A 46,138-nucleotide genomic window follows, 5' to 3' on the forward strand; every position below is an offset into this window, starting at 1 on the left:
CCGCCAAGCGGGCCGAACCCGGGGACGACCTCACCACCGACCTGATAGCCGTCCGCGAGGCCGGGGACGGGCTCAGCGAGGCCGAACTCGTCGGCACCCTGCTGCTGATGCTGGTGGCCGGGCACGAGACCACGCTCAACCTGATCACCAACGCCGTCCGGGCCCTGCTCGCCCACCCCGACCAGCTGCGACTGGTGCTGGACGGCGCGCAGCCGTGGTCCGCGGTGGTGGAGGAGACGCTGCGCCACGACTCGCCGGTCGGCCAGTTCCCGCTGCGCTACGCGAGCGAGGACATCGAGGTCGGCGACGTGGTGATCCGCCGCGGCGAGGCCCTGCTCGCCTCGTACGCCGCGGCCGGGCGCGACGCCGGGCACTACCCGGACGCCGACCGCTTCGACCTCACCCGGCAGCCCGCCCGGCACCTGTCGCTCGGACACGGCCCGCACTTCTGCCTCGGCTCGGGGCTGGCCCGGCTGGAGGCGGAGACGGCGCTGCGGCACCTGTTCGCCCGGTTCCCGGCGCTGGCCCTGGCGGAGGGCGAACGGCCGGAGCCGATCGGCTCGTTCGTGAGCAACAGCGTACGGACGCTGCGGGTGACGGTCCGGGGGACGGGCGGGTGATGCGGGCCGCCGGAACGGGCGACAGGGGTGACGGTTGCCGCCACCCGGTTACCTGAGGGCGGCCCGGTCGTTCGGCAGGGCATGAAGAAACTCGCCACCCTCGCCGCCCTCACCATGGCGGGCCTCGCCCTCGCCGCCCCGGCGGCCTCCGCCACCAGCCAGGTCGCCAGCTCGCCGGACGCCACCGGCGGCCTCACCGACGGCCTCACCCTCTCCCCCGCCGACCTCGCCCTGCAGACCGCGGGCAAGCTCCCGGTGGTCGGGCACACGGCCGACGAGGTGGAGGCCATCGGCACCAACCAGATGTCCCACCCGGGGCTCAGCGGGCAGATCGGCTGACCCACCCGCCGCACGGGCCGCCCACCGCACGGGCCGCCCACCGCACCGGGCCGCCCGCCGCACCGGGCCGCCCGGACGTGCGGTGGAGCGGGCGGCCGACCGACCCCCGTCCGGTCCGCCGCCCGCTCCTGTCTGCTGCCCGCCCCCGGGGCTCAGCCCGTGAACAGGCCGTTGAGCTCCGGGTAGGTCAGCCCGCCGTCCAGGGCGGCGTACGTACCACTCCCGTACACCTCTTCGGCCGCCCGGCGGACCGCCGCGTAGGCCACCTTGGCCAGGCCCGGGCCCAGGCTGATCCGGGCCACGCCCAGCTTCGCCAGCTCGGCGACCGTGGGTGCGCCCGGCGCCGCCAGCACGTTCAGCGGGGCCGGGACGGCCGCGACCAGGGCGGCGACGGTCTCCGGGTCGGCGACGCCGGGGACGAACACGCCGTCCGCGCCCGCCTCGACGTACGCCCGCAGCCGGCGGACCGCCTCGTCCAGCCGGCCCTCCGGCTCGCCCAGGCCGTGCAGGAACACGTCGGTCCGGGCGTTCAGGAACAGCGGGACGCCGGCCGCGTCGGCCGCCGCCCGGGCCGCCGCGACCCGCTCCGCGGCCTGCTCCGGGGTGTGGTCCGCGTCCTCCAGGTTCACCCCGACCGCGCCGGTGGCGAGCAGCGCGGTGACGGTCGCGCCGACCCCGGCCGCGGTGTCCGCGTAGCCGCTCTCCAGGTCCGCGGTGACCGGCAGGTCGACCGAGCGGACCACCTCGGCGGTACGGGCCAGCACCTGGTCGCGGTCGGCGCCGCCGCCGTCCGGGCTGCCGAGCGACCAGGACACGCTGGCGCTGGCCGTCGCCAGCGCCCGCGCCCCGGCGCCGGCCACCAGCCGGGCGCTCGCCGCGTCCCACACGTTGGCCAGCACCAGCGGCTCGCCCGGGCGGTGCAGCTCCCGGAGCAGCCGGGCCTTCTCCTGCTGGGTGGTCATCGCGGCCCCGCTCACTTCGCGGCCGGGCTCATGCGGGTGGACACGCCGATCCGGTTCCAGGCGTTGATGGTGGCGATCAGCGCGATCAGCTGGGCCAGTTCGGCCTGCTCGAAGTGCGCGGCGGCCTCGGCGTACACGGCGTCCGGCACGTGCCCCTGGGTGAGCAGGGTGACCGACTCGGTGAGGGCGAGGGCGGCCCGCTCACGGGCGGTGAACCACGGGGTCTCGCGCCAGGCGGGGAGGGAGACCAGGCGGTGGTCCTGCTCGCCGTTCTTGCGGGCGTCGGTGGCGTGCATGTCGATGCAGAAGGCGCAGCCGTTGATCATCGAGGCGTGCACCTTGACCAGCTCGGCGAGGACCGGGTCCAGGCCCTGCCGGGAGGCCCGGTCCACGGCGATCATGGCCTGGTAGAACTCGGGGGCGAGCCGCCCCAGCTGCAGGCGCAGCTCGGGGGCGGGCACGGCGTCGGTCTGGTGGGTCTCGGTCTCGTTCGTCGTCACGGTCGCCAGCCTAGGAGCCGACTGGCCCGTCCCACTGGTGCATTCGCCGCTCGGATCCTTGGGCCACTTCCGGCGCACGAACGGGCGTGCGAGGATCGCTGGTGGATCTTCGGATCCTCGGACCTCCGGATCCTCGCACCTTCCGAGCGGATCGGACCAGGGGGCGGGACCGGCGGATCGGACCGGCAGATCGGACCAGCGGATCGGACCAGGGGGACGGGACCGTGTGCACGGCGTTCATCAGCATCGAACCGGAGGCAGCGGTACCGGTGCTGCTGCTCTCCGTCCGGGACGAGTACCTCGGCCGCGCCTGGCTGCCGCCGGACCACCACTGGCCGCAGCGGCCCGAACTGCTCGGCGGACTGGACCTCGCGGCCGGCGGCACCTGGCTGGCCGTCGACCCGACCCGGCGCACCGCCGCCTGCCTGCTGAACGGCTTCGGCCCGCTCGCCCCCGCCGACAGCAGGCTCAGCCGCGGCGAACTCCCGCTCACCGCCGTCCGCGAGGGCGGGATCGGCCACCTCGACCTGACGCCGTACGACCCCTTCCACCTCGTCCAGGTCCGCCCCGACGGCGCCCGGGTCGCCAGTTGGGGCGGCGGCCGGCTCACCGAGCACGAACTGCCCACCGGGCTCAGCGTGGTGCTCAACGACGGGCTGGAGGGGATGGCGGCCAACCGCACCGCCTCCGAGCGGATCCGCTCGCTGATGGCCGCCCGCGCGGACCACTTCCGGGCCCGGTTCCGCGCCGAGCCCCGGCCGAGCCCCACCGCCGACGGCCCGACCGAGCGGGCCTGGGGCGGCTGGCTGCCGGTCGTCACCGGCGACGGGCTGGCGCCGGACGAGGACGCCGCGCTGATCCAGCGCCGGGACTTCGGCGACGGGCGGATCTGGGGCTCCTCCTCGATCTCCCTGCTGGCACTCGGGCCGGACCTGCTGCGCTACGACTTCGCGACCGCCCCGGTGCCCGCCGACGGGTCGGGGTGGCGGCGGGTCGAGGCCTGACCGGAACGGACGTGCGTCCAGGTCGTACGTCCGACCGACACGGACGTCCGAGACGGACGTACGTCCCGGCCGGCCGCCCGCGAGCGATCCGGACGTCCGAGACGGACGTACGTCCGGACCGGGTCCCGGAAAAGGACTTGAAGCTGACGCTGCGGGAGGCTGCATCGTAGGGCTCCGTCGACCCCTCGCCCCCGTAGGAGGCGCCCGATGGACCGCCTGCCCCGCACGCCCCGCCCGCCCCGCCGGTCCGCCCTGCTGGCCGTCGCCCTGCCGCTGCTGGGCGTCCCGCTCGCCGCGACCGCCGGTCTGCTGCTCGGCGCCGCCGTGCACCGGAGCGTGCCGTTCGGCAGTCTGCTGGGCGCCCTGGCCGGCGCGCTGTTCGGCTGAGTCCGGGCCCGGTGACGCCCGGACATACGCTCGATGAACTTCTGGGAGCGGGCCTGCCAGGCGTCTACATGCCCGTAGTAGCTTCGCGGTGGCCACCGGGATCGGGCGGCCGCAGACCCCCGAGCGAAGGTGCGCGATGTCCACCCTGACCTACCCGGAAGCGATAGGCGTCGGCCTGCTGCAGGGTGTGACGGAACTCTTCCCGGTCTCCAGCCTGGGCCACAGCATCCTGCTTCCGGCCGTGCTCGGCGGGAAGATCCAGCAGGACCTCGACATGACCGCCGACGGCTCCCCCTACCTCGCCGCGCTGGTCGCCCTGCACCTGGCCACCGCGCTCGCCCTGGTGGTGTTCTTCCGGCGGGACTGGGTCCGGGTGGTCAGCGGCCTGGTCAGCTCGATCCGGCACCGCCGGGTGCAGACCCGGGACGAGAAGCTCACCTGGCTGCTCATCATCTCCACCATCCCGGTCGGCGTGGCCGGACTCGTGCTGGAGAAGGCCCTGCGGCACGCCCTCGGCAAGCCGCTGCCCGCCGCGGTCTTCCTCGCCCTCAACGGCCTGGTGCTGCTCGGCGCCGAACGGCTCAAGCGCGGCGGCAGCGGCCGCCGCCGGGCCGGGTACGCCGCCCCCGTCGACGAGCCCGGCCTCGACCCGGCGACCGCCTCCGACGTCCGGCTGACCAGGCTCGGCTACGGCCAGGGCGCCTGGATCGGCGCCGCCCAGATCCTCGCGCTGTTCCCCGGCATCAGCCGCTCCGGCGTCACCATGAGCGCCGGCATCCTGCGCGGGCTGCACCACGAGGACGCCGCCCGGTTCTCCTTCCTGCTCGCCACCCCGGTCATCCTGGCCGCCTCGGTGCTGAAGGTGCCCGAGCTGTTCAAGCCGGAGAACTCCTCCGTGCTCGGCCCGGTCGCGGCCGGCAGCGTCGCCGCCTTCGTGGCCGGCTACATCTCGGTGCGCTTCCTCACCAAGTACTTCGAGACCCGCAGCCTGACCCCGTTCGCGGTGTACTGCTTCCTGGCCGGCCTCGGCAGCGCGATCTACCTCTCGATCTGAGCCCCCCTCCCGCGGCTCCGACAGCCCACAGTCGGCCCCGCCGGAAATCCCGCGCGCCGAACGGCCGCCTCGGCGACCATGTCACCGGCAGGACAGGCGACTTCGCGAGAGGTGGAACGGTGGCAGGAACGGCGGCAGGACAGGTGCGCAGGGTGGCCGAGGGCAGGCCGGCGGTCGTCACGGGCGGCTCGCGGGGCATCGGACGGGCGATCGTCGAGCGGCTGGCGCGCGAGGGCGCGGACGTCGTCCTCGGCTACGCCACCGACCGGGCGGCCGCCGAGGCGGTGGTCGACGCGGTGGCGGCGGGCGGCGGACGCGCCTGGGCCGTACCGGCCGACCTCGCCGAACCGGGCGCCGCCGAGCGGCTGATGGCCACGGCCGAGGAACTGCTCGGCGGGCTGGACATCCTGGTGAACAACGCCGCGCGGTCTTTCGCCCCCACCCCGCTCGCGGACCTCGACGACACGGCCTTCGACGCCGTCCTGGCCGTCAACACCCGCGCCGTGTTCGCCACCGTCCGCTACGCGGCCCGCCGGATGCGCGACGGCGGACGGATCGTCAACATCTCCAGCGTGAACACCGTGCGCCCCGTCCCCGGCATCGCCGCGTACGCCGCCAGCAAGGGCGCCGTCGAACAGCTCACCGCCGTCGCCGCGGCCGAACTCGGCCCGCGCGGCATCACCGTCAACACCGTCTCCCCCGGCGCCACCGACACCGACCTGCTGCGTGCCGCCAACCCGCCCGAGGCGCTCGACCGGGTCGCGGGCCTGACCCCGCTGCGCCGGCTCGGACAGCCCGAGGACATCGCCGACGTGGTCGCCTTCCTGGCCGGGCCGGACGCCCGCTGGGTCACCGGGCAGAACCTCCGGGCCACCGGCGGCCTGGGCTGACCGACGGCGCACCGACGGCGCACCGACGACAACCCGCGGGCCGTACGGCGAACTGCCGTACGGCCCGCGGGCGTTCTACCCGGTGAGCCCCAGGGCGGCCAGCCGGTCCGGGTCGGTGAGGACGTCCAGTCCGGTGATCCGGCCGCGGTGGATCGTGAAGGACATGACCGACAGCGGGCGGCCCCCGGCGAAGGACACCACGCCGGGCGAGCCGTTGACCAGCACCAGGCGCCCGTCGGCGGCGAACCGGGCGAAGGCGATCGCCTGGGCGGCGACCTCGGCCGCGCCCCGGCGCAGCACGCTCGGCACCAGCGGGCCGCCGTCGGACCGGGCCACCACCTCCGGGTCCAGCACCGTCAGCAGGGCGTCGAAGTCCCCGCCCCGGGCGGCGGCCAGGAAGGCCTCCACCACCGTGCGCTTGAGCCCGTCGTCGGTGTCGCCGGCCGGGGTGGCGCCCTGCACCCGGCGGCGGGCGCGGCTGGCCAGTTGGCGGGTCGAGGCGGCGGTCCGGCCGAGCACCTCGGCGATCCCGTCGAAGGGCACGTCGAACAGGTCGTGCAGCACGAAGGCCACCCGCTCCGCCGGGGAGAGCGTCTCCAGCACCACCATCAGCGCGATGCCCACCGAGTCCGCGACCAGGATCCCGTGCACCGGGTCCAGCGCCGCCGACCCGCTCACCCCCGGATCCGGCAGCCGCACCCGCCCCTCCTGCTGCTCGGGCAGCGGGTCCTCCCGCCGGGAGGCCCGGGAGCGCAGCTGGTCCAGGCAGATCCGGCCGACCACCCTGGTCAGCCAGGCCCCGAGGTTGCGCAGCTCGCCCGTGTCACCGCGGCTCAGCCTGAACCACGCCTCCTGGACGGCGTCCTCCGCCTCGGCGACCGAGCCCAGCATCCGGTAGGCCACGGACCGCAGTTGGGGCCGCTCCGCCTCGAACCGCGCGGCCAGCAGCTCCGCTCCGGAGTTCTCCTCGCCCATCTGTCACATCCTCGTCTCGGCACCCGTCGGATCGATGACGGACACCGACCGCCCACCCCGACGGTCCCACCGGCCCGACCGGCCCCACCAGCCCCGACGACCCCACCCGATTCTGCCGAACCCGAGGGAGGACGGCCACCGCTTCGAGCACATCGGCACCCGCCGCGACAGGCGAGAATGGGGCCCGTGAACGGCTCCTGGACCGCCTTCGGCGGCGATCTGCATCTGGACCTCACCGGGCGGCGTGCTGCCGGCGCCGGGCTGCGGGCGGCGCTGGAGGACGCGCTGCGCGAGGCGGTGCAGGACGGGCGGCTGGCGCCCGGGACGCGGCTGCCGTCGTCGCGGGCGCTCGGGGAGGACCTCGGGATCGCCCGCAACACGGTGGTCGAGGCGTACGGGCAGCTCGCCGCCGAGGGGTGGCTCAGCTCGCGGCAGGGGTCCGGCACCACCGTCGCGCGGCGGGCCGTGCCGGTGCGGGGCACGCGGTCCGCGCCCACCGGGGGGCGGCGGCCGAGCGTCCGGCACGACCTGATGTCCGGGCGGCCCGACCTCTCGCTGTTCCCCCGCAACGCCTGGCTGGCCGCAGCCCGCCGGGCCCTCGCCACCGCACCGCACGACGCGTTCGGCTACGGCAGCCCGCTGGGCCGGATCGAACTGCGCGAGGCGCTGACCGACTACCTGGCCCGGGTCCGCGGGGTCCGCACCGACCCGGACCACCTGCTCGTGTGCAGCGGCTTCCAGCAGGGCCTGGGGCTGCTGTGCGCGGCGTTGAAGGAGCGCGGGGCCCGTTCGCTCGCGGTGGAGGCGTACGGGCTGCCGCCGCAGCACGCCGTGGTGCGGGCCGCCGGGCTGGCGACCGTCCCGCTGCCGCTGGACTGCGAGGGCGCGCTGGTCGACCGGCTGGACGCCGGCCCCGCCGCCGCCCTGCTCACCCCCGCCCACCAGTTCCCGACCGGCGCGCCGCTGTCCGCCGACCGGCGGGCGGCCGCGGTGCGGTGGGCGCGCGAGCAGGACCGGTACGTGATCGAGGACGACTACGACGGCGAGTTCCGCTACGACCGGCAGCCGCTCGGCGCGATGCAGGCCCTCGACCCGGAGCGGGTGGTGTACGCGGGCACCGCCGCCAAGAGCCTGGCCCCGGGCCTGCGGCTGGCCTGGCTGGCCCTGCCGGACGCGCTGGTCGAACCGGTCGCCCGGTCGAAGGTGCTCGCGGACACGATGTCCCCGGTGCTGGACCAGCTGACCCTGGCCGAGCTGATCACCTCGGGGACGTACGACCGGCACGTGCGGCGCTGCCGGCTGCACTACCGGCGCCGCCGGGACCGGCTGGTCGCCGCGCTCGCCGAGCACGCCCCGCAGGTCGAGATCACCGGCATCGCGGCCGGACTGCACGCCGTCCTGCAACTCCCGCCCGGCGCGACGCCGGAGGCGGAGCTGCTGGCCCGCGCCGAGGCCGCCGGACTGGCCCTCAGCGGCCTCGACCGGCACCGCGCCGACCCGGCGACGCCGGGGGCGGAGCAGGAGACCGGGCCCGCGCTGGTGATCGGCTACGGGTCCCCGCCGGAGCACGCCTTCCCGGCGGCCCTGGAGGCCCTCTGCCGAGTGCTCCGCGACGCCTGACCGCGCCGGGCGGTCGGACGGGCGCCCGCCTCCGACGGGGGCGGAGACGGACGCCCGGCAGGTGGGGTCACCTACTTGTTGCGGGTGCCCAGTTCGAACAGCAGGATGATGAACCCGGCGAAGAGGTGGCAGCCCACGGTGTAGATCACCAGGCGGTGGTAGACCCGCTTGTTGGCCCACTTGCCGGCGTCGACGGTCTTCGGGCCGGCGGCGGTGTCGGGGGCACCGACGGCACCGGTGGTGGCGGCGGCGGTGTCGGCGGTGGTGGGATCGGCCATGGTGATCTCCTCCGAGGTGTTCTGACGGCTGGTCAGTGGCTCGCGGCGGGGCCGCCGCCGAGGCAGAGTTCGCCGCCGGGGCTCTGCAACAGGGTGTGGACGAAGAGCAGTTCGACGCCGGTGCCGGATGCGGCGGCGATGCAGTGCGGGGTGAGCGAGTCGTAGTGCGCGGAGTCGCCGGGGGCGAGGTGGTGGACGCGGTCGCCGAGGGTGACCCGCAGTTCCCCGCGCAGGACGTACAGCCACTCCTCGCCGGGGTGGACCCGGACCACCTCGTCCTGGACGCCCGGCGGGACGAACACCCGTAGGGCCTGCATGGCGCGGCCGGGGGCGCCGGCCCGGCGGTAGCCCCAGCCGCCGGCCCGGCCGGGCTCGATGGCGCCGCCGCGGACCACCGGGTCCGGTTCGACCAGGGCCTCGCCGAGCAGCCCGGAGACCGAGGTGCCGTAGGCGCGGGCCAGGCCGAGCAGGACGGGCAGCGAGGGCTGGCGGCGGCCGGTCTCCAGCCGGGACAGATAGGCTGGGGAGAGGCCGATCCGGCCTGCGGCGACCTCCAGGGTGAGGCGGCTGCTGAGCCGGTGCTCGCGGAGGCGGGCGGCGAGGCCGGCGACCTCCTGGTCGTCGAGCCGGCCGTCGTCGGCGGGAGTGCCGGTGGCACCGGTGGTGCTGCTGCTCATGCGTCCAGTGGACACCCGCCCTGCCGCAGGGGCAAGAAACTTGCCTCAGGGGCAAACCGCTCCGAGGGGGCTCACGGCCGGGGGATGTTCCGCAGGTTGCTGCGCGCCAGGTCGACCATCCGCCCGACCCCGCCGGACAGCACCGTCCGCCCGGCGGCCAGCGCGAAGCCCTTCACCTGGGCGGCGGTGATCCGCGGCGGGATGGACAGCGCGTTGGGGTCGGTGACCACGTCCACCAGGGCCGGTCCGGGCCGTTCCAGCGCCTCCGCCAGCACCTCCCGGACCCTGGCCGGCTCGGTGACCCGCTTGGCCGGGATGCCCATCGCCCGGGCGATGCCCGCGTAGTCCACGTCCCCGTTGTCGATCTCGTACTCCGGGTAGCCGGAGACCAGCATCTCCAGCTTGATCATGCCGAGCGCGCCGTTGTTGAGGACCACCGTCTTCACCGGCAGCCGGTGCTTGGCCACCGTGAGCAGTTCGCCGAGCAGCATGCCGATCCCGCCGTCGCCCGCCATCGCGATCACCTGCCGCCCGGGGCAGGCGAGTTGGGCGCCGATCGCGTGCGGGAGGGCGTTCGCCATCGAGCCGTGCAGGAAGGAGCCGATCACCCGGCGGCGGCCGTTCGGCCGGAGGTAGCGGGCGGCCCAGACGTTGTTCATCCCGGTGTCCACGGTGAACACCGCGTCCTCGGCGGCGACGTCGTCCAGCACCGAGGCGACGTACTCCGGGTGGATCGGCAGGTGCTTCTCGATGTCCCGGGTGTAGGCGCCGATCACGTCCTCCAGCGACTTGCAGTGCTTGCGCAGCAGGCCGTCCAGGAAGGAGCGGTCCGGCTTCGCCTCCAGCAGCGGCAGGACGGCCCGCAGGGTGGCCGCGACGTCGCCGTGCACGGCCAGCTCCAGGGCGGTGCGCCGGCCCAGCCTGGTCGCGTCGTGGTCGACCTGGACGGTGTGCGCCTGCGGCAGGAAGGAGTCGTACGGGAAGTCGGTGCCGAGCAGCAGCACCAGGTCGGCGGAGTGCAGCGCCTCGTGGCAGGCGCCGTAGCCGAGCAGTCCGCTCATCCCGACGTCGTACGGGTTGTCGAACTGGATCCACTCCTTGCCGCGCAGCGAGTGCCCGACCGGCGCGTGCAGCGCCTCGGCGACCGCCATCACCTCGGCGTGCGCACCGCGCACCCCGGCACCGCAGAACAGGGTGACCCGGCGGGCCGCGTTCAGCAGCCGGGCCAGCTCCCGCACCTGGGACCAGGGCGGCGCGGCCACCGCCTGCTCGGTGAGGAAGTGGCTGCTGCCGGTCGGCCCGGCGGCGGGCAGGGCTGCGACGTCTCCGGGGAAGGCGAGCACCGAGACGCCGTGCGAACCCAGCGCGTGCTGGATGCCGACCCGCAGCAGCCGGGGCAGCTGGGCGGGGGTGGAGAGCATCTCGCACCAGTTGCTGCAGTCGGTGAACACCCGCTCGGGGTGGGTCTCCTGGAAGAAGCCGGTGCCGATCTGCCCGGACGGGATGTGCGAGGCCAGCGCGAGCACCGGCAGGCCGCTGCGCTGGGCGTCGTACAGGCCCTGGATCAGGTGGGTGTTGCCGGGGCCGCAGGAGCCGGCGCAGACCGCCAGCCGGCCGCTGAGCTCGGCCTCGGCGGCGGCCGCGAAGGCACCGGCCTCCTCGTTGCGCACGTGCACCCAGCCGATGCCGTCCGCCCGGCGGATCGCGTCGACGACCGGGTTGAGGCTGTCCCCGACGACGCCGTAGACCCGCTCCACCCCGGCCTGCCGGAGCACCTCCACCATCTGTTCCGCCACCGTCGCCACGGGCGCACCCCTTCGCCGGGCGCCGGGCTCGGCCGGGCGCCGGTTGTCACCGGACGTGCCCACCCTCCGAGGTGCGGGCCCGCCCCGCATCCGGAGCGGGCCCGAACAGGCGAGCGACCGGCGCGGCTACTCCGCCGCCAGGTGGTCCTGCTGGCCGAGCTTGCCGGCCACCAGGCCCGCCTGGGGCTGGCGGCGGGCCGGCTCGCGCCCCGGGGGCTGGGCGCAGCGCTCCTGGGCGGGCGGGACGGTGGTAGGCAGGGTGACCGGGGTGCCGGCCTTGACCTGGACCGTCTCGCCGTCGTGCCGCAGGTGGATCACCTCGCCGCGGCGCAGGGTGTAGGTGGTGCCCTCGTGGGTGATCCGGACGCCGAGCAGGTGGCCGCGGACCAGCAGCGAGAAGCTCAGCCGCATCAGCCCGGAGGGCAGCCGGGGCCGGAAGTCCAGCGTCTCCCCGTGGTCGCGCAGCCCGCCGAAGCCGGCCACCAGGGCGATGCAGGCCCCGGCGAGCGAGGCCATGTGCAGGCCGTCGCGGGTGTTGCCGCCGAGGTCGTGGAGGTCCATCAGGGCGGCCTCGGCGGTGTAGTCGTAAGCGAGGTCGAGCTGTCCGACCTCGGCGGCGATCACGGCCTGGGTGCAGGCGGAGAGCGAGGAGTCCCGGACGGTGAGCCGCTCGTAGTAGGCGAAGTTGCGGGCCTTCTGCTCGTCGGTGAAGGCGTCGCCGCGGACCTGCATGGCGAGCACCAGGTCGGCCTGCTTGACCACCTGCTTGCGGTACAGGTCGAAGTACGGGTAGTGCAGCAGCAGCGGGTACTTCTCCGGCGGGGTGCCCTCGAAGTCCCAGACCTGGTGGTGGGTGAAGCCGTCGGCCTGGGGGTGGACGCCGAGGTCCGCGTCGTACGGGACGTACATCGCGGCGGCGGCGTCGCGCCAGGCGGCGGTTTCCTCGGTGTCCACGCCGAGCGCGTCGGCCTCGCGCGGGTGGCGGACGGCGGCCTCGGCGGCGGCGCGCAGGTTCGTCTGCGCCATCAGGTTGGTGTAGACGTTGTTGTCGGCGACGGCGCTGTACTCGTCGGGGCCGGTGACGCCCTCGATCCGGAACCGGCCGGCGCTGTCGTGGTGGCCGAGCGAGCGCCACATCCGGGCGGTCTCCACCAGGAGTTCGAGGCCGTACTCGCGCTCGAACTCCGCGTCCCCGGTGGCCCGGACGTAGCGGGCCACGGCGGCGGCGATGTCAGCGCCGATGTGGAAGGCCGCGGTGCCGGCCGGCCAGTACCCGGAGCACTCCTCGCCGCGGATCGTCCGCCAGGGGAACACGGCGCCGGCCAGGCCGAGTTGGGCGGCGCGTTCGCGGGCCAGCGGGAGCGTGGTGTGCCGCCAGCGCAGGGCCTGGTTGACGGCGCCGGGCAGGCAGTAGGTGAGCACCGGCAGGACGAAGGTCTCGGTGTCCCAGAAGCTGTGCCCGTCGTAGCCCGGGCCGGTCAACCCCTTGGCGGGGATGGCGCGTTCCTCGCTGCGGGCGCCGGCCTGGAGGACGTGGAAGACGGCGAACCGGACGGCCTGCTGGAGTTCGACGTCGCCCTCGATCTCGACGTCGCTGGTCTCCCAGAACTCCCTGAGGTAGTCGGCCTGTTCGGCGACCAGGCCGTCCCAGCCGGTGTACCGGGCGGCGTTCAGCGCGGCCTCGACCTGGTCCCGGACGGCGGGCAGCGAGCGGGTGCCGGACCAGCCGTAGGACATGAACTTGACCAGCCGCAGCCGCTGTCCGGGGGCGAGCACGGTGGTGACGCTGATCCGGCAGTGGTCGGCCTCGGCCTCGGCGACGGTGTCCAGCCGCTCCGGGCCCTCGATGACGTGGTCCATCCCGGCGGCGACCCGGATGCCGCTGAACCGGGTGCGGTGCACCAGGACGGCCTTGGTGCCGCTCGCGTGGTGCGCCTCGGCCTGCAGCGGCGCCTCCAGCACGGCGGCGGCCCGCGGGTCCCCCTCGGGGCCGCCGGGCAGCTGCTCGTTGGCGACCAGTTCGGACTGGAGCACGATCCGCACCGGCCCGTCCACCGCCTCGACGGTGTACTCCACGGCGGCGATGGCCCGTTGGGTGAGCGAGACCAGCCGGGAGGAGCGCACCCGGATGGTCCGCCCGGCCGGGGAGGTCCATTCGCACTCGCGGTGCAGCAGTCCCTCGCGGAAGTCCAACCAGCGGGTGTGGCCGACCAGTTCGCCGTAGCGCAGGTCGAAGGGCTCGTCGTCCACCAGCAGACGGATGATCTTGCCGTTGGTGATGTTGATGACGCTCTGGCTGGACTCCGGGTAGCCGTAGCCGCCCTCGCCGTAGGGCAGCGGCCGCAGTTCGAAGACGCCGTTGAGGTAGGTGCCGGGCAGGCCGTGCGGCTCACCCTCGTCCAGGTTGGCGCGCAGGCCGATGTGGCCGTTGGAGAGCGCGAAGACGGACTCGGCGCGGGCCAACGAGGCCGGGTCCAGGCCGTGTTCGGTGATCTGCCAGGGGTCGATGGCGAAGTTGTCGGCGGGACTCATGACGTCGCCCCCTCGTCGTCCGACAGCAGCTCGGCGAGGTCGTCGACGACCACGGTGGCGCCGTCGCGGCGCAGTTCGGCGGCCTGCCCGGTGCGGTTGACCCCGACCACCGCGCCGAAGCCGCCGGCCCGGCCGGAGGCGACCCCGGCCAGCGCGTCCTCGAAGACGGCGGCGTGCGCGGGCTCGACGCCCAGCTCGCGGGCGGCGTACAGGTAGGTGTCCGGGGCGGGCTTGCCGGGCAGGGACCGCTGCTTGGCGACCACGCCGTCCACGATCACGTCGAAGAGGTCCAGGATGCCCGCCGAGCGCAGCACGTCCCGGCAGTTGGCGCTGGAGGAGACCACCGCGCGGGGCAGTCCCAGCGCGCGCAGCCGGTGCACGTAGGCGACCGAGCCCTCGTACGGGGCGACGCCCTGCTCGCGGATCAGCCGCAGCACGGTGTCGTTCTTGGCCCGGCTGACGCCCTGCACGGTGCGGGTGTTCGGCGGGTCGTCCTCGGTGCCCTCGGGCAGGTCGATGCCCCGGCTCCGCAGGAAGGCCCGGGTGCCGTCCAGGCGCGGGCGGCCGTCCACGTAGGTGTCGTAGTCGGTGACGGCGTCGAAGGGGACGAACGGCCCGCCGGTGCGGGCGGCTTCGGCGCGCAGGAAGGCGTCGAAGGTGTCCTTCCAGGCCGCGGCGTGCACGGTCGCGGTCCGGGTGAGCACCCCGTCGAGGTCGAAGAGGAAAGCGCGGATGTCGTCCGGTAGCCCCAGCATGGGTGCAGTCTGCCCCGGGAACGCGGGGGATGCCGCCCATTCCCGGCGGCGCGTCGCCGGAAGGGCGGCATCCGGTCGCCCACCGCGTCCGGGGGCGGCGGTTACGGCGAGTCCGGCATCTGCGCCTCGGGCGACTGGACGACGGCGAACAGCGCGCCCTGCGGGTCCCTGACCACGGCCATCCGGCCGGACTGCATGTCGAACGGCGGCTGGAGCACCGAACCGCCGGCCTTGACCAGGGCGTCCACCGTGGAGTCGGCGTCGTCCACCGAGAAGTACGCCATCCAGTGCGAGGGGGTGCCGGACTCCAGGTACCCGGGGACCGCCTGCATGCCGCCCACCGTGCGGTCGCCGACGTTCAGCGAGTAGTAGCCGTCCATGCCCTGGATGGTGGCCGGGCGCAGTCCGAGGGCCGGCTGGTAGAAGCGGCCGGCCGCCTCGGTGTCGGTGGTGTTCAGCTCGTTCCAGACCAGCGCGCCGGGCTCGTTGACGACGCCCGCGCCGATGAAGTCCATCGCCTGCCAGACCCCGAACACCGCGCCGGTCGGGTCGGCGGCGACCAGCATTCGGCCGACCGTGCCGACGTCCATCGGCGGGTAGACCACCGTGCCGCCGGCCCCGGTGATGGCGGCGCCGGCCGCGTCGGCGTCGTCCGAGGCCAGGTAGGTGGTCCAGCCGACCGGCGGCAGCGGCTGGCCCTCGGGCGCGGACCGCGCCATGATCCCGGCGACCGGGCGGCCGTTGAGGGTGCACACGGCGTAACCGCCGAACTCGGCCGGACCGAGCTCGCCCTGCCAGCCGAACAGGTCGCGGTAGAAGTCGAGCGCGGCCTGCTGGTCGCTCGCCATCAGGTCGATCCAGCACGGGGTGCCGGGCTGGTACGGATCGGTCACTAGGGGCATCGCTGGGCCTCCCGGAGGCGGTGGTGGCCGGCTGGGGTCGTCGGGCGGGCGGGCCCGGCCCGACCGGTACCGCCGTCCGCGCGGACGGCGGTACGACGGCGGTACACCGCCCACCCTCAGCCCGACGCCGCGTTCCCGCCACCGGACGGCGCCCTGGTGGGCGACCGGTGGCGGGACGGCGGCCCGGCGGCGGCCGGACGGTGGCCGGGCGGTCACTCCTCGTCGTGGCGCAGGGCGGTGACGAACAGCGGCTGCGCCTTGCCGCTCTGCGCGTAGTCCTTGAGCCGGACCAGCAGTTCGGCCCAGGTGCCGGCCACCATCGGGACGCCCTCCTCGCTGCCCGGCTGCCAGCCGCCGTGCCGGAACAGCAGCCGGGTGCGGCCCGGGTCGCCGGGCCGGTCGGCGAGCTCCCAGCTGATCCAGGTGCCGGCCCAGTGCGGCGGGAAGGCCCCGGTGTTGGCCCACAGCACCCGGTCCCGGTCGGCCCGCTCGCGGCGCAGCCGGAACGGCTCGGGGACCCCGGGGAAGTCGAACAGCAGCACCTCGCCCTCGCGGCCCACCCCGGTGGTCCACCAGCCGGTCAGCCCGTCGTGCGTGTTGAGCGCGGCCAGGACGGCGTCCCGGGAGGCGGCGATGTCGAACTGCATGGCGATCTCGGGCATGGGTCCGCCCTTTCGGTGCCGGCGACCGGTGGGCCCCCGCTACCGCCACCATGGCACGACCCCCGGGGCCACGCGCTCCGGGGGTCGTGCGGTCGGTCCGGCCGGTCGTCCGGCGGGTGGGATCAGCCGCCGCTGCCGTAGGTGGTGTTGGCGCAGATGTCGTCGTCCGCCGAGCGGGCGTCGTTGGTGACGGTGGTGGGCAGCGGCTGCGCGGACGTCTGGGCGCCGGGGGTGGCGGCGGCACCGGACGCGCCGGCCCCCATGCCGTTGGCCGCGGCGAAGTCCTGGCCGACGATCAACGAGATGCCGCGGGAGCTGCCGGGCTCCAGGCTGGCGCCCGGGAACAGCGCGGCGAGCTTCTCGGCGTTCGCCTTCTGGCTGGAGCCGTACTCGATGGTGGTGGTCTTGTACTTGGTGCTGGCCGCCTGACCCGCCGTACTGGCCGAGTACTTGGCGCCCTTGAGCAGGTCGGTCGCCTTGCCGGCCAGGCCGTTGACGGCCGTGCCGTTGTAGACCGCGACCTTGACCGAGGCGTTGGAGGCGTCCGCGGCCGCCGCGGCGGAGGTGGCGGCCGCGGTCGGCTGGGGGGCGGCGCTCGGGCTGGCGCCGGCGTCCGGCTGCTGGCCGGTGGCGTTCTGGCCGTCGATGGTCTGGTCGGCCTTGAGGGTCTCCCAGAGCTTGTTGGAGTCCGGCTGGACCAGGTCGATGTTGGCGTCCTGGGTGCGGTAGCGCCAGGGCGCGGTCACGAACTTGAGGTCGTGCATGTCGATGTTCTTCAACGACAGGCCGAAGGAGAGCAGCTTGTCCGCGGAGTCCAGCCCCGGGTCGACGGTCAGCGACTTGGTGGCCGCGTCGGCCAGCGGCAGCAGGTTGGTGGGGCTGAGCCCCTCCTTCTTCATCTTGGTGGCGAGCGAGCTCATGAAGGCCTGCTGGCGCTTCATCCGGCCGATGTCGGAGCCGTCGCCGATGCCGTGCCGCAGCCGGACGTAGTCGAGCGCCTGCTGCCCCTGGACGGACTGCTTGCCCTGCGGGAGGACGAGGTTGCCCTTCTTGTGCAGGTTGGGGTTGATGTCGCCCTCGTAGATCGCCTTCGGCAGGCAGACGTCCACGCCGTTGACGGCCTTGGTCATCGCGGAGAAGCCGTTGAAGTCGACCACCATGGTGTGGTCGACCCGGATGCCGGTCACCTTCTCCACCGTGTTCTGGGTGCAGGCCGGGTTGCCGCCGTCGCTGCCGCCGACCGAGAAGGCGGCGTTGAACAGGTCGTTGCCGCCCTTGGTCCACTTGCCGTTGGGGAGCTTGCAGGAGGGGATCGGCACGATCGCGTTGCGCGGGATCGAGATGCCCACGGCGTGCTTGTGGTCGGCGTAGACGTGCAGCAGGATCGTGGTGTCCGAGCGGGCGCCGCCGTCCTCGCCGCCGCCGAGGTCGGAGTTGTTGCCGCCGCGGCTGTCGGAGCCGATCAGCAGCACGTTCACCGGCTTGTTGCCGTCCGCGTCGGCCTTGGCCTCGGGCGGGCGGTCGGTGGCTATCGCGTCGGCGTCGAAGGACTTGATGTTGGCGTTCAGCTTGTAGTAGATCGCGCCGCCGGCGCCCGCGATCAGCACCAGCACGCCGGCCGCGGACCAGGCGACGATCTTCTTCACGTTCTTCTTGGGCTTGGCGCCTCGCCGCGCCGCCGCCCGTCCGCCCGCGCCGCCCGCGCCGCCGGAGGTTCCGGAGCCGCCGTCCGCCCGGCCGCCGCCCTTGCCCTGGGCGGCGCGGCGGGCCTCGGCCCGGCCGCCGGAGCGCGGCCCGGGCACGCCGCCCGCCGCACCGTCCTCGGGGAGTGCCCCGGGCGCGTCCTCGCCCTGAGCCGGGCTCTCGCCCCTGCGACCTGCCATGCGCGTACCTTTCACCGACGGAAGCGACGCCCCGGACGATCTGGCGCACCGCACTCAGGGAGACGACCCGAACCGCTCCCTGGTTGTACGTACGAAGGTCGGTACAGACCGACCATCGTGGCTTCCGATCATATGGAGATCGAAGGTGATCACCGACCCCCGGTGCACCAACCACCCCGGCGGTCACGGGACGATCCCGTCACAGAACATCCGAAAAGGGCTGATTCCGGCGGGCTCCGGCGCCGGCCCGGGCGGGCCGGTGCGGAGGTCGGTCGGGGCGGGGCGCGACGGGCTCAGAGCCAGCCGCGCCGGCCGGCGAGCAGACCGGCCTCGAAGCGGCTGCGGGCGCCGAGCCGGTCCATCAGGTCGGCCATCATCCGGCGGGTGGTGCGCAGCGAGATGCCGAGGTGCTTGCCGGCCGCCTCGTCGGTGTAGCCCTGGCCGAGCAGGCGCAGCAGCTCCTGCTCCTGGCGGGTGAGGCCCTCCTCGTCGCGCTCGCGCGGGGCGCCGAAGGGGGTGGCGTCGGACCAGGTCTGGTCGAAGAGCGAGACCAGGGCGGTGAGCACGCCCGGTGACGAGATCTGGACGGCACCCTTGAGGGTGTTGGCGGGGTCGATCGGGACCAGGGCGACCCGCCGGTCGATGACCAGCATCCGCAGCGGCAGCGCGGGCACGGTGCGCACCTCGCAGCCGAGGCCGGTGAGCCACTCGGCGTGCAGGACGGTGGCCCGGTCCTTGCGCACCGCGTCCAGGTAGACGGTGCGCATCGACACCCCGCGGGCCAGCAGCTCCTCGTTGTCGGGGCGGCTGGCCTGGAGGGAGGCGGCGGGCCGGGCGCGGCCGGGCGCGAAGGTGAGCAGTTCGTCCTGGACCGAGCTGACCAGCTCCTCCATCCGCGCCGCCACGGTGGCCATGCCGAGCAGTCGCTCCAGCTGGCTGTCCTCGGCCGACTCGTCGCGGAACTGGGCGAGCATGCCGGAGATCTCGGCCTGGCGCCGCTCGAACTCCAGCTGGGCGCGCTGCTGGACGGATTCGTAGTACCGCAGCAGGGCCGGCAGTCCGACCCGCGGGTCGACCGGCCGCAGGCCGCCGGAGGGCGTGCCCGGGGCCTCGACCTCGGAGGGGCGGAGCAGCCGCAGGTCGGCGAGCTGGTCGAGCGCGGCGCGGACCTGCGCCCCGCCGAGGCCGAGTCTGTCGGCCAACCCCTCGACATCCAGCTGAGGATCCGTCAGCATCAGTCGATAGACCGCCTGCGCGGCATCGTCGATCCCCCGCGTCATCGGCGCACCACTCCCCCGCAGCCGGTACCGGTTTTCCGGCGCTCGGCCGGACAAGTCCGCTGCCCGATCATGCCAGGACGGGCAGGTCAGGACAACTGCGGAAGCGTTTCTTTCGGGGCTCCGGATCGACCGGCCGGGATAAGGGTAATGAGAAGGCAATGGCACCAAGGTGCCACCGCGATCTTCCTGCCGCCCCGAACACCTTCCGGCGGCCCTCGGCATCCTCCAGACTTTCGGTTGTCGGGAAGCCGCGAGCTCCCCGACCGGGCCCGCCGATGATTACGGACCGTCATCACCGACGGCCGACCGATCAGGTCGGTGAATTGGCCGGCACCCGCTTCCGCACCGCACTTCGTCCTGGGGGACCCTCATGCTGCTTTCCTACCGCAAGCTCGCCTGTACCGCCGCCGTCTCCGCCGTCGCCGCCGCCTTCGCCGGTGGCGTCCTGGCCGGTGCCGCGTACGCCACGCCGGGCTCCGCACCGGCCGTCGGCCCGGCCACGGCCTCGGTGCAGCAGTTCACGAACGGCCTCACCGCCCACCTCCGCGCGTCCCGGTCGGAGATGCTCCAGGGTGCCGCGACCCCGGCCGACTGGCACTGGAACTGACGGCCGCTTCCGCAGGCCACGGCACCTGACGCCGTCCCCGCCACCACCGGCCGACGAGCAGTCCGGCCGGACGGCGGGGAAGGCCCGTCGGCGGAACTCCGGACCGCCGCATAAATTGAACGTGCAACAATCCGCCAGGAGCGACAGTGCCGGTTATCGAACCGATCGTGCTGGACTTCTTCGGCTCGGAGATCGCCCTCGTCCAGGCCGACCGCGACGAGATCTCGTTCCATTTCGGGCCGCACCTCACCGGGATTTCCCGGGACCCCGACCAACTGCGGGTGGAATTCTCCCGTTCACCGGGGAAGGACGCGCCCGGCGATTTCCTGGTGCGCCGCAGTGACGGAACGCCATTGCTGCGCCGCACCTTCCGGGGCTGGGGCAACGTCCCGGGCGCGGTGCCGCCGTTCGCGGCCCTCCAGGACCGGTTCTGCCTGGCCCCCGCCGTGGTGCTGGCCAAGGGCGGCGCCACCGTGGCGCTGCTCGGCGGACCGTACTCGGAGCAGGCCAACGTGGGCGCCGCGCTGGCGCAGCGCTCCTGGGAGTTCGTCTCCGGACGGCTGCTGGTGCTGGACCGCCGCACCGGGCACGTCCTGCCCTACCTCGCGCCGCTGGAGGCGCGCGGGCCGGCCGCGGCCTGGCTGCGCGGCGCCGGACTGCCGGACGGCACCTGGCGCACCGTCACCTCGCCGGTCGGCGGCGAGGTCCTGCTGGTGCGGCCGGAGAGCCTCGGCCCGGTCGTCCCGGTCCGGGCCCGGCTGGCCCCGCCGGCGCTGGTCCGACTGTGCCGCAGCGACGACGAGGAAGTGCGGCTGGCACCATGGGAGTTCACCACCAGGACCTGGCCGGCCGGGTCCTCGGGACTGCTCGCCGACGCACCGACCCACTGCCTGCACCTGCCCGGCGTGAGCGGGGCGGAGGAGGCCGCCGGACTGATCGATCACGCCATGACCAAGGAGAAGGACGACTCGTGCCTCGACGTACCGGCTATGCCATCGGCGCACCGTGCTGGGCTGACTGCATCACTCCCGATCTGAGCGGCAGCCGGGAGTTCTACGCGGCGCTGTTCGGCTGGGAGTTCGTCACCGAGTCGCCGGACTACCAACTGGCCGTGCTGGGCGGGGAGGTCATCGGCGGGTTCGGCGCCGCACCGGTCGGGCTGCCGCCGCAGGCCGCGTGGAACGTCTACCTGGCGACCAAGGACGCGGAGCACTGCTGCGTCCAGGTCGGCCGGCTGGGCGGACGCGTGGTGATGCCCCCGGTGCCCGCCGGGGAGAACGGCCGGCTGCTGCTCGCCGTCGACTCCTCCGGGGTCACGGTCGGCTTCTGGGAGGGCGCCCGGGCCGAGGGCGTGGTGCTCGCCGACGAGCCGGGCGCGATCTGCGGCCACGAGCTGCGGGTGCCGTCCGCCATCCAGGCCGAGGCGTTCTACGGGCCGCTGTTCGGCTACCGGCTCGGCACGGAGGGGGAGTTCACCCTGGACGGCTTCGCCCACGCCCGCGTGGTGGAGAGCGACCAGGGCCGTCCGTGCTGGCTGCCGCACTTCGGCGCGGCCGACCCGGCGGACGCCGTCCACCGGGCGGTCCGGCTGGGCGCCCGGCTGGTGCGGCCGGGCTCGGACGAGCCGCCGGTCCTGCGGGACCCGTGGGGCGCGGAGTTCGGGCTGGTGGCGGCGGGCTGAGCCGGCCGGGCGCGTCGGACGGCCCGCCCGGCCCGCGGCCACGGTCACAACGCCTTGACCGCGGCGCCCAGTTCGGGCCGGCCCTTGATCGCCAGCTTGCGGTAGATCCGGCCCAGGTGGGTGTCCACCGTGCGCTTGCTGAGGCAGAGCCGCTCGGCCACCTCCAGGTTGCTCAGGCCCTGCAGCACCAGCTCGGTGACCCGGCGTTCGCTCGGGGTCAGCCGGACCGGGCCGGCGTCCCGGGTGCCGATCGCCGGGCCGCCGCGCTCCTCGGCCGGGCGCGGCCGGGCGTCGCCGCCGGGCAGCGGGTCGGCCGCGATGGTCCGGGCGGCGGCGTGCTCGCCGAGCGCCTGGTAGGCCTGGGCCGCGTGGGCGCGCCACGGCACGCAGGCCGGATCGGCCACGCCGCGGGCGGCCAGCTGGTGCCCGCACTCCAGGAAGAGCCGCAGCGCCTGCTGGTGGTCGCCGCGGTGCGCGGCGACCAGGCCGCGGGCCTCCAGCAGCACCGCGCGCAGCAGCGGGTGCGCCTCGGCGGGCAGGTCGACCCCGGCCAGCGCGGCGGCGTCCACCGGCAGGCCGCGGCGCAGCCGGGCCCGGACGGCCAGCGCCAGCGCGGCGCCCGCGAGGTCCTCGGCCCGGATCTGCCGGGCCAGGTCGGCGGCCTGCTCGGCGTCGGCGAGGGCGGCGTCCGGCCGGCCCTGCCGGTGGGCGATGTCGGAGCGGGCCAGCAGGGCGAGGGCCAGTTCGCCGCGGTGGTTCCAGCGCCGGGCGGAGCGGACCGCCCGGCCGGCCCAGGCGGCCGCCTCGTCCAGCCGTCCCGTCCAGGCGTAGGCCATCGCCGCGCCCAGCACCTCCGTACCGGCCTCGGCGGGCGAGACCCGGCGCACGCAGCGCCCGGCCAGCCGCACCGCCGTACGGGGCTGGCCCCCGGCGGCGGCCAGCGCCGCCAGCGCCCCGAGCAGGGCGGTGCCGGCGGGCTCGGCCGGCTCGGCGCGCAGCGCGGCCAGGGCGGGCCGCAGCGCGGCGCGCCGGCCGGTGAGGGCGGCCTGGGCGGCGAGCGGCAGCAGCAGTTCGGCCGGGGGGCCGGGGGTGGCGGCGAGCGCCGCGGCGGCCTCGGCGAACGGGACGGCGGCGGCGCCGGCCGAACCGAGGGCGAGCACCGGCCCGGCGAACGGCCGGAGCAGCCGGGCCCGTTCGGCCGGGTCGGGGGTGGCGGCGAGGCCGGCGGCGCAGCGGGCGGCGGCGGCCACGTCGCGGTGGAGTTCGACGGTGCCGAGCTGCCCGGTGAGCGAGCGGACCAGCTCCGGGTCGGCGGCGTCGGCGAGGGCGCGCTGGAGGTAGCGGGCGGCGTCGTCCCAGTGGCCGTCGGCGGCGGCGTCCCGGGCGGCGGTGCGCAGGACGGGGACGGCCCAGTCCAGCCCGGTGGTGCCGGAGGACATCAGGTGTTCGGCGGTGCGGGCGGCGGGGGCGCCGAGCCGGGCGAGCAGGGCGGCGGCCCGCTCGTGCAGGGCGACCAGGACGCGCGGGTCGGTGCGGGCCAGCACGGCGGTGCGGACCAGCTCGTGCCGGAAGGTCTCCGGCGGGCCGGGTTCGATCAGGTCGGTGCGGTGCAGCGCCTCCCGGGCCTCGTCGGCGAGGAGTTCGCCCTGGCCGGTCAGCAGGGCGGCGGTGGCGAGGTCGGCTCCGGTGCCCAGGACGGCGAGGCCGGTGAGCAGTTCGGCGGCCCGGGGGTGGCTCTGCCGCAGCCAGCTGAGGGTGGTGTCGGCGAGGGTGCCTGCGCCGATCCGGCGGACCTTGTCGAGGTCGGGCGAGCCGGGGTTGATCCGGGCGGCGGCCAGCCGGGCGGTGAGCTCCTCGACCACCAGCGGGTTGCCGCGGGAGAGGTCGTGGCAGACGGCGGCGAGTTCCGGGTCGACCGGGGCGTCGAACTCCTCGGCGACCCGCTCGGCCACGCAGCTGTCGCAGAGCGGGCCGGGGGTGAGGGTGCGGGCGTGGCGCAGGGCGGCGAGTTCGGCGGCGAGCGGGTCGGCGGCCTCGTCGGCGGTGCTGGCGAGCAGGGCGACGGGCAGGCCGTCGAGCCGGCGGGCGAGGTAGGAGAACCACTGGCGGGACTCCTCGTCGGCCAGGTGGAGGTCGTCCACGGCCATCACGACGGGGGTCCGGGCGGTGAGCGAGCGGGCCGCGTGGAAAAGGTCGTTCAGCACCCTTTCGCGCCCGTTGCCGGCGTTTTCGGAACCCGCCGGAAGGGCTCTTCCGAGGGCGTCCGGCAGATCTCCGGCGAGGGCCGTCCCGGGGAATTCCCCGGGTGATTCGCCCAGGAACTGCAGGCTTGGCGCCCCACTTGTTGTCATGCGCATGAAGGGGTCGAAGAGCTGACGCACCACGCCGTACGGAAAGTCCCGCTCGTTGTCGTGACATCGGGCCCGCAGCACCACCGCGCCCTCCGGCAGCCGGGCCAGCGCGGCCCGCAGCAGCGCGCTCTTCCCGGCCCCGCGCGCGCCCCTGACCAGCACGACCGCGGACCGGCCGGCGGCCGCCCCGGCCACCGCGCGCGCCAGCTCCGCCAGCTCCGTTTCCCGGTGCAGCAAAACTCCAGTCGGCACCGCAACCCCCCGTCGTACCCGCGTGCGGACACACCAGTATCGCCCGCCGCGCCCCCCTGTCAACGTTCCGGGCGAATACGTACCGGGATACGTACCGGCCGAACGGAATACGCAATTCCACGCGATGCGTAACTCGACGGCGCCGACGGATATGCAGTATGTACAGCCCAATTGGCGCCGTGCTCGAATACTCACGACGAACTTGTGAACACAGGGGGATGACTGATGGAGCGACCGCGGCTCAAGGCCCATTTCCTCACCGAGACGGTGGGAGAAAAGGTCTTCCTGCTCGGAGAGGGGCAGGACTACCTCGTCCCGGGGGCCGCCGCGGTGCGCCTCCTGCCCTACCTGGACGGACGGCGCACCGTCGCCGAGATCCTCCAGGCACTGGGCACCGAGGTCCCGCTCGGCCAGGCGCTGACCGCACTGCGCCGCTACGAGGCCGCCGGGCACCTCGCCGAGGGCCGGCCCGAACTGCCGGACCACGTCCTCGCCTACTGGGACGCCCAGGGCGTCGACCCGGCCGTCGCCCTGGAGGCCGCCCGGGCCACCGAGCTGCTGGTGCTCGCCCTCGGCGCCGCCGAGGCCGCCCCGCTGGTCGAGGCGCTCACCGCCACCGGCCTGCGCGCCCGCGCCGTCACCGAGGACCAGGCCGTCACGGGCGGCCCGGACACCATGGTCGTCGCCCTCACCGACGACTACCTCGCCCCCGCCCTGGAGCGGCTGAACACCGCCCGGCTGGCCGACCGGCGCCCCTGGCTGCTCGCCAAGCCCACCGGCACCTCGCCCTGGCTCGGCCCGCTGCTGCGCCCCGACGAGACCGGCTGCTGGAGCTGCCTCGCCCAGCGGATCAGCGGCAACCGCCAGGTCGAGCGCTACCTGGCCGGCAAGCGCGGCGAGACCGTGCCGCTGCACCCCACCCGCGCCGCCATCCCGGCCGGCCCGGCGATGACCGCCCAGCTGCTCGCCACCGAGACCGCGCGCATCCTCGCCGACGAGTGCTGCTCCGCCCTCTCCGGCACCATGGTCAGCCTCGACCTCAACACCCTGCAGACCACCGAGCACACCCTGGTCCGCCAGCCCCAGTGCCCCGACTGCGGCGACCCGGCGCTGCTCACCGAGCGCAGCCCCAAGGTCGTCCTGCAGCCGAGCCCGGCCCGGCACACCACCGACGGCGGCTACCGCGTCCAGGCCCCGCAGTTCACCTACGACCGGCTCAAGCACCACATCAGCCCGCACCTGGGCGCGATCACCCGGCTCGGCGCGCACGACGACACCGGCAACGGCATCACCTACAGCTTCACCGCCGGCCACAACTTCGCCATGGTGAACGACAACATGGACCTGCTGCGCCGCAACATGCGCGGCCAGAGCGGCGGCAAGGGCCGCTCCGAGATCCAGGCCAAGGTCAGCGCGATCTGCGAGGCGATCGAGCGCTACTCGGCGGTCTGGCGCGGCGAGGAGCCGGTGGTGCGCGCCGCCTACCGCGACCTCGACCCGGCCGTCGCCGTCCACATGGACGCCCTGCTCCAGTTCTCCGACGCCCAGTTCGCGAACCGCGCCGAGTGGAACGCCGACCCCAAGCACCGGCTGCACCTGGTGCCCGACCCGTTCCCGGTCGACGCCGAACTGGACTGGACCCGCGCCTGGTCGCTCACCCACGACGAGGAGCGGCTCGTCCCCTCCGGCTACGCCTGGTACGGCCACCCCGACCTCCAGCAGCACTTCTACTGCGTCGGCGACTCCAACGGCTGCGCCAGCGGCAACACCCTGGAGGAGGCGATCCTCCAGGGCTTCTGCGAGGTCGTCGAGCGCGACGCGGTCGCCCTGTGGTGGTACAACCGCACCGCCCAGCCCGAGTTCGACCTCGACTCGCTGAACGACCCGTACGTGGACACCATGCGCGCCTTCTACGCCTCGGTGGACCGCGAGCTGTGGGTGCTCGACCTCACCTCCGACCTCGGCGTGCCGGTGTTCGCCGCGATCTCCCGGCGCGTGCACGAGGTCGAGGACATCATGGTCGGCTTCGGCGCCCACCCGGACCCGCGGATCGCCGCGATCCGCGCGCTCACCGAGGTCAACCAGTTCCTCCCGTTCATCGACCGGCGGGACGAGAACGGCGACACCCTCTACCGCACCGACGACCTGGAGACCCTGGAGTGGTGCCGGACGGCCACCGTCGCGGACGAGCCCTGGCTGCTGCCGGGCCGTGACCTCGCCGCCACCACCCTGGCCGACTTCGCCCCGCTCGACGGTGACGACCTCGCCGGACACGTCCGGGACTGCGTCGACCGCGCCCGCCGGGCCGGGGTCGAGGTGATCGTGCTCGACCAGAGCCGCCCCGACCTCGACCTCGCCGTGGTCAAGGTGATCGCCCCCGGCATGCGCCACTTCTGGCGCCGCCTCGCCCCCGGCCGGCTCTACGACGTGCCGGTCCGCCAGGGCCGACTGGCCGCTCCGCAGACCGAGGAGCAGCTCAACCCGAAGAACGTCTTCTTCTAGGAACGGCCGGGTACCGACGCGATGACCACCGCCCTTGACCGGATCCACCTGCCCGCCGCCGCCCGTACGGTGCGCCGGCTGCGGCTGCGCCCCGACGGCGCGTTCGCCCCGCTCGGCCCGAGGGCCGTCCGGCTGACCGCGCCGGTCGGCGCGCTCGACCTGCCCGACCTGGCGCCCGGCGCCCGGGAGGCGGTGGCCGCGCTGGCCGCCGGGGAGCACACCGAGGAGGAGCTGGCCGCCCTGGTCGCGGCCCGGGACGGCGACACCGGGCTGCTGCGCTGGCAGCTGGCCCGCCGCCGGCTCGGCACGGCCGGGATGCTGGAGCACTCCGTGCACCTGGCCCTCGACGGCCCGGACGGCACCACCGGCACCGAGGAGCCGCTGGCCCGGCTGCGCCCGGTCGGCCGGGGCGCCGCCGAGCCCGGCCCCACCCCGGACCCGACCGGGCAGGTGAAGCTGTCCCGCTTCGCCACCGCCGCGGTCGAGGACGGCGCCCTGCTGGTGCGCTCCCCGGGCAGCCCGCTGGCCGTCCAGCTGACCACCCGGGCGGCCGGCCTGCTGGCCGCCCTGGCCGGCTGGACCAGCCCCGCCGCACTCGCCCAACTCCCCGGCGCCCTGCCGCTGGACGCCGTCCGGCAGACCCTGCGGCTGTTCGCCGCCGCCGGGCTGCTGGCCTACGGCGCCCCCGGCGCCGAGCCCGAGGCCGAGGAGCAGCGGTTCGCCCAGTGGACCGCCGCCGACCTGGCCTTCCACTCCCGCACCCGGCGGCCCACCAGCGTGGCCGGCTACGGCGGCACCTACCGCTTCGGCGACCGCTTCGCCCCCGAGCCCGCCTCGCCCGCGCCGTTCGCGGGCGAGAAGGTCGCCCTGCCCGTCCCCGACCTGGACGAACTCACCCGCACCGACCGGCCGTTCACCGAGGTGCTGGAGCAGCGCCGCTCGGTGCGCGACCACGACGGGCAGGCGCCGATCACCCTGGAGCAGCTCGGCGGGCTGCTCTACCGCAGCGCCCGCCGGCGCCAGACCTTCACCGGCGGGGACGGCCAGGAGCTGGCCGACCGGCCGTACCCGAGCGGCGGCGCGGTGCACGAGCTGGAGCTGTACCCGCTGGTGACCTCCTGCGCGGGCCTGGAGCCCGGGCTGTGGCACTACGCGACGGACCGGCACGAGCTGGAGCTGGTCAGCGCGCCGAGCCCGGCCACCGCCCAACTGGTCAAGAGCGCCCGCGAGTCCTGCCTGATGCAGACCGACCCGCAGGTGGTGCTGCTGGTCACCGCGCGGTTCGGCCGGGTGATGTGGAAGTACGAGACGGTCGCCTACCCGCTGGTCCTCAAGCACGTCGGCGCGCTCTACCAGACCCTCTACCTGGTCGGCACCGCGATGGACCTCGCGGTCTGCGGCCTCGGCGGCGGCGACGCGGCCGACTTCGCCGCGGCCAGCGGCCTCGACTACTTCACCGAGGGCACCGTCGGTGAGCTGGTGATCGGCAGCCGGCCGCCGACGCTGCGCCAGGACGTGGGCGTCCCACGGAGAGAAGCCAGAAGATGAAGTTCCGTTTCAAGGCGCTGCAGCGGATGCGCGAGCCGGACGAGCTCGACTCGCCGACGCTGCTCGCCGCGCCGCGGGGCTGGATCGCCCTGTTCGTCGTGATGATCACCATGGCCGCCGCGCTGCTGTGGACCTTCGCCGGGACGATCCCGATCACCGTGGACGCCCCCGGCCTGCTCACCCACCCGCACGGCACCGCGATGATCCAGAGCCCGTTCGGCGGGATGGTCCGTACCGTCCTCGCCAAGCCCTCCGACCAGGTCCGGCAGGGCCAGTCCGTGGTGCGGGTCGAGGACACCGAGGGCCACAGCCGGGAGATCACCAGCCCGTTCGGCGGGCGGGTGGTCGGCCTGTCGGTCACCGACGGCCAGGTCGTCGCCCCCGGCTCGCCGGTCGCCTCGGTCGAGCGGGTCGACGACCCGCAGGAGCGGATGGTCGCGATGGTCTTCGTACCGGCCACCCGCACCGTCGGGCTGGAGCCCGGCGACCAGGTCGACCTCAACGTGTCCACCACCCCGGCCGGCGCCTTCGGCCTGCTGCGCGGCACCGTCAGCTCGGTCAGCCCGTACGCGCTCACCCGGGAGGCCGTCTCCGGCCTGGTCGGCGGCGACCTCGCCGCCCAGCGCTACCTCGGCAAGGACGCGCCCCGGCTGGTCGTCGTCGACCTCACGCCCGACCCGAACACCCCCAGCGGCTTCGCCTGGACCTCCCAGAGCGGCCCGCCGAACCCGCTGGGCACCCAGGTCGCCGTCACCGCCACCATCAACGTCGGCGAGCAGACCCCGTTCAACCTGATCCTCGGCCGCTGAGAGGAGGCACCGATGACCGCCACCGTCCCGGAGAGCACCCGGGCCTCCGCCCCCGTGCCGGAACCGGACCCCGAGAAGCCGAAGCGCCGCCGCGGCCGCCCCACCCGGGCGGCCGCGCCGCGGCGCTGGCGGCACGCCGTCCCCACCGTCCTGCAGATGGAGTCGGTGGAGTGCGGCGCCGCCAGCCTCGCCATGATCCTCGGCTACCACGGCCGCTGGGTCCCGCTGGAGGACCTGCGCGGCGTCTGCGGGGTCTCCCGCGACGGCGCCCGCGCCTCCACCCTGCTGAACGCCGCCCGCACCTACGGGCTCACCGCCCGCGGCTACCAGACCGAGGCCGAGAAGCTCCGCGATCTCGACGGCCCGGTCATCATCTTCTGGGCCTTCCAGCACTTCATGGTCGTCGAGGGCATCCGCACCCGGTACGGCCGCACCGTCGTCGCCGTCAACGACCCGGCCAGCGGCCCCCGGCTGATGGAGTGGGACGAGTTCGACTCCGGCTTCACCGGCATCGTGCTCTCCTTCGAGAAGGGCCCCGACTTCGAGCCCGGCGGCGACAAGGGCGGCATCGGCCCCGCCCTGCTCGAACGCCGGCTCCCGACCGGGCGCGCCATGCCGCTGGTGCTGCTCGCCAGCCTGCTGCTGGTGCTGCCCGGCATCGCGATCCCCGCCTACACCCGGGTGTTCATCGACCGGGTCCTGACCGGCAGCGGGAGCGGCTACCTCCTGCCGCTGCTGGCCGCCATGACCGGCACCGCCGTCGTCGTCTTCGTGCTGACCTCCGTCCAGCGGCACTACCTGCTGCGGATCGAGATCCGGATGGGGCTGGTCAGCTCGGCCCGGTTCTTCCGCCACCTGCTGCGGCTGCCGGTCGACTTCTTCCTCCAGCGCCGCCCCGCCGAGGTCGCCAAGCGGGTGTCCGGCAACGACGTGGTCGCCGAGATCCTCTCCCGCGACCTCGCGCTCACCGTGATCAACCTCGGCCTGGTGCTGTTCTACGCGGCCGTGCTGATCCGCTACGACATCCTGCTCGGCCTCGTCGGCGTCGGCATGGCGCTGCTCAACGTGGTCGTGCTGCAGGCCGTCGCCCGGGCCCGCACCGACGCCGTGGCCGCGCTGCGCACCGACCGCGGCAACCTCACCGCGACCACCTTCACCACCCTCTCGCTGATCGAGACCGTCAAGGCCACCGGCGCCGAGCAGGACGCCTTCGGCCGCTGGGCGGGCTTCCTCGCCAAGGTCGTCACCGCCAAGCAGAAGCTCGGCATCCCCAGCGCCGTGCTCACCGTGGTGCCGCCGATGCTCGCCGCGCTCAACAGCGGGCTGATCCTGCTGGTCGGCGGCCAGCGGGTGGTGGACGGCGCGATGAGCGTCGGCATCCTGGTCTCCTTCCAGACCCTGCTGGCCGCGCTCAGCCGCCCCGTCACCCAGCTCACCAACCTGGGCGGCCGGCTCCAGGACGTCACCGCCGACATCAAGCGGCTGTACGACGTCGAGCGCTACCCGGTGGCCGCCGCCTTCGCCCGGCCCGAACCGCCCGCCGGGCCCAAGCTCGACGGCACCCTGGAGTTCGAGGACGTCCGCTTCGGCTACAGCCCGCTCTCCGAGCCGATCATCAAGGACCTCAGCCTGACCGTCGTCCCCGGCCGCCGGGTCGCCGTGGTCGGCGGCTCCGGCAGCGGCAAGTCCACCCTGGGCCGGCTGCTCACCGGCCTGTACGCCCCGTGGTCCGGCCGGATCCTGCTGGACGGGCGGCCGCGCGAGGAGATCTCCCGCACCGTGCTGGCCTCCTCGCTGGCCTACGTCGACCAGGACATCTCGCTGTTCGAGGGCACCGTCCGGGACAACCTGACGCTCTGGAACGAGGACGTCCCCGACGAGGCGGTCACCGCCGCGCTGCGCGACGCCGCCGTCTTCGACACCGTGATGACCCGCCCCGGCGGCATCCACAGCCCGGTCCTGGAGGGCGGCCGCAACTTCAGCGGCGGCCAGCGCCAACGACTGGAACTGGCCCGGGCGCTGGCCGGCGAGCCCACCCTGCTGGTGCTCGACGAGGCGACCAGCGCGCTCGACCCGGAGACCGAGCGGGTGATCATGGACAACCTGCGCCGCCGCGGCTGCGCCTGCCTGATCATCGCCCACCGGCTCTCCACCGTCCGCGACGCCGACGAGATCATCGTGCTGCACGAGGGCTCCATCGTCGAACGCGGCACCCACGACGAGCTGTTGGCGCTCGGCGGGCACTACACGGCGCTGATCGAGTCCGCGCGCCGCGAGGAGGAGGACGAACTGTGAGTCTGTCCACCGAGGCGTTCTCGCCCGTCCTCACCGGGGCGGCCGAGTCGCGCTCCGACCGCTACCTCGTGCTGGACGACCCCGGGCAGCTGCTGCTGGTCCGCTCCGGGGCCGTCGACCTGTTCGCCGTCCACCTCGACTCCGGTGCGCCCCGGGGGCGTTGGCACTTCCTCTGCCGGATCGAGGCGGGCACCCTGGTGCCCGGCGCGGCCGCCGACGGGGCCCGCCGGGGCATCGTCGCCCGCCCGGTGCTCGGCGCCGACGCGGCCTTCCTCGCCGCCTCCCGGGTCGAGGCGCTGTCCGCCGACCGGAGCCGGGACCAGGACGGACCGCGGCTCGCCGCCGACCAGTTCCTGGCCGGCCTCGCCCGCGGCCTCACCGCGCTGGCCGGCGCGCTGCGCGACACCCTGCCGCCGCGCGAGTTCACCCCGCTCGACCCGGCCGGGCCGACCGCCCTCAAGAAGGGCCAGGCCCTGCGCTCGGTGGACGGCCTCCAGTGGGTGCGGGTCGAGCAGGGCGGCGTCGAGGCGCCCGAGGGCGCGACCGGCGAACTCACCGAGGGCGCCGAGGTCCTGCTGACCGAACGGGACTGGCTGGTCGCCGCCGGCCCGGCCACCGTACGGGCCCGCTCCCCGCGCGAACTGCTCGACCGGGGCGGCCTCTGGGAGCGTCTGGCCGACCACTGCGGGCGACTGCTGGACACCGTCGACCGCCGGATCGAGGGCCGCCGCGGCACCGAGACGGAACAGATCGCCACCCGCCAGGAGCGCGACGCCGGCACCCTCGCCGACTCCGCGCGCGGCTTCGAGACCATCCTGCGCGACACCTCCTCCCGGCTGCGGATCGGCGACGCCACCGGCGACGAGCCCACCCTGGCCGCGGCCCGGCTGGTCGCCGCCCACGAGGGCTTCGGCGTCACCGCCCCGGTGGCCGGGACCGGCCACCACCACCGGCTCGACCGGCTCCAGGCGATCGCCCTGGCCTCGCACGTGCGCACCCGCTCCGTCCGGCTGGACGGCACCTGGTGGCGGGACGACCTCGGCGCGATGGTCGGCTACCGCAAGGCCGGAGCGCCCGTCGCCCTGCTGCCGCTCGGCACCGGCTACGTGCTCGCCGAGGGCGGCGCCGTCACCCCGCTGACCCCGAAGCTCGCCGCCGAACTGCAGAACAAGGCCACCGTGCTGTACCGGCCGCTGCCCTCCGCCGTCCGGTCCGTCTCCGCCCTGCTCCGCTTCGGCCTGCGCAACAACCGCCAGGACCTGTGGATGTTCACCGGGATGGCCGCCCTGGTCGCACTGATCGGGCTGCTCGTCCCGATCATGACCGGCGAGGTGCTGGGCACCTTCGTCGCCCATGCCCAGCGCAACCTGATCACCGAGGGCGCGCTGGTCGTGATCGGCTCCGCGATGGCCGTCGCCGCCCTCTCCATCGTGCAGAACATCGCCGTGCTGCGGATCGAGAGCCGCTCCACGGCCGCGATGCAGGTCGGCGTCTGGACCAGGCTGCTCTCGCTGCCCGCGCCGTTCTTCGCCAACTACTCCACCGGCGAACTCGGCACCACCGTGCTCGGCGTCAGCGCCGCCCAGGAGACCCTCTCCGGGATGATGACCACGGCGACCCTCGGGCTGCTGACCGGCCTCGCCAACCTCGTCCTGGTCTACTTCTACGACCTGCGCCTGGCCGGCCTGGCCACCCTGCTGGTGCTGGTCGGCGTGGGCGTCGGCCTGGCCGCCGGCCGGCTGGAGGTCCGCTGGCAGCGCCGGCTGTACTCCCACGAGCAGGCCACCTCCGCCCGGGTCTTCCAACTCCTGACCGCCGTGCCCAAGTTGCGGGTCACCGCCGCCGAGGACCGGGTGTTCGGGGTGTGGGCCGCCGAACTCGGCAAGGGCCGCGGCCTGGCCGCCTCCTCCCGCCGGGTGCAGAACGCCGTCACCACCTTCAACGCGGGCTTCCCGCTGGTCTGTTCGGTGGTGGTCTTCGGCGTGATCGCCGGGCCGCTGGACGGCGACGTCCCGGTGCCGGTCTTCCTGTCCTTCTTCACCGCCTTCAACCTGCTGATCGCCTCCAGCCTCCAGTTCACCTCCGCGGCCGTCACCGCCATGGGCGTGGTGCCGATGCTGGAACGGCTGCGGCCGATCCTGGAGGAGAAGCCCGAGGTCGACGACAGCAAGGCCGACCCGGGCGACCTCTCCGGGCGCCTCGGCCTCAGCCACGTGACCTTCCGCTACGGGGAGGACGGCCCGGCCGCCCTCCAGGACGTCACCCTCGCCATCGAGCCCGGCGAGTTCGTCGCCGTGGTCGGGCCGTCCGGCAGCGGCAAGTCCACCGTGCTGCGGCTGCTGCTCGGCTTCGAGCGCCCCGAGAGCGGCACCGTGCTCTACGACGGCCAGGACCTCGGCGAGCTGGAGGTCTCCGCGGTCCGGCGCCAGTGCGGGGTGGTCCTGCAGAACGGCGCCCTGCTCGCCGGGGACATCAAGGCCAACATCGTCGGCTCCACCAACCACACCCTGGACGACGCCTGGGCCGCCGCCGAGATGGCCGGCATCGACAAGGACATCGCCGCCATGCCGATGGGCATGAACACCGTCCTGTCCGAGGGCACCAGCACGCTCAGCGGCGGCCAGCGGCAGCGCCTGATGATCGCCCGGGCCCTCGTCTCCCGGCCCCGCATCGTCTTCTTCGACGAGGCCACCAGCGCCCTGGACAACCCGACCCAGCGGCTCGTCACCGAGTCCACCCGAAGACTCAACGCCACCCGGGTGGTGATCGCCCACCGACTGTCCACGGTCGCCGAGGCCGACCGGATCATCGTGATGGACCAGGGCCGGGTGGTGCAGCAGGGCCGGTACGAGGAGTTGTTGGCCGACCGGGACGGGCTGTTCGCCCGGCTGGCGAGCCGACAGATGTAGCAGTTGGACGGAGAAGAGAGAACGATGGAATACACCCTGCTCATTCACGGCGACGAGCGGGTCTGGAACGGACTGAGCGAGGCCGAGCAGGCCGAACTCGACGCCGCCCACGCGCGGTTCGGCCGCGCCCTGCACGACGCGGGGGTGACGGTGCGGTACGGCGGCGGCCTGCGCCGCAGTTGCAGCGCCCGCCTCGTCGTGCCCGGCGGCAACCCCGGCGGCCCGCAGACCCCGGTCTCGGACGGCCCCTACCGCGAGGGCCACGAGCACCTCGGCGGGCTCTGGGTGATCGACGTGGCCGACGAGGCCGAGGCGGTCGCCTGGGCCCGCTGGATGCCGGCCGCCCCCGGCGACCTGGTCGAGGTCCGCCCGGTCCGGGTGACCTGATCCCCTTCCGCCCCGGTCCGTACCGCGCCCCGTCGAGCAACTGCCGCCGGGGCGCGGCCCGTTGGGTCCGTGGACGGATCGTCAAGAAGTGCACCCGACAGTGCAATGGCTTGGCCAACCTTCCCCCTGATCCTCTTGCCCCGGTCATGACAGTCAGCTCAAGCTGTACTGCCACCCGCCAACGGCCGCCCCCACGGCCCTCGTTGGCGTGTGCGCTCCTGTTCGTCCCCTCACGAAGGAGCCACCATGCGCAGATTCCTGGTCCGCGTCGTCACCCTCGCGGCCGCCGCCACCTCGCTGGCCGCCCCCGCCGCCCCCAGCACCGCGGCAGCCGTCCAGGGGCTCGCCTTCCGCCCCCTCTCGTACAACACCAACGGCTACAACTGGGGCGGTTACGCCGCCCAGGGCAGCGGTTTCAGCTCGGTCGCGGCCTCCTGGACCGAGCCCGACGCGACCTGCAACTCCAGCAACGACCTCTACGCCCCGTGGGTCGGCATCGACGGGTACGGCTCCTCCAGCGTGGAGCAGACCGGCGTCGCGACCGACTGCTCCAGCGGCAGCCCGGTCGACCAGGCCTGGTACGAGATGTACCCGGCCGCCCCGGTCTACCTGAGCCTCAGCTCGTACCCGGTGTCGGCCGGCGACCACATCAGCGCCTCGGTGACCTACGCCGGCAGCAGCCGGTACACCCTCAAGCTGACCGACTCCTCCAAGGGCTGGACCTACACCACCACCAAGTCCACCAGCGCCCAGCGGACCAGCGCCGAGGTCATCATCGAGTCGCCGACCGGCGCCTACCCCGACTTCGGGACCCTGAACTTCACCTCGGCCACCGTCAACGGCAAGTCCCTCGGCTCCGCCGGCCCGGTCGCCCTCGACCCCAGCTCCAACGCCGGCTACGAGGCCACCACCGGCGGCCTCGGCTCCGGCGGCACCAGCTTCAGCGAGACCTTCCTCCAGGAGTAGCGCCCCCCGGTACCGGAGCGGGAAGTCGGTGGGGCCGACTTCCCGCTCCTCGGGCTTTCAGGCAGTGGCGACGGACCGCGGGGCGAGCTGCGCCACCACCGCGGCGGCGAGCGCCAGGCACCCGCCGACCACCATCACCGCGGACGGCGACCAGGCGTCGACGACCGCGCCGCCGGCCAGGGCGCCGAGCGAGATCGTGGCCTGGAAGGAGGACGTGAACACCACCGTGGCCGCCTCCGGCGCCTGCGGGGCCGCGCGGACGAACCAGCTCTGGACGCAGACCGGGACGGCGCCGTAGGCGAGGCCCCACACGACGAGCAGCGGCACCGCCCCCGTCAAGGACCTCCCGAAGGCCGGGAGCAGCAGGACGGCGGCCGCGAGCAGGCCGGTCGCGAGGGTGAGGGCGGCCCGGCTCCGGCCCGCCCGCAGTCCGCCGGCGAAGTTGCCCGCCACACCGGCGACCCCGTAGACCAGCAGGAGCGCGGAGACGGCCCCCGGCCCGGCGTGCGTCACGTCCTCCAGGAACGGCGTGACATAGGTGTACGTGCCGAAGTGGGCGGTCACCAGGAGGAGGGTGACGGCGAGGCCGGCGAGGACGGGCCCGGTGCGGAGCAGCCCGCACAGCACGGCGGGGCGGGTGGGCGTCTGCGGCGGCAGCGGGGGCAGGGTCACGGCGAGGGCGGCGGCCACGGCGAGGCTCAGCAGCGCCATGGCCGCGAACGCGGCCCGCCACCCGGCCAGGTGGCCGAGGAGGACCCCGGCGGGTACGCCGAGGACCGACCCCAGCGGGACCGCCGAGAAGATGACGGAGTTGGCCCGCCCCTGCCGCCGCACGCCGACCAGGCGCGGGGCGAGCCCGGCGCCGAGCGACCAGAACGCGCCGATGACGACCCCGAGCACCACCCGGGCGGTGAGCACCGCCCAGTAGCCGGGGGCGAGCGCGGTGAGGAGGCCGGCGAGGGCGAGGGCGAGCATGAGGCCGCAGAGCACCGCGCGCCGGTCGGCCCGCCGGACGGCGACCGTGACGGCCGGGGCGGCGACGGCCGCGACGGCGCCCGGCAGGGTCATCATCAGCCCGGCGGTGCCGTCCGAGATCCGGAAGGTGGCGCCGATCGGGGTGAGCAGGCCGACCGGCAGGATCTCGGTGGTGACGATGGCGAAGATCCCCGTCGTGACGGCGAGGACGGCCGGCCAACCCCGTTCGGGCGCAGGGGCGGTGGCGGGCGGGGTGGGGTGGAGGGTGGTGGACACGCGACCAGTCCAGCAGCGGTCCGGCCCCGGGGCTGGCGTGAATGCGACCTGGACGGTCGGGGGTTCGGGCGAGGACGGTTCAGGCGAGGTGGGCGGCGAGCAACTCGGCGCAGGCGTCGGGGCGTTCGAGCAGCGGGAGGTGGCCGGTCTCGGCCAGGGTCGCCAGCCGGCAGTCCGGGACGGTGTCGCGCAGCAGTCGGGCGTTGCGGGTGAAGGCGGGCATGTCCTCATCGCCGAGGACGACCAGGGTGCGGGCGGTGATCCGGCGCAGGTCGTCCACCGTGTGCCGGTGGGCGGTGAGGGCGTCCATGGCGCGGTTGCCGAGTTCGGCCCAGCTGTGCCGGGCGACCACCTCCCGCAGGGCCGCGCGGAGTTCGGGGTGGCGCCGGGTGCCGGTGAAGATGTCCGGCGGGGACTGCATCCAGAGGTCGGCGAGCTGGTCGCCGGGGCCGACCATGCGGTGGAGCATCGACAGCTGCTGGTAGCGGACCCGGGCGGAGTCCTCGTTGGGGGTGCCGGCCAGGGTGGGGGCGGCGAGGACCAGGCGGTCGAGCGACCCGGGCTCCTGGAAGGCGAGTTGGAGGGCCGAGACGGAGCCGAAGGAGAGGCCGACCAGTCGGCGGGCGCCGGTGTCCGCCGCCACCTCGGCCAGTTGCCCGGCCAGGGCCGGGAGCGTCAGCCCCGGCAGGAGCGGGGCGGAGCCGCCGTGGCCGGGCAGGTCGACGCCGATGTGGGTGAAGCCGGGGAGGCGGTCCCACAGCGGCTGCCAGGTGGTGGAGTCCATGGTGTAGCCGTGGATCCACAGCACGGCCGGGCCGTCGCCCTGGCGGTGGAGGTGCAGGTCAGTCGTCAAGTCGGGCTCCGAAGTCGGCGCAGAAGCGGCGGAAGGCGAGCACCGGCTCGTCGCGGGCGTCGTAGCGCGGGGTCATGGTGTGGTCCAGGTGCTCCCAGACCACCTTGTCCTCGGCGAGCGCCTTCTCACTGCCGCCGAGCAGGGCCGGCAGCGCCGCCCGCTGGTCCTCGCGCACGCCGATGGCGACCCGGGCGACGCAGCCGCCGTCCCCGGTCGGGACGGAGCCGGTGACGATGACCTGCCGGGTCTCGGGCGGGCCGAACTCGGTGACCACCACGTGGGGGCTGAACGCCTGGGCGTGGAAGCGCGGCTTGAAGTCCCAGCGGACCCGGCCGGTGCGCACCGCCTCCCAGCGGATCTCCTCCAGCGTGCGGGCGTCCTGCCAGGGCGAGGTCTGCATCAGGAACTCGCCCTCGATGACGAGCTCGCCGTGCTCGCCCGCCCGGGTGGCCATCCCCCGGTTGCCGGGGACGCCGTGCACGGCCTTGAAGTGGTCCGGGTCGAAGGCGTTCTCGACGACGTACTCGGGCGGCACCGCGACCGACAGGGCGACGGCCGCGACCAGCGGGTACTCGTCCTGCCAGCCCCGGACCGCCCGCTCGAAGCCGCGGTCGCCGTCCGGGTGGTCGGAGAGCCGGACGAACACCGCGTCGCCCCACTCCAGCACCCGGTGCTCGGCGACGGACCAGTGCTTGGACGGGTCGCCGAGGCCGATCCGCTTGCCGTGGAAGGGGCAGACCACGCAGTCGCCCTCGCGCCGCCCGCCGTAGCCCAGGTGGGCGCCGCGGTGCGGGCAGTTGGCATCCAGGACGCGGACCCGCCCGCCCTCGCGGACGGCGATCAGGCGGCGCGCTCCGATCGCCAACGGGGTGATGTCGTCGGCCAGTTCGGATCGGAAGGCCAGCAGGTACCAGCCGTGGTGCACGGTCATCGGGCTCACGTTCATCGAATGGCGTTCATCGGGTGGCGTTCATCGGAGTTCGTTCATCGGACGGCGTCCGTCGGAGTGCCTTGAGGACTTGTTCCGCGGCCCGCTCGCCGCTCGCCAGGGCGCCCTGCACCCAGGGCAGCTGCTCACCCGCGACGGTCGCCTCACCGGCGAGGAAGAGGGTGTCGTCGACCGGTTCGGCCCAGCGCCGGGCGGCGTCCTCCAGCCCGGCCCGGGGGGCGGTGAACGCCCCTCCCGCGTACGGGTCCTGGCCCCAGTCGGCGACCGCGGTGTCCAGGACGGCGGCGCCGGACGTCCAGGGCAGGGCGGTGGCGAGCAGGGCGGCCAGGGCCGTGCGGTCGGCGACGGCCGCGCGCAGCGACGCGGCGGCCCCCGCCTTGGCGACCACCAGCACCTCGGGGCGCCCGGCGGCGCAGCGGGTGAAGCCGGTGCGGCCGTCCACGTCGAAGACGATCACGGTGTCGGGCGCGGGCCGGTCCAGGGTGACCACGGCGCAGCAGCCGTCCCCGGCGGGCAGCCCGGCGGCGGCGGCGAGCTTGGCCGCGGGCAGCCCGGCGATGCCGCCGAGGGCGGCCGGGGGGACGGTGAGGACGACGGCGCGGGCGACCGCGCTCCCGGCGTCCGTCCGTACCGTGGCCCGGCCCGGCTCGTACGACAACTCCCGCACCACCGAGCCGAGTCGGACGTCCAGGCCGTCGGCGAGCCGTTCGGGCAGCCGGGCGAAGCCGCCGTCGACGGCGTACTCGCCCTCGCCGGCGGTGTCCCCGCGGTGCGCGGCGGCGACCCCGGCGGCGCTGAGCCGCTCCGGGTCGGTGGCCCAGTTCTGCCGGAACCACTCGGTGGCGGCCGCGGCCTCGGCGCCGGTGCTGCCGCACGCGCGCAGCCAGCTGCCGACGGACAGGCCGGTGACGCCGGGGGTGCGCCGCAGCGCGGCCTCCAGCAGCCAGGGTGCGCGGCGGCCGGCGCTCAGCGCGCCCATCGACCGCTCGGCGCCGTCCTCGACGATCCGGGCGGTGACCCGGCGCGGGACGGCGCCGGTGCTCCCCGGTCCGAGCAGCTCGTGCACCGGGTTCCGGTCCCCGTGCACGACCTGGGCACCGAGTTCCAGCGGCGGGCCGCCGTCGGCGGGCCGGAAGGTGTGGATCCGCCCGCCGAGCCGTTCCCGGGCCTCGTGCACCACGACCCGCAGACCCGCCCGGGACAGCAGTCGGGCGCAGGTGAGGCCGGACGCCCCGGCGCCGACCACAATGACGTCGTAGCTGGTCACAGCGCTGCTCCGAGCTCGATCGGGAGGGCCCGCAGTCGGCGGGGGACGAGGCTCTGGTCCCAGTCCGGGGCGCCGTCCGGGCCGCGCAGGGCCGGGAAGCGGCGGACCAGCCGGGGCAGCAGCAGGGCGGCGGTCTGCCGGACCAGCGGGGCGGCCAGGCAGAAGTGCGGGCCGCCGCCGAAGCCGAGGTGGGGGTTGGGGCTGCGGTCGAGGCGGAGCTCGTCCGGGTCGGCGAAGACCTCCGGGTCGCGGTTGGCGGCGGTGAGCACCGCGAGGACCCGGGCGCCGGGCGGCAGCACGCCGCCGGCCAGTTCGACCCGGTCGGTGGTGACCCGGGCGGTGAACGGGATCGGGGCCTCCAGCCGGAGCAGTTCGTCCACCGCGAGGCGGGCGAGGTCCTCGTCGGCGGCGGCGAGCCGGGCGACGGCCGGGCGGTCGGGCAGCAGCAGGTGCAGCGCGTTGCCGATGAACTCGGCGAGCGGCTGCCAGCCGCCGATCACGGCGAGGTTGAGGACGCCGAGCATCTCGGCGCGGCTGAGCCGGTCGTCGGCGGCCAGGGCGGCCAGCGGGACGTCCCGGCCCCGGACCCGGCCGGTGTGCCCGTCCAGGTAGTGGGTGAGCGCGGTGGCGGCGCTGCGGCCGAGGGCGGCGCGGGCCGGGGGCACCATCGGGTCGAGGTTGACGGAGGCGGCCCGGGCGAGCGCCTCGAAGCGCCGCAGCTCCGCCGCGGGCAGGCCGAACAGCCGCGCGTACACGGCGGTGGCGAGCGGCCGGCCGAGGTCGGCGACGGCGTCCACCCGCCCGCCGGCCGGCAGCCGGTCGAGCAGCGCGTCCACGTCCTCGGCGAGCCCGTCGGCGAGGGAGCGGACGGCCGCCGGCCCCAGGAGCAGCGCCCCCGGGGCCCGGAGCCGCTGGTGGTCCGGCGGGTCGGTGGTGAGCATGGACGGCGGCAGGGCGTCGTCGCGGGCGCGTTCCCGCTGGCCCTGGGCGGCGGAGAAGCGCGGGTCGCGCAGCACCGTCGCGCAGTCGGCGTGCGCGGTGACCAGCCAGAGCCGGGACGCCGGGTCGTGGTGGACCGGGTCGTTGGCCCGGAGCCACCGGTACGCCGGGTGCGGGTTCGCCCGCCCGGCGGGGGCGAACGGGTGGATCAGGTGGTCCGGCAGGCGCACCGGTGCCGTCGTCATGTTCCAGCTCCGAGGGGTCTCAGCGGACCTTGGGTCCGCGCCAGCGGAAGGAGAAGGCGGTCAGCACCAGGCCGGCCAGCGACCAGGCGACCAGGACCATCGCGATGTGGCCCAGTTCCCAGTTCCCGGCGGGCTCCACGGCGGTGAAGGAGTCCGGCAGGAAGACCGAGCGGAAGCCCTGGGCCATCCACTTGACCGGGAAGAACGCCGCCACCGTCTGCATCCAGGCGGGGAGTTGGCCGAACGGGAAGAAGACGCCGGAGATGAACTGCAGCACCATGAAGACCGGGGTGACGATCGCCGCCGCGGACCGGCTGTTGGGGATCAGCGCCGAGTAGGCGGCGCCGGCCATCGCACAGGCGACCGTGCCGAGCGCGAGGTCCCAGCCGAGGGTGAACCAGCGTTCCGGGGTGCTGGGCAGCGGCAGCCCGAACAGGGCCAGCGCGATGCCGATCAGCAGCACGGCCTCCAGCGCGGTGGTGACGATGACCCGCACCAGCTTGCCGACGAAGTACGCCGACTTGGGCATCGGGGTCATCGCGAGCCGGCGGACGGTTCCGGTGTCGCGCTCGATCGCGATGTTGATCGCGAGGCCGGAGAAGGAGGTGCTCATCACGCCGGCGGCGATGATGCCGGCCATGAACACCTGCTTGAGGTCGGTGTCGGTGCCGGCCACCTTCCCGGAGAAGATCGAGCCGAAGACGAACAGCAGGATCACCGGGAACATCAGGGTGAAGACCAGCGACTGCTTGTTCCGGAAGAACGCCCGCAGTTCGACCTTGGAACGGGCCGCGGAGGCCCGCCAGACGCCGGGCATCCGTCCGGCGCGCCGGGCTCCGTCGCGGGCCGGCGCGGCGACGGGGGTCTGGGTGAGGGTCATCGGGTCCCCGTCTCGGAGATCAGCTGGCTGTTGTCCGCGCCGCGGTCGGTGCCGTCGGCGTGCTCCCTGATCAGGTCCAGGTACACGTCCTCCAGGGTCGGCCGGTGCACCCGCAGTTCGGGCAGCTCGCCCACCCCTGCCCGGTGCGCCCACGGGACCAGGGCCGCGAGCAGCGCGGTCGGGGCGTGGGTGCCGATCCTGAGCACGCCGTCCGCGCCCACCGGGGCCGGGTCGGCCCCGGGTGGCAACGACGGCAGCGCGCGGCCGGCCAGCTCCGGCGGAATCCGGAAGGAGACCGTGGTCGGAGTCTGCGTTCGGCCGCCGAACTCGGCCAGCGGCCCGCACTGGACCACCCGGCCGGCGACGATCACCGCGGCGCGCTCGCACAGCGCCTCGGCCTCGTCGAGGTAGTGCGTGGTGAGCACGGTGGTACGACCGCGCTCGGAGAAGTAGCGGACCAGGTCCCAGGCCTCCCGGCGAGCCACCGGGTCCAACCCGGTGGTGGGTTCGTCGAGGAAGATCAGGTCCGGGTCGCCGACGATGCCCACCGCGACGTCGAGCCGACGGGCCTGTCCTCCGGAGAGGTCGGTGCTCTGCTTCTTCTCGTGCTTGCCCAGTCCGACCATGTCGATGACCTGGCCGACCGGGAGCGGGTTCGGGTAGAACGCCGCGAAGTGCTCGACCACCTCACGGACCGTCAGGTCCGAGTAGGCACCGGTGGTCTGCGGGACCACTCCGATCCTGGCGCGCCAGTCGCGCCGGTCCTCGGCCGGGTCGCAGCCGAGGACCCGCACGTCACCGCCGGTTCGCTGGCGGACGCCCTCCAGGATTTCGACGGTCGTCGTCTTGCCCGCGCCGTTCGGCCCGAGCAGGGCGAAGACCTCACCCTGGTGGATGTCCAGATCCAGACCCTGGACCGCGTGCCAGTCGCCGTAGCTCTTGCGAAGGCCGCGGACTGAGACGGGGTGTTCCCCGACGGCAGTCGCCACTGTGGATCGCTCCTTGGTGGGGTGATCAGGTCGGCCTGGTCATCAGGTCGACCGGCCGGGCACCTTGCCCGGCTTGCGGGTTTCCCGGCTGGATCAGGTGCAGCAGCAGCACGGGCAGCAGCAGGAGTTGCCGCCGGCCGCGATGTCCGACAGGTCGCCCTCGCTGAGCTCGGCGGTGTCGATCTGCGGGGTCTCCGGGATGTGGAACTCGTAACGGCCGGTCGCCAGACCGATCTCGTACAGCTCGACCTGCACCTCGAGGTTGCCCTCCTGCTCGCCCTCGGCGGCAGTCTGGACGATGACGATCTCGGCGTCGGCCGGGAGCTCCAGGCCGGCCTCGGCGAGGGCGGCGCGGGCGTCGGTCCGCAGGCGGGCCGCGTACTCCTCGCTCGACCAGGCGCTGATCAGGGCGCGGGTGTAGCCGTTGACGAACTCGGCCCGCTTCCTCTGGTCCAAAGCCATGAGAATTTCCTTTTCTCTGGATTCCGGTTGGTCGTCGGCAGGCCTCGGCACTTCCGTGCTTCCCGGCGCTGCCGACGAATGAAGAATGACACGGCCGCAATGGGCCGCCAAGACCTCACTTCCGGTGCCCGGACTAAGTATTGAGCACGTGCGGCGGGTGCGGTAGATTTCAGGCGTCCCGCGCCCTTGAATACGCATCAGAATACGTATCGACATACGCATCCGAATGCGTACGGGGAATTCAGCGGGAAATACGTACGTATGTGTTCGCCGGGCGCGTACGCATTCCGGAAGTCCCGGGTGAGCACCGAGAGGAAACACGGGGGTGGTCCGCACCGTGCCTACGCACACCGTCCCGCCAGGCCCTGCCGACGACATCGACATGGCGCTGATGAGGGAGTCGCCGCTCGACTTCATCACCGGCCTGGCCCGCACCTACGGCGACGTCACCCGGCACCGCGCCGACGGCGACACCGTCTACCTGCTCAACCGGCCCGAGTACGCCCGGCACGTCCTCAAGGACAACGGCGCCAACTACACCAAGGAGGGCACCCCGGACGACGCCATGCTGCGCCCGCTGCTCGGCAACGGGCTGCTGACCAGCAACGGCGCCGACTGGGCCCGCCAACGGCACCTCACCGCGCCCGCGTTCCGCCCCAGCGCCGTCCGCACCTTCGACGGCATCGTCACCGACGCCACCGCGCAGATGCTGGAGCGCTGGCGGCCCGCCGTCGAGGCCGGCACCCCGCTGGAGGTGGACCAGCACCTCACCGCGCTCACCCTCGGCATCCTCACCCACGCCATCCTGGGCGCCGACATCGACGGCATCGGCGAGGGCTTCGCCCGCGCGGTGGACGCCGTCAACCGCTGCATCGGCCACTACGTACCGACCCCGGACCCGGACCCGGCCGACACCGCCCGCCGGTACGCCGACTTCGGCCGCGCCCGGGTGTTCCTCAACACCGTCACCCGCACCCTGATCGCCGCCCGCCGCGCGGGCGGGGGCAGCGCGGGGGCGAGCGGCGACCTGCTGGACACCCTGATGTCCAGCCACCACCTGGTCTCCGACGAGGACCTCCGCGACCAGGTGCTGACCATCGTGATGGCCGGCCACGAGACCACCGCCAAGTCCCTGACCTGGACCCTCCACCTGCTCGACCGCCACCCCGAGGAGCTGGCCAAGGTCCAGGAGGAGGTCGACCGCGTCCTCGGCGGCCGCCCGCCGACCGCCGCCGACCTGGCCGCGCTCCCGGCCTGCCGGCGGGCGATCCAGGAGGCCATGCGGCTCTACCCGCCGGTCTGGCTGATCTCCCGCCGGGCCGTCGGGTCCGACGTCATCGGCGGGTACCACGTCGAGCCCGGCACCCTGGTGTGCGTCAGCCAGTGGGTGCTGCACCGCCACCCCGAGTACTGGGACCGGCCGGACGCGTACCTCCCGGACCGCTTCGACGGCGCCGACCTGCCCAGCCACCTCTACCTGCCGTTCGGCGGCGGCGACCGGATCTGCGTCGGCCAGCACTTCGCGATGCTGGAGGCCGTCCTGGTGCTCGCCTCCCTGCTCCAGTCCGTCCGGCTGGAGCTGGTCGAGGGCTTCCCGGTCGAACCCGAGGCCCTGGTCACCCTCCGCCCCAAGCACGGCATGACGATGATCGCGAGGCCCCGATGAGCACCTCCGTACGACCGGTCGGCGGTTCCTACGACCCCGCCCGCACCACCGGCGGCGGCCTCGCCGCCGAACTCGACCGGCTGGAGGCGCAGGCCGCGCTCTCCTTCCCCGAGGAACTGCGCATCCTGCGCGAACTCGGCCTCCCCTCGGGCCGCACGGTGCTCGAACTCGGCGCCGGGCCGGGCGCGGTGACCCGCCGGCTGCGCGCCGCGCTGCCCGCCGGCACCGAACTGATCGCCGCCGACATCGACGGCGAACTGCTCGCCCACGCGGCCGGCCCCGGGGTGACCCTGCTGGTCGCCGACGGCGCCGACCTGCCGCTGCCGGACGCGAGCGTGGACTTCGTGCTGCTGCGCTACGTCCTCCAGCACGTGCCCGACCCGGTCGCGGTGCTCGCCGAGGTCCGCCGGGTGCTGCGCCCCGGCGGCACCGTCGCCGTCACCGAGGTCGACTCCGCGCTGTGGGGCGCCGCCGAGCCCTCGTACCCCGAACTCGCGGGCGTGCACGCCAAGATGGCCGCCGCCCAGCGGGCCGACGGCGGCGACCGCTCGATCGGGCGCCGGCTCCCCCGGCTGCTGCGCGCGGCCGGCTTCGAACAGCCGGTGCTGCGCCCCTTCGCCACCACCAACGACGACCACCCGACCGACGCCTTCGCCCCGCAGCTCGGCCCGCGGCGCCTGGAGCCGCTGGTCGCCCGGGGCGTCCTCTCACTGGCCGAACTCGCCCTCGCGGCGGACCGCTGGAACCGCTTCCGGTCGGACCCCGACGCCTGGGTGATGCTGCTCGGCCTCACCGCCGCCGCGACCGCACCCGCGGGCCGCGGACCGCAGGAAACCGCCTGACCGCAGGAAACCACCCGACCGCACCACACCCCTCCCGGAAACCGGAAAGGACCACCTCCATGCACCCCAAGGTGAAGATCTTCATCACCATCTTCTGCTACATCAGCGCCGTCGCCGGCCTGGTCACCGCCGTGATGGACGCCAGCCACAAGCCCGCCGACACCACCTCCGCGGTGGTCGCCGGCGTGCTCGGGGTCGCCTTCCTGCTGGGCGGCCTGGCGCTGACCCGGAAGCCCCGCTACTGACGATGGCACCCGGTGGCTTAGCAGCGGGAAAGGGTCGGGGGGGGGGGGGGGGGGGGGCCCCCCCCCCCCCCCCCCAACACCCCCCCCCCCCCCCCCCGGGGGCGCGGCGGGGTGTACC

At 74.5% G+C, this 46,138-nt stretch carries 41 protein-coding genes; 20 read left to right on the plus strand and 21 right to left on the minus strand.

Features of this window, described 5'->3' with window-relative positions; all coding sequences use genetic code 11:
* Both ACFXOZ_RS29040 and ACFXOZ_RS29045 read left to right on the plus strand, forming a co-directional pair.
* Positions 1-620 (plus strand): cytochrome P450 (locus tag ACFXOZ_RS29040; RefSeq protein ID WP_380593248.1); only part of this gene is annotated, 620 nt, incomplete at its 5' end.
* A gap of 81 nt (positions 621-701) precedes the next feature.
* Positions 702-959 carry a hypothetical protein gene (locus ACFXOZ_RS29045; RefSeq protein WP_375892885.1) on the plus strand — a complete coding sequence of 86 codons (258 nt, stop codon included), beginning with the start codon at positions 702-704 and terminating at the stop codon, positions 957-959.
* Between the two features lie 152 nt (positions 960-1,111).
* Here ACFXOZ_RS29045 and ACFXOZ_RS29050 read toward each other — a convergent pair whose 3' ends face one another.
* Together ACFXOZ_RS29050 and ACFXOZ_RS29055 are read right to left on the minus strand one after the other, a co-directional pair.
* Positions 1,112-1,921 (minus strand): isocitrate lyase/phosphoenolpyruvate mutase family protein, encoded by an 810-nt coding sequence (locus ACFXOZ_RS29050; protein ID WP_380593249.1) that lies wholly within the window; start codon positions 1,919-1,921, stop codon positions 1,112-1,114.
* An 11-nt stretch (positions 1,922-1,932) separates the two neighbouring features.
* Entirely contained in the window at positions 1,933-2,421 is a 489-nt protein-coding gene (locus ACFXOZ_RS29055; RefSeq protein WP_380531002.1) for a carboxymuconolactone decarboxylase family protein, read from the minus strand.
* Between the two features lie 224 nt (positions 2,422-2,645).
* On the opposite strand from ACFXOZ_RS29055, the gene ACFXOZ_RS29060 reads away from it, so the two are divergent.
* From ACFXOZ_RS29060 to ACFXOZ_RS29075, 4 genes are all read left to right on the plus strand, one after another.
* Positions 2,646-3,425, plus strand: a complete 780-nt coding sequence (locus ACFXOZ_RS29060; RefSeq protein ID WP_380530999.1) for an NRDE family protein — start codon at positions 2,646-2,648, stop codon at positions 3,423-3,425.
* 207 nt (positions 3,426-3,632) lie between these two features.
* A complete protein-coding gene (locus tag ACFXOZ_RS29065) occupies positions 3,633-3,812 on the plus strand; it encodes a hypothetical protein (RefSeq protein WP_375892878.1) in 180 nt (59 codons plus the stop codon).
* Between the two features lie 136 nt (positions 3,813-3,948).
* The gene (locus ACFXOZ_RS29070) at positions 3,949-4,866 is read left to right on the plus strand and encodes an undecaprenyl-diphosphate phosphatase (protein ID WP_375892876.1); all 918 of its coding nucleotides are present in this window, start codon (positions 3,949-3,951) and stop codon (positions 4,864-4,866) included.
* 152 nt (positions 4,867-5,018) lie between these two features.
* Complete coding sequence (locus ACFXOZ_RS29075) at positions 5,019-5,756, plus strand: glucose 1-dehydrogenase (protein WP_380593250.1); 738 nt, start codon at positions 5,019-5,021, stop codon at positions 5,754-5,756.
* A gap of 75 nt (positions 5,757-5,831) precedes the next feature.
* Here the strand turns inward: ACFXOZ_RS29075 and ACFXOZ_RS29080 are convergent, their stop codons facing one another.
* The gene (locus tag ACFXOZ_RS29080) at positions 5,832-6,731 is read right to left on the minus strand and encodes a sigma-70 family RNA polymerase sigma factor (protein ID WP_380593251.1); all 900 of its coding nucleotides are present in this window, start codon (positions 6,729-6,731) and stop codon (positions 5,832-5,834) included.
* 186 nt (positions 6,732-6,917) lie between these two features.
* On the opposite strand from ACFXOZ_RS29080, the gene ACFXOZ_RS29085 reads away from it, so the two are divergent.
* Entirely contained in the window at positions 6,918-8,351 is a 1,434-nt protein-coding gene (locus tag ACFXOZ_RS29085) for a PLP-dependent aminotransferase family protein (RefSeq protein ID WP_380593252.1), read from the plus strand.
* 71 nt (positions 8,352-8,422) lie between these two features.
* Here ACFXOZ_RS29085 and ACFXOZ_RS29090 read toward each other — a convergent pair whose 3' ends face one another.
* From ACFXOZ_RS29090 to ACFXOZ_RS29130, 9 genes are all read right to left on the minus strand, one after another.
* On the minus strand, positions 8,423-8,629 hold the full coding sequence (locus tag ACFXOZ_RS29090) for a DUF6126 family protein (protein WP_380530986.1): 207 nt from the start codon (positions 8,627-8,629) through the stop codon (positions 8,423-8,425).
* A gap of 32 nt (positions 8,630-8,661) precedes the next feature.
* The gene (locus tag ACFXOZ_RS29095; RefSeq protein ID WP_375892867.1) at positions 8,662-9,306 is read right to left on the minus strand and encodes a helix-turn-helix domain-containing protein; all 645 of its coding nucleotides are present in this window, start codon (positions 9,304-9,306) and stop codon (positions 8,662-8,664) included.
* 71 nt (positions 9,307-9,377) lie between these two features.
* The gene (locus tag ACFXOZ_RS29100; RefSeq protein ID WP_375892865.1) at positions 9,378-11,111 is read right to left on the minus strand and encodes a pyruvate dehydrogenase; all 1,734 of its coding nucleotides are present in this window, start codon (positions 11,109-11,111) and stop codon (positions 9,378-9,380) included.
* A gap of 126 nt (positions 11,112-11,237) precedes the next feature.
* Entirely contained in the window at positions 11,238-13,643 is a 2,406-nt protein-coding gene (locus ACFXOZ_RS29105; protein ID WP_380530982.1) for a glycoside hydrolase family 65 protein, read from the minus strand.
* On the minus strand, positions 13,640-14,398 hold the full coding sequence (locus ACFXOZ_RS29110) for an HAD family hydrolase (protein ID WP_380530979.1): 759 nt from the start codon (positions 14,396-14,398) through the stop codon (positions 13,640-13,642). The genes ACFXOZ_RS29105 and ACFXOZ_RS29110 overlap by 4 nt, the downstream gene beginning before the upstream one ends.
* Positions 14,399-14,499: 101 nt before the next feature.
* Complete coding sequence (locus ACFXOZ_RS29115) at positions 14,500-15,300, minus strand: VOC family protein (RefSeq protein WP_380530977.1); 801 nt, start codon at positions 15,298-15,300, stop codon at positions 14,500-14,502.
* Positions 15,301-15,512: 212 nt separating this feature from the next.
* On the minus strand, positions 15,513-15,962 hold the full coding sequence (locus tag ACFXOZ_RS29120; RefSeq protein ID WP_375892858.1) for an SRPBCC domain-containing protein: 450 nt from the start codon (positions 15,960-15,962) through the stop codon (positions 15,513-15,515).
* A 122-nt stretch (positions 15,963-16,084) separates the two neighbouring features.
* On the minus strand, positions 16,085-17,845 hold the full coding sequence (locus ACFXOZ_RS29125) for an LCP family protein (protein WP_380593253.1): 1,761 nt from the start codon (positions 17,843-17,845) through the stop codon (positions 16,085-16,087).
* A gap of 293 nt (positions 17,846-18,138) precedes the next feature.
* Positions 18,139-19,125, minus strand: a complete 987-nt coding sequence (locus ACFXOZ_RS29130; protein ID WP_375892854.1) for a LuxR C-terminal-related transcriptional regulator — start codon at positions 19,123-19,125, stop codon at positions 18,139-18,141.
* 370 nt (positions 19,126-19,495) lie between these two features.
* Between ACFXOZ_RS29130 and ACFXOZ_RS29135 the strand changes: the two genes are divergently transcribed.
* From ACFXOZ_RS29135 to ACFXOZ_RS29145, 3 genes are all read left to right on the plus strand, one after another.
* Complete coding sequence (locus ACFXOZ_RS29135; protein ID WP_375892852.1) at positions 19,496-19,732, plus strand: hypothetical protein; 237 nt, start codon at positions 19,496-19,498, stop codon at positions 19,730-19,732.
* Between the two features lie 146 nt (positions 19,733-19,878).
* Positions 19,879-20,769, plus strand: coding sequence for a hypothetical protein (locus ACFXOZ_RS29140; protein WP_380532888.1), 891 nt, complete (start codon positions 19,879-19,881; stop codon positions 20,767-20,769).
* Entirely contained in the window at positions 20,703-21,413 is a 711-nt protein-coding gene (locus ACFXOZ_RS29145; protein ID WP_380532890.1) for a VOC family protein, read from the plus strand. Before ACFXOZ_RS29140 ends, ACFXOZ_RS29145 begins: the two co-directional genes overlap by 67 nt.
* A gap of 44 nt (positions 21,414-21,457) precedes the next feature.
* Here the strand turns inward: ACFXOZ_RS29145 and ACFXOZ_RS29150 are convergent, their stop codons facing one another.
* Positions 21,458-24,016, minus strand: a complete 2,559-nt coding sequence (locus tag ACFXOZ_RS29150) for an AAA family ATPase (protein ID WP_380593254.1) — start codon at positions 24,014-24,016, stop codon at positions 21,458-21,460.
* Between the two features lie 225 nt (positions 24,017-24,241).
* Here ACFXOZ_RS29150 and ACFXOZ_RS29155 point away from each other — a divergent pair, with 225 nt between their 5' ends.
* The 7 genes from ACFXOZ_RS29155 (at position 24,242) to ACFXOZ_RS29185 (ending at position 35,432) form a co-directional block, all read left to right on the plus strand.
* Entirely contained in the window at positions 24,242-26,518 is a 2,277-nt protein-coding gene (locus ACFXOZ_RS29155) for a TOMM precursor leader peptide-binding protein (RefSeq protein ID WP_380593255.1), read from the plus strand.
* A 21-nt stretch (positions 26,519-26,539) separates the two neighbouring features.
* Positions 26,540-28,066 carry a SagB family peptide dehydrogenase gene (locus ACFXOZ_RS29160; protein WP_380593256.1) on the plus strand — a complete coding sequence of 509 codons (1,527 nt, stop codon included), beginning with the start codon at positions 26,540-26,542 and terminating at the stop codon, positions 28,064-28,066.
* The gene (locus tag ACFXOZ_RS29165; protein WP_375892844.1) at positions 28,063-28,875 is read left to right on the plus strand and encodes an HlyD family efflux transporter periplasmic adaptor subunit; all 813 of its coding nucleotides are present in this window, start codon (positions 28,063-28,065) and stop codon (positions 28,873-28,875) included. Before ACFXOZ_RS29160 ends, ACFXOZ_RS29165 begins: the two co-directional genes overlap by 4 nt.
* Positions 28,876-28,887: 12 nt before the next feature.
* Positions 28,888-31,170, plus strand: a complete 2,283-nt coding sequence (locus ACFXOZ_RS29170) for an NHLP family bacteriocin export ABC transporter peptidase/permease/ATPase subunit (RefSeq protein ID WP_375892842.1) — start codon at positions 28,888-28,890, stop codon at positions 31,168-31,170.
* Entirely contained in the window at positions 31,167-34,079 is a 2,913-nt protein-coding gene (locus ACFXOZ_RS29175) for an NHLP bacteriocin export ABC transporter permease/ATPase subunit (RefSeq protein ID WP_380593257.1), read from the plus strand. Before ACFXOZ_RS29170 ends, ACFXOZ_RS29175 begins: the two co-directional genes overlap by 4 nt.
* A 24-nt stretch (positions 34,080-34,103) precedes the next feature.
* A complete protein-coding gene (locus tag ACFXOZ_RS29180) occupies positions 34,104-34,466 on the plus strand; it encodes a YciI family protein (protein ID WP_375892839.1) in 363 nt (120 codons plus the stop codon).
* Positions 34,467-34,712: 246 nt separating this feature from the next.
* Positions 34,713-35,432 (plus strand): G1 family glutamic endopeptidase, encoded by a 720-nt coding sequence (locus ACFXOZ_RS29185; protein ID WP_375892837.1) that lies wholly within the window; start codon positions 34,713-34,715, stop codon positions 35,430-35,432.
* A gap of 57 nt (positions 35,433-35,489) precedes the next feature.
* On the opposite strand, the gene ACFXOZ_RS29190 is transcribed toward ACFXOZ_RS29185, so the two are convergent.
* The 8 genes from ACFXOZ_RS29190 to ACFXOZ_RS29225 all read right to left on the minus strand — a co-directional run bounded on the left by ACFXOZ_RS29190 (position 35,490) and on the right by ACFXOZ_RS29225 (position 43,267).
* Positions 35,490-36,683: an MFS transporter gene (locus ACFXOZ_RS29190; RefSeq protein ID WP_380593258.1), complete on the minus strand. Its 1,194-nt coding sequence runs from the start codon at positions 36,681-36,683 to the stop codon at positions 35,490-35,492.
* Between the two features lie 79 nt (positions 36,684-36,762).
* A complete protein-coding gene (locus tag ACFXOZ_RS29195) occupies positions 36,763-37,536 on the minus strand; it encodes an alpha/beta fold hydrolase (RefSeq protein ID WP_380531759.1) in 774 nt (257 codons plus the stop codon).
* Positions 37,526-38,467, minus strand: a complete 942-nt coding sequence (locus ACFXOZ_RS29200; protein WP_380593259.1) for a Rieske 2Fe-2S domain-containing protein — start codon at positions 38,465-38,467, stop codon at positions 37,526-37,528. The genes ACFXOZ_RS29195 and ACFXOZ_RS29200 overlap by 11 nt, the downstream gene beginning before the upstream one ends.
* A gap of 25 nt (positions 38,468-38,492) precedes the next feature.
* Positions 38,493-39,752, minus strand: a complete 1,260-nt coding sequence (locus ACFXOZ_RS29205; RefSeq protein ID WP_380593260.1) for a flavin monoamine oxidase family protein — start codon at positions 39,750-39,752, stop codon at positions 38,493-38,495.
* The gene (locus tag ACFXOZ_RS29210) at positions 39,749-40,936 is read right to left on the minus strand and encodes a cytochrome P450 (protein ID WP_380593261.1); all 1,188 of its coding nucleotides are present in this window, start codon (positions 40,934-40,936) and stop codon (positions 39,749-39,751) included. The genes ACFXOZ_RS29205 and ACFXOZ_RS29210 overlap by 4 nt, the downstream gene beginning before the upstream one ends.
* A 19-nt stretch (positions 40,937-40,955) precedes the next feature.
* The gene (locus ACFXOZ_RS29215) at positions 40,956-41,816 is read right to left on the minus strand and encodes an ABC transporter permease (RefSeq protein ID WP_375892827.1); all 861 of its coding nucleotides are present in this window, start codon (positions 41,814-41,816) and stop codon (positions 40,956-40,958) included.
* A complete protein-coding gene (locus tag ACFXOZ_RS29220; RefSeq protein WP_375892825.1) occupies positions 41,813-42,805 on the minus strand; it encodes an ABC transporter ATP-binding protein in 993 nt (330 codons plus the stop codon). Before ACFXOZ_RS29220 ends, ACFXOZ_RS29215 begins: the two co-directional genes overlap by 4 nt.
* Before the next feature lie 93 nt (positions 42,806-42,898).
* Complete coding sequence (locus ACFXOZ_RS29225; protein ID WP_223886012.1) at positions 42,899-43,267, minus strand: hypothetical protein; 369 nt, start codon at positions 43,265-43,267, stop codon at positions 42,899-42,901.
* A 337-nt stretch (positions 43,268-43,604) separates the two neighbouring features.
* Here ACFXOZ_RS29225 and ACFXOZ_RS29230 point away from each other — a divergent pair, with 337 nt between their 5' ends.
* Genes ACFXOZ_RS29230 through ACFXOZ_RS29240 form a run of 3 tightly spaced genes read left to right on the plus strand, consistent with a single transcriptional unit; the run spans position 43,605 to position 46,020 of the window.
* Complete coding sequence (locus ACFXOZ_RS29230) at positions 43,605-44,933, plus strand: cytochrome P450 (protein ID WP_375892824.1); 1,329 nt, start codon at positions 43,605-43,607, stop codon at positions 44,931-44,933.
* Positions 44,930-45,775 carry a class I SAM-dependent methyltransferase gene (locus ACFXOZ_RS29235; protein WP_375892823.1) on the plus strand — a complete coding sequence of 282 codons (846 nt, stop codon included), beginning with the start codon at positions 44,930-44,932 and terminating at the stop codon, positions 45,773-45,775. The genes ACFXOZ_RS29230 and ACFXOZ_RS29235 overlap by 4 nt, the downstream gene beginning before the upstream one ends.
* Positions 45,776-45,834: 59 nt before the next feature.
* Positions 45,835-46,020 (plus strand): hypothetical protein, encoded by a 186-nt coding sequence (locus ACFXOZ_RS29240; RefSeq protein ID WP_360237855.1) that lies wholly within the window; start codon positions 45,835-45,837, stop codon positions 46,018-46,020.
* Positions 46,021-46,138: the final 118 nt, after the last annotated feature.

The sequence above is a fragment of the Kitasatospora sp. NPDC059160 genome, assembly GCF_042755465.1.
In the GTDB taxonomy this organism is placed as follows: domain Bacteria; phylum Actinomycetota; class Actinomycetes; order Streptomycetales; family Streptomycetaceae; genus Kitasatospora.

Coding starts and splice junctions, on each gene's coding strand:
- ACFXOZ_RS29045 (WP_375892885.1), top strand. CDS start 702: ATGAAGAAACTCGCCACCCTCGCCGCCCTCACCATGGCGGGCCTCGCC.
- ACFXOZ_RS29050 (WP_380593249.1), bottom strand. CDS start 1,921: ATGACCACCCAGCAGGAGAAGGCCCGGCTGCTCCGGGAGCTGCACCGC.
- ACFXOZ_RS29065 (WP_375892878.1), top strand. CDS start 3,633: ATGGACCGCCTGCCCCGCACGCCCCGCCCGCCCCGCCGGTCCGCCCTG.
- ACFXOZ_RS29070 (WP_375892876.1), top strand. CDS start 3,949: ATGTCCACCCTGACCTACCCGGAAGCGATAGGCGTCGGCCTGCTGCAG.
- ACFXOZ_RS29080 (WP_380593251.1), bottom strand. CDS start 6,731: ATGGGCGAGGAGAACTCCGGAGCGGAGCTGCTGGCCGCGCGGTTCGAG.
- ACFXOZ_RS29090 (WP_380530986.1), bottom strand. CDS start 8,629: ATGGCCGATCCCACCACCGCCGACACCGCCGCCGCCACCACCGGTGCC.
- ACFXOZ_RS29095 (WP_375892867.1), bottom strand. CDS start 9,306: ATGAGCAGCAGCACCACCGGTGCCACCGGCACTCCCGCCGACGACGGC.
- ACFXOZ_RS29105 (WP_380530982.1), bottom strand. CDS start 13,643: ATGAGTCCCGCCGACAACTTCGCCATCGACCCCTGGCAGATCACCGAA.
- ACFXOZ_RS29110 (WP_380530979.1), bottom strand. CDS start 14,398: ATGCTGGGGCTACCGGACGACATCCGCGCTTTCCTCTTCGACCTCGAC.
- ACFXOZ_RS29115 (WP_380530977.1), bottom strand. CDS start 15,300: ATGCCCCTAGTGACCGATCCGTACCAGCCCGGCACCCCGTGCTGGATC.
- ACFXOZ_RS29120 (WP_375892858.1), bottom strand. CDS start 15,962: ATGCCCGAGATCGCCATGCAGTTCGACATCGCCGCCTCCCGGGACGCC.
- ACFXOZ_RS29125 (WP_380593253.1), bottom strand. CDS start 17,845: ATGGCAGGTCGCAGGGGCGAGAGCCCGGCTCAGGGCGAGGACGCGCCC.
- ACFXOZ_RS29130 (WP_375892854.1), bottom strand. CDS start 19,125: ATGACGCGGGGGATCGACGATGCCGCGCAGGCGGTCTATCGACTGATG.
- ACFXOZ_RS29135 (WP_375892852.1), top strand. CDS start 19,496: ATGCTGCTTTCCTACCGCAAGCTCGCCTGTACCGCCGCCGTCTCCGCC.
- ACFXOZ_RS29155 (WP_380593255.1), top strand. CDS start 24,242: ATGGAGCGACCGCGGCTCAAGGCCCATTTCCTCACCGAGACGGTGGGA.
- ACFXOZ_RS29160 (WP_380593256.1), top strand. CDS start 26,540: ATGACCACCGCCCTTGACCGGATCCACCTGCCCGCCGCCGCCCGTACG.
- ACFXOZ_RS29165 (WP_375892844.1), top strand. CDS start 28,063: ATGAAGTTCCGTTTCAAGGCGCTGCAGCGGATGCGCGAGCCGGACGAG.
- ACFXOZ_RS29170 (WP_375892842.1), top strand. CDS start 28,888: ATGACCGCCACCGTCCCGGAGAGCACCCGGGCCTCCGCCCCCGTGCCG.
- ACFXOZ_RS29180 (WP_375892839.1), top strand. CDS start 34,104: ATGGAATACACCCTGCTCATTCACGGCGACGAGCGGGTCTGGAACGGA.
- ACFXOZ_RS29185 (WP_375892837.1), top strand. CDS start 34,713: ATGCGCAGATTCCTGGTCCGCGTCGTCACCCTCGCGGCCGCCGCCACC.
- ACFXOZ_RS29200 (WP_380593259.1), bottom strand. CDS start 38,467: ATGACCGTGCACCACGGCTGGTACCTGCTGGCCTTCCGATCCGAACTG.
- ACFXOZ_RS29210 (WP_380593261.1), bottom strand. CDS start 40,936: ATGACGACGGCACCGGTGCGCCTGCCGGACCACCTGATCCACCCGTTC.
- ACFXOZ_RS29215 (WP_375892827.1), bottom strand. CDS start 41,816: ATGACCCTCACCCAGACCCCCGTCGCCGCGCCGGCCCGCGACGGAGCC.
- ACFXOZ_RS29225 (WP_223886012.1), bottom strand. CDS start 43,267: ATGGCTTTGGACCAGAGGAAGCGGGCCGAGTTCGTCAACGGCTACACC.
- ACFXOZ_RS29235 (WP_375892823.1), top strand. CDS start 44,930: ATGAGCACCTCCGTACGACCGGTCGGCGGTTCCTACGACCCCGCCCGC.
- ACFXOZ_RS29240 (WP_360237855.1), top strand. CDS start 45,835: ATGCACCCCAAGGTGAAGATCTTCATCACCATCTTCTGCTACATCAGC.